56 protein-coding genes, 3 pseudogenes and 1 riboswitch (1 of these 60 running past the window's edge) are annotated in these 56,198 nt (G+C 66.4%); of the genes and pseudogenes, 28 read left to right on the top strand and 31 right to left on the bottom strand.

All coding sequences use genetic code 11. The annotated features are described in order from the left end of the window. Positions 1–143, top strand: a riboswitch (cobalamin riboswitch) (it extends 61 nt beyond the left edge of the window). A 443-nt stretch (positions 144–586) separates the two neighbouring features. From MKK58_RS05975 to MKK58_RS05925, 11 genes are all read right to left on the bottom strand, one after another. Continuing rightward, positions 587–976 carry a GGDEF domain-containing protein gene (locus MKK58_RS05975; protein ID WP_409565192.1) on the bottom strand — a complete coding sequence of 130 codons (390 nt, stop codon included), beginning with the start codon at positions 974–976 and terminating at the stop codon, positions 587–589. Positions 977–1,006: 30 nt separating this feature from the next. After that, positions 1,007–1,522: a GNAT family N-acetyltransferase gene (locus MKK58_RS05970; RefSeq protein ID WP_243911208.1), complete on the bottom strand. Its 516-nt coding sequence runs from the start codon at positions 1,520–1,522 to the stop codon at positions 1,007–1,009. Positions 1,523–1,574: 52 nt separating this feature from the next. Beyond that, positions 1,575–1,853, bottom strand: a complete 279-nt coding sequence (locus MKK58_RS05965; RefSeq protein WP_243911207.1) for a DUF2218 domain-containing protein — start codon at positions 1,851–1,853, stop codon at positions 1,575–1,577. Between the two features lie 49 nt (positions 1,854–1,902). After that, complete coding sequence (locus MKK58_RS05960; protein ID WP_243911206.1) at positions 1,903–2,745, bottom strand: sugar phosphate isomerase/epimerase family protein; 843 nt, start codon at positions 2,743–2,745, stop codon at positions 1,903–1,905. Next, positions 2,742–4,070, bottom strand: a complete 1,329-nt coding sequence (locus tag MKK58_RS05955) for a DUF6005 family protein (protein ID WP_243911205.1) — start codon at positions 4,068–4,070, stop codon at positions 2,742–2,744. The genes MKK58_RS05960 and MKK58_RS05955 overlap by 4 nt, the downstream gene beginning before the upstream one ends. Continuing rightward, positions 4,067–7,054: an IucA/IucC family protein gene (locus MKK58_RS05950; RefSeq protein ID WP_243911204.1), complete on the bottom strand. Its 2,988-nt coding sequence runs from the start codon at positions 7,052–7,054 to the stop codon at positions 4,067–4,069. The genes MKK58_RS05955 and MKK58_RS05950 overlap by 4 nt, the downstream gene beginning before the upstream one ends. Next, a complete protein-coding gene (locus MKK58_RS05945; protein WP_243911203.1) occupies positions 7,038–8,819 on the bottom strand; it encodes an IucA/IucC family protein in 1,782 nt (593 codons plus the stop codon). The genes MKK58_RS05950 and MKK58_RS05945 overlap by 17 nt, the downstream gene beginning before the upstream one ends. Before the next feature lie 359 nt (positions 8,820–9,178). Continuing rightward, positions 9,179–10,762, bottom strand: a complete 1,584-nt coding sequence (locus MKK58_RS05940) for a PepSY-associated TM helix domain-containing protein (protein WP_243911202.1) — start codon at positions 10,760–10,762, stop codon at positions 9,179–9,181. Positions 10,763–10,819: 57 nt separating this feature from the next. Next, positions 10,820–13,441 (bottom strand): TonB-dependent receptor, encoded by a 2,622-nt coding sequence (locus MKK58_RS05935; RefSeq protein ID WP_243911201.1) that lies wholly within the window; start codon positions 13,439–13,441, stop codon positions 10,820–10,822. 112 nt (positions 13,442–13,553) lie between these two features. Then, positions 13,554–14,504: a FecR family protein gene (locus tag MKK58_RS05930; RefSeq protein ID WP_243911200.1), complete on the bottom strand. Its 951-nt coding sequence runs from the start codon at positions 14,502–14,504 to the stop codon at positions 13,554–13,556. Between the two features lie 97 nt (positions 14,505–14,601). Then, positions 14,602–15,111, bottom strand: a complete 510-nt coding sequence (locus tag MKK58_RS05925) for an RNA polymerase sigma factor (protein ID WP_056350841.1) — start codon at positions 15,109–15,111, stop codon at positions 14,602–14,604. Positions 15,112–15,400: 289 nt separating this feature from the next. On the opposite strand from MKK58_RS05925, the pseudogene MKK58_RS05920 reads away from it, so the two are divergent. Then, positions 15,401–15,700: pseudogene (locus MKK58_RS05920) on the top strand (transposase); the annotation flags it as partial. Positions 15,701–15,983: 283 nt separating this feature from the next. Here MKK58_RS05920 and MKK58_RS05915 read toward each other — a convergent pair. Further along, the gene (locus MKK58_RS05915; protein ID WP_056472979.1) at positions 15,984–16,739 is read right to left on the bottom strand and encodes an SDR family NAD(P)-dependent oxidoreductase; all 756 of its coding nucleotides are present in this window, start codon (positions 16,737–16,739) and stop codon (positions 15,984–15,986) included. Between the two features lie 111 nt (positions 16,740–16,850). On the opposite strand from MKK58_RS05915, the gene MKK58_RS05910 reads away from it, so the two are divergent. Further along, entirely contained in the window at positions 16,851–17,744 is an 894-nt protein-coding gene (locus MKK58_RS05910) for a LysR substrate-binding domain-containing protein (protein WP_147812808.1), read from the top strand. A 74-nt stretch (positions 17,745–17,818) separates the two neighbouring features. Here the strand turns inward: MKK58_RS05910 and MKK58_RS05905 are convergent, their stop codons facing one another. Both MKK58_RS05905 and MKK58_RS05900 read right to left on the bottom strand, forming a co-directional pair. Then, the gene (locus MKK58_RS05905; protein WP_147765121.1) at positions 17,819–18,718 is read right to left on the bottom strand and encodes an MBL fold metallo-hydrolase; all 900 of its coding nucleotides are present in this window, start codon (positions 18,716–18,718) and stop codon (positions 17,819–17,821) included. Between the two features lie 399 nt (positions 18,719–19,117). Further along, on the bottom strand, positions 19,118–19,387 hold the full coding sequence (locus MKK58_RS05900; RefSeq protein ID WP_056472917.1) for a hypothetical protein: 270 nt from the start codon (positions 19,385–19,387) through the stop codon (positions 19,118–19,120). Positions 19,388–19,671: 284 nt separating this feature from the next. Here MKK58_RS05900 and MKK58_RS05895 point away from each other — a divergent pair, with 284 nt between their 5' ends. The 8 genes from MKK58_RS05895 (at position 19,672) to MKK58_RS05860 (ending at position 26,546) form a co-directional block, all read left to right on the top strand. Next, positions 19,672–20,202 (top strand): sigma-70 family RNA polymerase sigma factor, encoded by a 531-nt coding sequence (locus MKK58_RS05895; RefSeq protein WP_056472915.1) that lies wholly within the window; start codon positions 19,672–19,674, stop codon positions 20,200–20,202. A gap of 2 nt (positions 20,203–20,204) precedes the next feature. Continuing rightward, complete coding sequence (locus MKK58_RS05890) at positions 20,205–20,972, top strand: anti-sigma factor family protein (RefSeq protein ID WP_056472976.1); 768 nt, start codon at positions 20,205–20,207, stop codon at positions 20,970–20,972. 9 nt (positions 20,973–20,981) lie between these two features. Beyond that, on the top strand, positions 20,982–22,094 hold the full coding sequence (locus MKK58_RS05885; protein WP_056472912.1) for a catalase family peroxidase: 1,113 nt from the start codon (positions 20,982–20,984) through the stop codon (positions 22,092–22,094). Then, positions 22,091–22,639, top strand: a complete 549-nt coding sequence (locus tag MKK58_RS05880) for a cytochrome b (protein ID WP_056472909.1) — start codon at positions 22,091–22,093, stop codon at positions 22,637–22,639. Before MKK58_RS05885 ends, MKK58_RS05880 begins: the two co-directional genes overlap by 4 nt. Before the next feature lie 29 nt (positions 22,640–22,668). Further along, on the top strand, positions 22,669–23,802 hold the full coding sequence (locus tag MKK58_RS05875) for an FAD-dependent oxidoreductase (RefSeq protein ID WP_056472974.1): 1,134 nt from the start codon (positions 22,669–22,671) through the stop codon (positions 23,800–23,802). 639 nt (positions 23,803–24,441) lie between these two features. Then, positions 24,442–24,918, top strand: coding sequence for a BLUF domain-containing protein (locus MKK58_RS05870; RefSeq protein WP_055955782.1), 477 nt, complete (start codon positions 24,442–24,444; stop codon positions 24,916–24,918). Positions 24,919–25,168: 250 nt separating this feature from the next. Then, entirely contained in the window at positions 25,169–26,083 is a 915-nt protein-coding gene (locus MKK58_RS05865; protein ID WP_056472904.1) for a B12-binding domain-containing protein, read from the top strand. 40 nt (positions 26,084–26,123) lie between these two features. Continuing rightward, positions 26,124–26,546: a BLUF domain-containing protein gene (locus MKK58_RS05860; RefSeq protein ID WP_056472901.1), complete on the top strand. Its 423-nt coding sequence runs from the start codon at positions 26,124–26,126 to the stop codon at positions 26,544–26,546. 64 nt (positions 26,547–26,610) lie between these two features. Here MKK58_RS05860 and MKK58_RS05855 read toward each other — a convergent pair. From MKK58_RS05855 to MKK58_RS05810, 10 genes and pseudogenes are all read right to left on the bottom strand, one after another. Then, positions 26,611–26,838 (bottom strand): annotated as a pseudogene (locus MKK58_RS05855) (hypothetical protein); the annotation flags it as partial. A gap of 89 nt (positions 26,839–26,927) precedes the next feature. Next, positions 26,928–28,352 (bottom strand): carotenoid oxygenase family protein, encoded by a 1,425-nt coding sequence (locus MKK58_RS05850; RefSeq protein ID WP_409565191.1) that lies wholly within the window; start codon positions 28,350–28,352, stop codon positions 26,928–26,930. Positions 28,353–28,755: 403 nt separating this feature from the next. Further along, positions 28,756–30,792 carry an ATP-binding protein gene (locus MKK58_RS05845; RefSeq protein ID WP_243911199.1) on the bottom strand — a complete coding sequence of 679 codons (2,037 nt, stop codon included), beginning with the start codon at positions 30,790–30,792 and terminating at the stop codon, positions 28,756–28,758. Between the two features lie 111 nt (positions 30,793–30,903). After that, positions 30,904–33,474 (bottom strand): histidine kinase dimerization/phosphoacceptor domain -containing protein, encoded by a 2,571-nt coding sequence (locus MKK58_RS05840; RefSeq protein WP_243911198.1) that lies wholly within the window; start codon positions 33,472–33,474, stop codon positions 30,904–30,906. 14 nt (positions 33,475–33,488) lie between these two features. Next, on the bottom strand, positions 33,489–33,959 hold the full coding sequence (locus tag MKK58_RS05835; RefSeq protein ID WP_243911197.1) for a response regulator: 471 nt from the start codon (positions 33,957–33,959) through the stop codon (positions 33,489–33,491). Continuing rightward, positions 33,956–35,077, bottom strand: a complete 1,122-nt coding sequence (locus tag MKK58_RS05830; RefSeq protein ID WP_243911196.1) for a PAS domain-containing protein — start codon at positions 35,075–35,077, stop codon at positions 33,956–33,958. Before MKK58_RS05830 ends, MKK58_RS05835 begins: the two co-directional genes overlap by 4 nt. A gap of 185 nt (positions 35,078–35,262) precedes the next feature. Further along, on the bottom strand, positions 35,263–35,595 hold the full coding sequence (locus MKK58_RS05825) for a hypothetical protein (protein ID WP_243911195.1): 333 nt from the start codon (positions 35,593–35,595) through the stop codon (positions 35,263–35,265). Positions 35,596–35,672: 77 nt separating this feature from the next. Next, a complete protein-coding gene (locus MKK58_RS05820; RefSeq protein ID WP_243911194.1) occupies positions 35,673–35,882 on the bottom strand; it encodes a hypothetical protein in 210 nt (69 codons plus the stop codon). A gap of 500 nt (positions 35,883–36,382) precedes the next feature. After that, positions 36,383–36,598 (bottom strand): hypothetical protein, encoded by a 216-nt coding sequence (locus MKK58_RS05815; RefSeq protein WP_243911193.1) that lies wholly within the window; start codon positions 36,596–36,598, stop codon positions 36,383–36,385. Next, entirely contained in the window at positions 36,595–37,221 is a 627-nt protein-coding gene (locus MKK58_RS05810; protein ID WP_243911192.1) for a sigma-70 family RNA polymerase sigma factor, read from the bottom strand. Before MKK58_RS05810 ends, MKK58_RS05815 begins: the two co-directional genes overlap by 4 nt. 250 nt (positions 37,222–37,471) lie before the next feature. Here MKK58_RS05810 and MKK58_RS05805 point away from each other — a divergent pair, with 250 nt between their 5' ends. The 15 genes from MKK58_RS05805 (at position 37,472) to MKK58_RS05735 (ending at position 48,514) form a co-directional block, all read left to right on the top strand. Next, complete coding sequence (locus MKK58_RS05805) at positions 37,472–38,932, top strand: helix-turn-helix transcriptional regulator (RefSeq protein WP_243911191.1); 1,461 nt, start codon at positions 37,472–37,474, stop codon at positions 38,930–38,932. Positions 38,933–39,023: 91 nt separating this feature from the next. Then, positions 39,024–39,185, top strand: a complete 162-nt coding sequence (locus MKK58_RS05800) for a CsbD family protein (protein ID WP_243911190.1) — start codon at positions 39,024–39,026, stop codon at positions 39,183–39,185. Positions 39,186–39,242: 57 nt separating this feature from the next. Beyond that, complete coding sequence (locus MKK58_RS05795; RefSeq protein ID WP_243911189.1) at positions 39,243–39,746, top strand: CsbD family protein; 504 nt, start codon at positions 39,243–39,245, stop codon at positions 39,744–39,746. A gap of 129 nt (positions 39,747–39,875) precedes the next feature. After that, entirely contained in the window at positions 39,876–40,796 is a 921-nt protein-coding gene (locus tag MKK58_RS05790; RefSeq protein WP_243911188.1) for a PhnA-like protein, read from the top strand. Between the two features lie 74 nt (positions 40,797–40,870). Then, entirely contained in the window at positions 40,871–41,074 is a 204-nt protein-coding gene (locus MKK58_RS05785) for a CsbD family protein (RefSeq protein WP_147830027.1), read from the top strand. Between the two features lie 67 nt (positions 41,075–41,141). Continuing rightward, the gene (locus tag MKK58_RS05780; protein WP_243911187.1) at positions 41,142–41,579 is read left to right on the top strand and encodes a CsbD family protein; all 438 of its coding nucleotides are present in this window, start codon (positions 41,142–41,144) and stop codon (positions 41,577–41,579) included. Positions 41,580–41,750: 171 nt separating this feature from the next. Then, positions 41,751–42,209 (top strand): BA14K family protein, encoded by a 459-nt coding sequence (locus MKK58_RS05775; protein WP_243911186.1) that lies wholly within the window; start codon positions 41,751–41,753, stop codon positions 42,207–42,209. 142 nt (positions 42,210–42,351) lie between these two features. Continuing rightward, a complete protein-coding gene (locus MKK58_RS05770) occupies positions 42,352–42,567 on the top strand; it encodes a hypothetical protein (protein WP_243911185.1) in 216 nt (71 codons plus the stop codon). Between the two features lie 119 nt (positions 42,568–42,686). Then, positions 42,687–43,187: a YidB family protein gene (locus MKK58_RS05765; RefSeq protein WP_238184999.1), complete on the top strand. Its 501-nt coding sequence runs from the start codon at positions 42,687–42,689 to the stop codon at positions 43,185–43,187. Positions 43,188–43,291: 104 nt separating this feature from the next. Then, positions 43,292–44,422, top strand: coding sequence for a chromosome partitioning protein ParA (locus tag MKK58_RS05760; RefSeq protein WP_243911184.1), 1,131 nt, complete (start codon positions 43,292–43,294; stop codon positions 44,420–44,422). 76 nt (positions 44,423–44,498) lie between these two features. Next, positions 44,499–44,774 carry a hypothetical protein gene (locus MKK58_RS05755; protein ID WP_243911183.1) on the top strand — a complete coding sequence of 92 codons (276 nt, stop codon included), beginning with the start codon at positions 44,499–44,501 and terminating at the stop codon, positions 44,772–44,774. Between the two features lie 154 nt (positions 44,775–44,928). Beyond that, on the top strand, positions 44,929–46,680 hold the full coding sequence (locus tag MKK58_RS05750) for a LysM peptidoglycan-binding domain-containing protein (RefSeq protein ID WP_243911182.1): 1,752 nt from the start codon (positions 44,929–44,931) through the stop codon (positions 46,678–46,680). A gap of 287 nt (positions 46,681–46,967) precedes the next feature. After that, positions 46,968–47,195, top strand: a complete 228-nt coding sequence (locus MKK58_RS05745) for a hypothetical protein (protein ID WP_243911181.1) — start codon at positions 46,968–46,970, stop codon at positions 47,193–47,195. A gap of 91 nt (positions 47,196–47,286) precedes the next feature. Next, complete coding sequence (locus tag MKK58_RS05740; protein ID WP_056093336.1) at positions 47,287–47,694, top strand: hypothetical protein; 408 nt, start codon at positions 47,287–47,289, stop codon at positions 47,692–47,694. A gap of 199 nt (positions 47,695–47,893) precedes the next feature. After that, positions 47,894–48,514: a hypothetical protein gene (locus tag MKK58_RS05735; protein ID WP_243911180.1), complete on the top strand. Its 621-nt coding sequence runs from the start codon at positions 47,894–47,896 to the stop codon at positions 48,512–48,514. A gap of 478 nt (positions 48,515–48,992) precedes the next feature. Here the strand turns inward: MKK58_RS05735 and MKK58_RS05730 are convergent, their stop codons facing one another. The 5 genes from MKK58_RS05730 to MKK58_RS05710 form a co-directional block, all read right to left on the bottom strand. Further along, entirely contained in the window at positions 48,993–49,463 is a 471-nt protein-coding gene (locus MKK58_RS05730; RefSeq protein ID WP_243911179.1) for a hypothetical protein, read from the bottom strand. A 242-nt stretch (positions 49,464–49,705) separates the two neighbouring features. Further along, positions 49,706–50,557, bottom strand: coding sequence for a hypothetical protein (locus MKK58_RS05725; protein WP_243911178.1), 852 nt, complete (start codon positions 50,555–50,557; stop codon positions 49,706–49,708). Positions 50,558–50,674: 117 nt separating this feature from the next. Then, on the bottom strand, positions 50,675–51,310 hold the full coding sequence (locus tag MKK58_RS05720; protein WP_243911177.1) for an NAD(P)-dependent oxidoreductase: 636 nt from the start codon (positions 51,308–51,310) through the stop codon (positions 50,675–50,677). A 167-nt stretch (positions 51,311–51,477) separates the two neighbouring features. Continuing rightward, entirely contained in the window at positions 51,478–51,939 is a 462-nt protein-coding gene (locus tag MKK58_RS05715; protein WP_243911176.1) for a DUF4149 domain-containing protein, read from the bottom strand. A gap of 64 nt (positions 51,940–52,003) precedes the next feature. Next, entirely contained in the window at positions 52,004–52,282 is a 279-nt protein-coding gene (locus MKK58_RS05710) for a hypothetical protein (protein ID WP_243911175.1), read from the bottom strand. 475 nt (positions 52,283–52,757) lie between these two features. Here MKK58_RS05710 and MKK58_RS05705 point away from each other — a divergent pair, with 475 nt between their 5' ends. The 3 genes from MKK58_RS05705 to MKK58_RS05695 all read left to right on the top strand — a co-directional run bounded on the left by MKK58_RS05705 (position 52,758) and on the right by MKK58_RS05695 (position 54,065). Next, on the top strand, positions 52,758–53,120 hold the full coding sequence (locus MKK58_RS05705; protein ID WP_147750417.1) for a c-type cytochrome: 363 nt from the start codon (positions 52,758–52,760) through the stop codon (positions 53,118–53,120). A gap of 3 nt (positions 53,121–53,123) precedes the next feature. Beyond that, positions 53,124–53,390: an NAD(P)H-binding protein gene (locus MKK58_RS05700; protein ID WP_243911174.1), complete on the top strand. Its 267-nt coding sequence runs from the start codon at positions 53,124–53,126 to the stop codon at positions 53,388–53,390. Between the two features lie 63 nt (positions 53,391–53,453). Further along, positions 53,454–54,065: an SOUL family heme-binding protein gene (locus MKK58_RS05695; RefSeq protein WP_243911173.1), complete on the top strand. Its 612-nt coding sequence runs from the start codon at positions 53,454–53,456 to the stop codon at positions 54,063–54,065. Positions 54,066–54,333: 268 nt separating this feature from the next. Here MKK58_RS05695 and MKK58_RS05690 read toward each other — a convergent pair whose 3' ends face one another. Both MKK58_RS05690 and MKK58_RS05685 read right to left on the bottom strand, forming a co-directional pair. Next, positions 54,334–55,257 carry a YiiG family protein gene (locus MKK58_RS05690; RefSeq protein ID WP_243911172.1) on the bottom strand — a complete coding sequence of 308 codons (924 nt, stop codon included), beginning with the start codon at positions 55,255–55,257 and terminating at the stop codon, positions 54,334–54,336. A 473-nt stretch (positions 55,258–55,730) separates the two neighbouring features. Continuing rightward, positions 55,731–56,198: pseudogene (locus tag MKK58_RS05685) on the bottom strand (hypothetical protein); the annotation flags it as partial.

The raw sequence follows: 56,198 nt of genomic DNA, 5'->3' as shown, positions 1-56,198 counted from the left end.
TGGGCTCGATGCCGCGGCTGCCCCCCCGCAACTGTAAGCGGCGAGCCCATCATCAACACGCCACTGGGTCTTTGGGCCTGGGAAGACGATGAGAGGGCGGTGACCCGCGAGCCAGGAGACCTGCCGTCAATCGTGGTCACACGCGAAACGCATCGGGCGGGGTGTCCTGGTGGGTGTCGAGGCGTTCGCATGTCGCGGGCGGACCGGCGTCTTCGCGGTGACATGCTACAGACGTCGCCCGAGGTCCTATGTCGCCCCTTCGTTCACGGCCCGCCTACCGAACCCTTCTCCTCGCCTCCTGCGCCAGCCTCGTGCCCTACGGCGCTCAAGCTTAACGAGCCTCTGCCCAGGCAGCAGAAGCCAATCTTGCCAAACTCTCGGTGACGGCGGAGGCGCCAGCCACAAGCACGACCGGGCCTGCCGCGAGCGCAGGGTACGTCGGCAGTGTCAACGGCATTGGGGGTAGCCTCAGGACCGTCGATGCGGCGAGCGCTGGAGTGATTTCAGGCGCGCAGATCAACAGCCGCCCAATAAGACCAAGCGATGCCGATGGTTCCCGTCACACGCGCGATCTGACTTTGTCCATCTATGACGATCTCAAGGTTGTGCAGGAGGCGCAGCACCATTCGGTCCAGTCCTGCGCGACTGAGGCCGGGAGGTACGACGACCGCAAACTAATCGCCTCCAGACGCGGCGGGAGCCACCGCTCGTAGGTGGATGAACGCAGCCAGTCGGCTACATGGCGTAGCATGACGTCGCCCGCCGCATTGCCGAGCGCATCGTTCACGCCTTTGAAGCCGTCGAGATCGATCAGCAGCACCCCAACGTCGCCGTTCGCAGCACGCGCCTCATGCAGTCGCGCGTCGAGGACGCGGTTGAACTCGGCCCTGTTGGCCAGTTGCGTCAGGTCGTCGGTACGAGCCAGCCGCCGAAGCTGTGTTTCAAGGCCATGTCGATCGGTGATGTTCTGGATCAATCCGATCAGGGCGGCAGGCTTACCCTTGAATCACGTGTGCGCCGACCCGTCAGGCCGCAGACGCGCCATGCAATGCGCGTCGACGAGCGTACCGTTCCGGAAGCTCGCGGCCCGGTGCGTCCCCTCAATGGTGAATCCAAACTTCTCGTAGAGGGCGATGGCATGCGCATTATCCGTGAATACCGTCATCTCGATGCGCGTGACGTTGAGCCAGTTGTCCGAGGTGTCGATGATCGCCGCGAGCAGGCTTGAGCCGACACCCTTCCCGGCGATGTCATCGTGCACGGCGATCCAGAACTCCGCCGCATGGGCGCGGCGCCCGTAGAAGGGGCGCAGGGCCGCCGCGCCCACGACGCGGCCGCCCAGGTCCGCCACGAGGTGCAGGTCGCGCGGGGACCGTGGCTCCGCCCATTTCCGAACGGTCTCGAAGGATTCATAGGGCAGCGCGAGCGTTCCGAAGCGGAAGGACGGCTGATTGTAGATCTCGAAGATGCCCGGCGCGTCGGTGTCGCGCATGGCCCGGATCTTGGCTTCGGAATCCATCATGTCACCTCCCAGATGTCGGAAGAATTTTCGGCCCCGGATCGGGCCGAATGCGTCACGACCACTGGAAGCGCAGGGTCTCGCGAAACGCGAAGCGCTCGATATGGCGCACCACGACGTCGCGCAGATCGGGGAGCCTGGCTGCGTCGTCGGCCGACAGATCGATGGTCAGCGCTTCCGCATCGGCGCTCAGCTGCGTCTCGCCGAGAGGCAGGGCGATCCGAGCGAGGGTGGCGCTGGATTCGATCTCGAATCGGTGCGACCAGTGCTTGCAAAGTTGCTGAAGGTAGCGGCTCGCGTGGGGCGTCGGGACGACGGCGCGGCTCTCGGGCATGGCACGATCCTGCTGGGTGGAGGAAGCTTCGTTCGCGGAGGCGGCGCGCTCAACCCGCGACGTCGAGATGGAACGCCTGTTCGTTGTGGCGCCGGGCGGTGGTGCGCCGGACCCCGGACAGGTCGGCCGGCAGGACGGAGAAGCAGGAGCCGCCGAACCATTCGAGGGAGCCCTCCGCGTCCGGATGCAGTGTTTCGAGGAAAGCCGCGTAGTCCAGGACGCCGTCGAACAGGCCGGTCATGCCGTCGCGCCGCCCGGCGGCGGCGTAGACGTTGGCGGGCTCGAACACCGACAAGTCGGCGCGGTCGCGCACGTTCTTGAGATGATAGTAGTCGATGTGCTCCGCGAGCCGGTCATGTGCCGCGCGCGGGTCGTCGCCCCCCTCCCAGACGTGGAGGATGTCGAAATTCACTTTGAGCGCCGGGTGGTCGACCTCGTCCAGCAAGCGCTCGAGGGAGTCCGTCGTGTCGGCCAGGGTGCCGGGGTGGGTCTCCACGAGGAGCCGCAGGCCGTGGTCCGACAAGGTGCGGGCCGCGCTTCGCAGGCGGCGCGCGATCAGGGCGCGCTCCTCCGTTGAGGTAGCGGCGCTGGCCTTGCTCCCCGCGAAGGTGCGCAGGCGCGGCGCCTGCCAGATCTCCGCCAGCCGGCACAATTCGGCGAGGCTCCGCGTCAGGGCTTCTGATGGTGCGTCGAGGAGAAGATAGTCGCTCAGCATCGGCACGCGCAGGCCGTAATGGGCGAGCCAGGCGCCGTGATCACCCGGCCCGATGTTGCGCGCGTGGACGCCCCAGAGCTCGATGCCGTCGAAGCCGCTGCCGCGTGCGAAACGGGCGATCTCGCCGATCGACAGGAGGTGGTGGCGAAAGCTGATGGTGCAGAGGGACAGTCTCATGCGTCGAGCCTTTCGCGGAAAGGGGTTCCTCGCCCAGAGACGAGTTTGGTCTTGCGCCACGCCTCGAACGCTTCGCCGAGTTGCCGCTTGATCGTGAATTCCGCCGCGTCGAGGGTGTCGAGACGCTCGAAGATCGGTGCGACGAGGGTGGCGTCTTCGGTCCTGGCGAGCTTGAGGACGGCGTAGTGCAGCGCGGTCAGGCCGTTAACCAGCACCTCAATCGCGTCGCAGATCCGCTGGAACTCGGCGTCGGGCCAGCGCAGGGCGCGCCAGATGAAGGCGAAGCCGTGCTCGTAGGCCCATTTGCGGATCGTGATGACCGGCAGTTCCCGGAGCGCCGTGCCGACATCGGCGAGACGCAAGCCGCCCCGCGCCTCCGCATGCGCCGAGACGATGGCGCGCACCGCGTCGATCAGCGGATTAGCGTCGGGGCGCAAGCACGCCGCGAAGAAGGGCGCGAGATCGGCATCCGCCGGCGGGTGGGCGAGGGACGGATCGAAGCGGTAACCGCCGGCGACGGTCGGCTGGCGGATCGCGGTGAGGAGTGTGTCGCGCGCGATACGTCCTTCCCAGCGGAAATCGGGATCGCGCACCTGCCAGGCCTCGGGGTCGTCGGAGAGCGCCACCAGCAGGTAGTGCGGGAAGGGGTTCTGGTTAAACTTGTTCTCCCGCTCCGGCAGGTGGAACATGTCCAGCATCACCATGATGATTTCGTCCGGCGAGCGCCGCGCGAGGAGGCCGAGGAGGGTGGCGACGTTCGCGTCCTTCGAGGCCGCATGGTCGTACCAGGCCAGGAGCGGTACGCCGTAGAGGCGCTCGAACCAGTAGCGGAAGGACTCGTGGTCCATCGCGTCGGAATGGTAGGCGAGCCGGAAATCCTCGGTGATGGCGAACTCGGCGTCCCAGATCAAGGCGTAGAACGGCCGGTGGTCGATCCCGCGCGCCTTCAGCCCGTCGCAGACGCAGCTGACGAAGCAATGGATCTTCAGGTCGTACGGCATCTCGCCATGGACGCCCTCGGCCATCGCCGCCGGCCCATCGGCTTGCGCCGTGACCTCCCGAGGCTGTGCTGCGGGCTGCTCAGCCGGGGCGAGGATCGCCGCGAGATCGTCGACTGTAGCGATCGCCTGCCGGCTCATCGACGTCTCGGGAACGGACAGGCCGAGCGTCATCTCCAGGGCGAGGATGAGTTGCAGGAGCTGGACGGAGTCGAGGTAGAGGTCCTCGTTGAGCCGGGCCTGCGGACCGAAGCCGTCGAGGTGGGGATGATGCATCTCCTCGCGCAGCACGGTGCCGATGGCGGTGACGATGGTCTCGCGCTTCATGCCTCGGCCTCTGCCAAGAGGCCGCTTCGATGGCGCTCGGCCACAGCGCGGCGCGAAATCTTGCCGTTGGCCTGACGGGGGATCGCCGCGACCTGAACGGCCTCGCCGGGGACCTGATGGCCGGCGAGCCAGCGCCGGCACCAATCCTGGAGGGCTCGGGGCGGCACGGGCGCCTCGGCGCTGAACATCAGTGTGACCCGCTCGCCCGCGAAGGGATCGGGCCGGGCGAAGGCCACCGCGTCGGTGATGCCCGGCATCGCCATCACCACGTCCTCGACCTCGCCCGGATAGACGTTGAGCCCGGAGACGTTGATCGTGTCGTCGAGGCGCGACACGAAGACCAGCATGCCGTCGGCCCGGCGATACCCAAGATCGGCGGTGCGGATGGACCCGGCCTCGGTCTCCACCACGATCTCGGCCGGATGCTCCGCGCCCATACCCGCCGCGACGCGGTGATGGGGCAGGGGTCTGCCGATGGCGTTGGGCTGTTGCAAATCCGGGTTGATGGCGATGCAGCCGGCCTCCGAGCAGCCGTATTGCTGAAAAAGGTGCTCGACCCGGCCCCGGATGGTCTCGAACCAGGGCGCGGGCAGGAGGGTGCCAGAGGTCATGGCCGCGTGGATGCGCGCGTCCTCCGGCAGCATCCGCGCGAGGGTGTGGAGGAGGGCCGGCGCCGTGTAGAGCAGCGGACGCTCGATCTCGCGCAGGCGGCGCAGCAGGTATTTCGGATTGGTGGTGTCGAGCAGCACCGGCACGCGCCCGCGCCGCAGGCCGACGAACACCCCGCAGATCAGCCCGTAGGAATGCGTGATCGGGCAGGCGACGACCGGGGTCATCCCGGCCGGCTCGGTGAAGGCCGCGACATAGCTCTCCACTTCGCGCTCCACGGCGCTCCAGGCCCGCGCGATGCATTTGGGTTCGCCCGTCGTGCCGGAACTCATCTGAAGGAGCTGCCCCTCACCCGGGACCGGTGGGCTTGCGTCCACGATCGCCTCGCCGTCCAGGTTATCGAGGAAGATCCGGTGACAGCCGGCGCGGGCGGCGAGCCGCCGGGCACCGTCATCCGGGACGGCGAAGTGGATGGGCAGGAGCGTCGCGCCGACCCGGCGCGCGGCCAGGATGAAGGCGAGGCATTCGGTAGTGTCACGCAGGCGCATGGCGACACGCTCGCCTCTGCCGCCCGTCAGCCGGGCATGGCGCCCGACCCGGCAGATGGCGGCCTCCATCGCATCCGTATCGATGGTGCATCCGTCGATCTCGATCATGGCGTCTCCGGAGGATTGTTGGGGCAAGAAGAACAGCGCGTTGGACACGCGGCGGCTGCAATCCGCCTCCGCGAGCCCGAGCTTGCGCGCCAGCAGCGCCTCCACCGTCAGCGAGGGAGCGTCGATGCAGAGGCGTGCGAAGCGGTCCTGAAGGCCGTGCGCGGTGGCGTGCCGCGCCAGTCGAAGGCCGAGGCCGCGCCAGAAACCCGCCTCGTCCAGTCCGTGCAGCCGGCCGAGCAGGTGGGTGATCTCGGAGACGCCGAAGACGAACAGGCTGTCGCTGACGAGTTCGGCCAGCACGGCGGGCGAACGCATGGCATGGAAACGGTCATCCACAGGGCCGGCATGGGCAGGGTCGATGGCGCCGAAATCCGGTACGCGCCCCGGCTCGGCGACGAAGTCGACGCCGTATTCCGCGCTCTCGTGGAAGTCGCGCAAGATCACCCGCTCGGGCCAGCCGTCGCGGTGGACCAGGATCATGTTCTGGCCGTGCGCCTCCAGGGCGATGCCGTGAGCCACCAGAAGATGCCAGACCGGGAGGAGCGCGATCTCGACGAGGCGGTCGAGCCACGCCGCCAGCCCATGGCGCGCCAGCCACGGTTCGATGAAAGCGGTACCGTCGGCCTCGCACACCATCAGGGCGTTGAAGGGCACGGCCGCCTCGCCGTGAGCGAGATCCGGGCTCTCGCGCCAGATCGCCGCGAGCTGGCCCGCGCAAGACCCGTTGCGGTCGGCGAGGACGGCCGCGTATTCGCGCAGGACGTCCAGCCTGTAGCGTCCGCGCAGGAGCGGGTCGCCCGCGACGATCCCCGCCAGCCAGTCCGACAGGGCGGGGGCGGTCAGGACGAAGCGCGGATCGAGGGTTCGCGGGCTCGACGTCACGACGACGTCGAGGGCGAGCTTCACGCTGGCGGCGCCTGGATCGTCGAGGTTGTGCAGGGTGCGAAGGGATTGGGTGGCGCGGTAGCGTGGACCGGCGGATCCCAGGGCTACCGCACGTCCTTCGGCGAACCAGGACCGCAGCGGCCCCACCGTGAGCCGACGCATCTGCCAGGGATGGACGGGGAGCAGGGCGTGGGTTTCGAAGGAATGCCCGGCCTCGCCGAGGCGACGCCCCAGAACCTGCGTCTCCCCGCCGAGTTCGGCCTGCCAGAACGCCGCCTCTTGCCCCGGCAGCGACAGGGCAAGGGAGTCCCGGCGAATGGCCAGCCAATCGAGGCGGAAGGGTGCGGCGGATTCCGGCCCGTAGCGACGGTGATCGTCCAGGCTGAAGCCGGTGCGCGCCTTGAAGCACGGGTGATAGGGATGGCCCTCCGATAGCGCGGCGTCGAGGGCCGCGAAGGGCAGGGCGCGGCGGTCGGGCGCGCGTAGGGTCTCGGCATTCCAGCGGCAGAGCGCGATCGTCTGCCGGAGTTCCGCCAGCAGGCGAACCCGGCGCTCCCCCTCGCCAGGAAGAGCCTCCACCAGGGTGACGAGGTCGGCCGCATGCCAGGACCCGCCCGACCCCGCCATCTCGATCGTTCCGGGGGCGAGGCGCGGGCGGTCGAACGGGCCGAAGCTGCCGATGGCACGCAGGCGCAGCGCGCCGATCCGCCAGGCGAGGTATTCCGTATCCTGCGCCGGCTCCCGTTCGGCGAGGCCTTCGAACAGGGCCGCTTCCGCGAGCTGGCGCAGGACGCGCGCCTCCGGTCGGTCCACGCGCTCAAGAGGCAAGGGCACAGCCGGCCTCGCTGCGCAGCATCGCCCGCGCGCGGAGCGGGTTCGGCATATCGCGATAGGTATCCGTCCCGTCCCCCGAGGCGAGCTCGTCGCGGTCCGCGAGGCGCACACGCAGGTTGGCCTTGGTGCAGAGGGTCGATCCCTCCACCACCGAACGAGCGAAGGTGCGGCCCGCGCCGGTCATGCGGCGCGCCATCGCCTCCAGGCGGGCGGCGAGGTCGTCGAGGAGGATCGCCTCGGGTAGGATCTCGTCATGCCCCATCCGGGCGATCACGGAGAAGATCTGGTTGACCACCAAGTAGTAGCCGAGGCGCCGGTTCACCTCCGACTCAGGGAAGTAGAGACCCGCGATGGTGGCCGTCTCGGGCGCCTGGCGCAGGAGCCGGGGCCGCGCCGCCTCGGACAGGTAGAAGCCCTGGTTGTCCCGGTAATAGCCCCGGCGCGGCCAGCCGGTGGCGACATCAAGGAGCGCGTTCTGCTGGTGCGCCTCCAGGGCGATGCCATGGGCATCGTAGAGGGCGACGATGGGTTCCAGCATGCAGTCGAGGTAGAGGCCGAACCAGGCCCGCGCGGCGTGGGCCCGCGCGGAGACGCCACCGGGAGCGACGCGGCGCAGCAGCGCTTCCAGCCGCGAGGCACGGCCGGGCAGCGGCTCGGCCGTGAGGGCCGCCAGCGTCGCGACGCCCCGCTCGGCGCCGCCGCGAAACGGATTCTCGCGCAAAACCGTCTCGAATCCGCTCTCGGCGCGCCCCGGACAGTGCAGGGTGAGGTAGGCCGGGTCGGACACGATCCGGAAGGCGGAATGGCGGGTGCCAAAGCCGTTCAGGGCCAGCAGCCGTGCCATGGCAACGCCGGCTTCGAGTTCGGCGAAGCGGTTCAGCCGCAGGGAATTGGTCAGCGTGACTGGTAGCGAGAACTTCGCCATCCACGGGCTGTCTGGTGCGTAGACGGTCCGCAACGAGGAGGTCGCCGTGTAGCGAGGGCCGAAATCGCCGAGGCGCCGGACCTGCCGCGCCTCCACCATCGCGGCTACATGCGGCTCCAGCATCAGCGCGTCGGCCTGGAGCGGGTGCATGGGAAGGGCGATCTCGCCGGGGCGCAGCGGCAGGCGCGCGGCATCGGCGCCGAGGAGGTCGAGGGCGATCTCCGGCGCGGATCGCCGAACAGCCGAATCGTGGCGGACGCGGGCCGCCTCGACGGCGAACACCGCGAGCCGGAACCCCCCCGCCTCCTCAGGTCCGTAGGCGCGCGCCTGCCAGATCGAGAGGCCCTGCCGGCTCTTCGGCGTCGGGTGGAGCCAGTGGCCGAACACCAGGGCGCGCTCGGTTCCGATGAAGCTTGTATCCTCGCCCGTCTCCCGCGCGGCGAGGTCGAGTTGGCGGGCCGTCTCGCGATAACTGTCGAGGATGCGCCCGAGCAGTTCGAGTTCCTGCGTGCGGGCGGCCTCGCCCAGGCCGACGCGGGCATAGGCCTCGCCGAGAAGCTCCTGAAGCGCGTGCATCGGCGGCACATCGCGCCACCGCGGCTCGTGGAGATGGCGGGTCCAGAGGCGGCCGAAGCCCTGCGCGCCGCACAGGGACGGGGACCGGATTTCCGCGCGGATCGCGAGGCGGCGGCTGCGCAGATTCCACTCCACGCATCCCGCCGTAGGGCCGTCCGGCAGCGTGTGGCGGACCGGGATGCCGGGGTCGATCTCGCGCAGGTAGCCGTTGGCGAAGCTGCGGAACGCCGCCGCCTCCGCGACGGCTTGAGACGATGGTGGCATGACGACCGAACCTCGTTCGAGCCCTGGATGATCGAGCAATCCGCGAGCGGGACCAGCAACAGCCGGCTTGTCCGGCGCGAATGGACCATGGATGTCCCCCGATCATCCTTCAGAAGATCGACGCGACAACTTGACCCGGATCAAGTTTTCTAGCTTTCGAAATGATATTTCGAGCAGAAAGGTTCCATAAAATGAACCATATTGCACAACATCTTACTTATTTCCTATGGCATAGTCAACACAGGAGCAAGAAATGTCTTTTTTACGAGACTTTCATTAGAATTACTTTTGATCAAGACACGAATGAAACTCGAAGGAGCCAACTTACGTCTTCCCGACATGCGTCTGGTGATCGGTGCTCACGAGTCGATCCGAGTGGCTGGCGCCGACATCGCGGAGCCTGCCATTAGGGGTTGCCGGTGCCGTCGCTCCGGCGCCTCGTAGCGGGCGACCCGCCGGGCCGCGACGGCGAACAGGAATGCCAGCGCCAGCATCGCGGCGTCGAACCACGCGAAGAGCGGATCGGCGCCGGACCGGCGCAGGCTGTGCTGCGGCAGGGTGAGGATGTCGGCCGCCACGACGGCAAGGCAGAGGAGCGCCACCACCCAGAGCCCCTGGCACCATGCCCGGCGATGCGAGCGGGCCAACGGCACCAGCGCGGCGATGATCCAGGCCCCGAAGAAGGCGCGGATCTCCCATTCGGCCCGGCCGGCAAGGCCGACGGGCAGCAGCCGGTTGGCCAGGAAGTAGACGGCCACGGCCGCCGGCAGGCCCACCACGACGCCGACGTTGAGGGCCTGGACGAGGCGAAGGCCCGGGAAGGCTCGCTCGCCCGCCCGCGGCAGCCGCGCGAGGGACCACAGGATGATCCCGGTCGCCACCGTGGCGCAGCCCATCAGGCCACAGAGGAAGAACAGCAGGCGCACGGCACCGCCGGCGAAGTGCGCCTCGTGCAGGCCCGTCATGGTCGTGAAGGTCTTGGCGGCGGCCCTGAGATCGAGTCCGCGCACCTCCAGCACCGCGCCGCTGACGCCGTCGAAGGCGATCTGCGGATGGTCGCGGGCGATGCCGCGCGGCTCCGAGAACAGCGCGACGACGGTCGCGTGGGCGTCGCCCGGGTTGACGATGGTGAGGCGTTCCAGGGGCTCGGCGACCATCGCGACCGCGCGCTCCACGAGGGGGCCGACCGGGGTCGGGACGGCGGGCCGGTTCGCCGGCCGGCGCGGCGTCGTGATCCAGGCGGCCTCGGAAAAGAAGGCCTGGGTGTTTCCCTGATAGGCTGTCGTCACGCCCCAGGGCATGTAGAACGTCGCCAGGGTGACGACGCCCGTATAGGTGATCATCAGGTGGAACGGCAGCGCCAGCACGCCGCTGACGTTGTGCGCGTCGAGGAAGCTGCGGCGCGGCGCCTTGTCCCGGCGGAAGGTGAAGAAATCCACGAAGATGCGCCGGTGGATGAGGATGCCGGAGATCAGCGCCACCAGCATGATCATCGCGCAGATGCCGACCACCCAGCGCCCCCAGAGAGGCGCCATGTGCAGCTCGAAATGGAACCGGTAGAGGAAGTCGCCGCCCTCGGTGTCGCGAACGACCGCTTCGGCCCCGGTGGCCGGATCGAGGTGCACGTGGCCCGGCGGCTCACCCGGACGGGTGCGCCAGAACAGGTCGAGCACCGGCTTCTCGGGCCGTGGCAGGCCGATGAACCACGACCGGGCCCGCGGCGCGTGCAAGGCGAGGTAGGCCACGGCCCGCTCGGTAGCGTCGGCGAGCTCGGGGCCGCGCAGGGGCTCGGCGAGGCCGAGTTCGGGCCGCATCCAGCGGGAGATGTCGGTCCGGTAGTAGCTCGCCGTGCCCGTCACGAAGATCGCGAACAGCACCCAGCCGACGATCAGGCCCGACCAGGTGTGCAGCCACGCCATGGACTGGCGAAAGCTTGCCCTCATGCCGGGCCCTCCCGCATCACCGGCCCGGATCGCACGATGTCGGGTCCGCCGGTCACATCAGAAGTCGACGGTCGCGGAGAGAATGACCGTCCGGGGAGCGCCAACCGCGAGAAAGCCGCGCGCGGCGGAGGCCCAGTACGAGTCGTCGAGGATGTTCTGAACCGTGGCGCGCATCACCACCGGCTTCCCGTTCACGCCCTCGAACGTGTAGCGCAGGCCCGCATCGAACCGCGTCCAGTCCGGTACCGACTGGGTGTTGTCCTGACTGTAGAACATGCTGCTGGTGTAGATCGCCCGCCCCGTCAGGGTCAGGCCCGGAACCAGCCACGGCGGCAGGTCGACTTCGCCGTAGAGGTTGAACGCCGTATCGGGAACGCCCGGCGCCGCCTTGCCGTCGAACCGGCCGCCCACCGTGTTGACGAGCTTCGCGTCGATCAGGGTCACACCGCCCAGCAGGCGCACACCCGGAACGAGTTCGCCGAACACGTTGACCTCGATGCCGCGATTGCGCTGCAGGCCGCTCACGGAAAACCGGTTCGTGGCGGGATCGGTGAAGGCGCTCGGCTGCTCGATCTCGAAGAGTGAGGTCGTGAGCGAAACCGTGCCGAAATCGACCTTCGCGCCGACCTCCTTCTGCCGGCTAACCACGGGGGCGAAGACGTCACTGGAGTTGATCGCCGTCGCCGGGGCGGACGGCCCCGCATCGAGGGACTCGATGTAGTTTCCGTAGAACGACAGGTTCTCAAAGGGACGGATCACCAACGCGATGGCGGGACTGAACCGGCCCTCTTGGTAGCTGGTGGCCAGGTTGCCCTGCGTCGGGCCCGGACGCGTGGCGTAGCTCTTCAGATCGATGTCCTGGAAGCGACCGCCCAGGGTCAGCAGGAACCGGTCCTCGCCCAGCGACAGGGTGTCGGCGATGGCGACGCTGCGCGCGGAGAGTTCCGTAAACAGAGGCTGCTGTTCGGAGCGGGGGAACAGGCCCGTGGCGACGGAGCCGAACGGCAGGTCGCCCGGGTTGTAGATGTTGGTGTTGTAGATCGGCAGCGCGAAGGGGACGAAGCCGCGCGAGTAGTTCTTGTTGACCGCCTCGACGGCCGCCACCGTAAATTGATGCCCGACGATACCGGTCTGGAAGCTCGTCCGGATGCCCACCTCACCGGTGAACCCCTGCAGTTCCAGGGGCTGGATGGCGAGCGAGTTCGTCGCCAGCCCGGTCGTGTTGATCACGCGGTAGTTCGAAGTCAGGAAGTCCTCGTTGTATCGGCTGAGACCGCCGGCCGCGTAGATCGTCGTCTCGGGTAGGATGTCGTACTCGACCCGGCCGGCGGCCATGTTGTAGCGGCTGTCGTTGTACTCGAAGGCATTCGCGGTGTTGCGGCGTGCGTTCGGCGCGCGTGGCACGGGAATGCCGGGCGCGACCGCATTGAACAGCGAGGTCGGTGCCGTGATGTTCTGGGTCGAGTGGTTGAAATCGAACGAGGCGCGGAAGCGGTCGTTGCGGTAGTCGATGCCAAGCGCCGCGACGCCGACCTCGATGGCGTTCTTGTCCAGCGGCGTGTCGCCGTTGCGGTAGGCGCCGTTGAAGCGCACGCCCCACTCCTTGAACGTGCCGAAGCGCCGCCCGAAATCGAGATGGGTCCCGAACTGCGAATCGCTGAAGTAGCTCGTGGTGATCCGTGTAAGCGGCTCGTCATAGGCCCGCTTCGGCACGAGGTTAATGGTGCCGCCGACGCGACCGGTGCCACCGCTGAGAAGCGCCGTCGGCCCGAGCAGGACCTCGACGCGCTCCAGCCCCTCGGTGAAGCTGCGGCGCGGATTGGCAATGTAGAACAGGCCGTCGAAAGCGGTGTCGAGGTTGGTGACCGAGAAGCCGCGGATGAAGTACGAGTCGCGCTCGCTGTAGGGCGGGGCGTCGCTGCGCACGGACGGATTGTTCAGCACGACGTCGCCGACGGAGCGTGCCTCCTGATCATTGATCAGCTTCTCCGTGTAGCCCGTCACGTTGAAGGGCGTTTTCAGGACAGAGCGGTTGCCGAGGAGGCCGACCCGCGTGCCGCTGCCGACCTGGCCGCCCGCATAGGGGACGGGCGGTTGCCCCACGGTGCCGGAACGCGGCGGCAAGCCGGTGACCACCCCCGGAGCCTGCGCGGACCCGGCCACGTGGAGTTCCTCGAGCGCGACCGCGTTGGCCGGCTCGCCGCCGAGCTGGACGTAGCGCGGGTTCACCAGCGTGATGGTGGAGGGGCCGACCGCGCGAAAGCTCATTCCGGTTCCGGCGAGGAGCCGGCCGAGGCCGTCGAGGGGCTCGAAGGCGCCGTCGAGGCCGTCCGTTACTAGCCGCGTCGTGAGGTCGGTCGCGTAGACGAGCTTGATCCCGGCCTGTTCGGTGAAGGCGACGAGGGCCGATTCGAGCGGCCCTTTCGGGATCGCCAGGGCGACACGCTTCGCGGTGCTCGGGGCTGAAGCCTCCGGCGCGAGGGCGAGGATGCTCCCGGTTCGCTCATGCACGGGCCGGGTGCTACGCGCAGACTGGCCCTGCGCCTCTCGGGCGTGCTCGTCCGGACCAAGCACTTCCTGACCTTGAACGGCCGGCGGGACCATCACAAGCATCGACACGCCGGCAAGGGCCAGACCGACCCGCCGTTCATTCGCAATCCCACGCCCGCGCGCCGTCATTCCAAGCCCCGTCCATCTCTCGAAGGGAGGCGGCACGCGTCGCGCCCGCTCGCCCCCCACCGATTGAGATCAACGAGGCCCCGGAATCCTGACGTTCGATGACGAACTTATTTTACGATTTCCGAAACGGTGATCCGACGAGGACGAGGAGTGGCGACAGGCGCGTGACTTCAACGCCCATGGTCGCGGCGATCGCGTCGAGGGCTTCGTCCGTGTTGCGCGCGTCGAAGGCCCCGGTGACGCGGCGCTCGCCGGCCGCCGCGTCGAGGAGGACGATGCGTCCGTGACGGAAGCGGTCCAATTCAGCCAGCACGGCGGAGAGCCGTTCGCCGGAGAAGCGCAGGCGTCCCTCCCGCCACGCCGTCATCCGGTCCGTGTTCGCCGCCGTCACCGAGAGGGACTCGGCCTCCGCGCGGCGGACCGCCTCGCCCGCCGAGATCCGGACGGGGCGCCCCGACGCTGCGACATCGACGCGACCCTCGATCACGGCGACCGGGATCTCCGCGCTGTCGGCGCGGACGACGAAGCGCGTGCCCACGGCCCGGACGCTCAACCCGTCGCCGCGCACCACGAACGGGCGCCGCGGGTCGGAGGCCACGTCGAAGAACGCCTCTCCGCGCAGGAGCTCGACCCGACGCTCGGTCTCGCTGAAGCGAAGGGCGATGGCCGTATCGGTGTTGAGGTCGATCCGGCTGCCATCCGCCAGGGTCGCGTGGACGATGTCGCCGACGCCGCTCCAGAGATCGGAACGCAGCCAGTCGATTAGCCCGAGCTGAAAGGCCAGCGTGGCCCCGAGGACGAGGACGATGGCAATCCCGGCTACCCCCTTGGACGATGCGCGGCGAAGCCTGGGATCTGGCACTTGACCGAGCTTGCGCCACAACCCCTCCAACTCGGCATGGGCATCGGCATGGGCGGGGTCGGCGGCGCGCCAGGCCTCGAAGGCGTCCCGGTCCCGGTCCGTCGCATCGGGCGAGGCGAGGCGCGCGACCCACGCCGCGGCGGCCTCGTAGACCGGGTCTTCTCCCGAGTCGTGCGCGTCGGTCTCGTCGCGGCCAGCCACAGCCCTGCTCCATCCGGAATGCACCAAGCCCGGACGGCCCAGCCCCCTGCTCCTACACCCTCAGATCAACGGGCCGCCAATCTCCTGACGTCGTCTCTCAAAGAAGATCGGCGCAGCGGCGGCGGCAGTGCAGGAGCGCCTTGATGAGGTGCTTCTCGACCATGTTCCGGGTGATGCCCAGGCGGCTGGCGACCTCACCGTTCGACAGGCCCTCGAACCGAACGAGCAAAAAGACCTCGCGGCACCGGGGCGGCAAGGCGTCGATGGCCGCCGCCAACCGTCTGAGATCCTGGCGCGCGATCACCTGGCGCTCCAGCATGGCAGATCCATCGACGATCTCCGCAAGGTCCCCGTCGGTCACGGCCTGGAATAGCGTGCCTTCCAGCCGATGCCGGTTCCGCATCCGCAGCGCGACGTTGTTGGCGACCTGGAAGAGGAAGGCGGACGGGTGCTCGACAGGCGCACGCGACACGGCGCCGAGCATCCGCAGGTAGGTTTCCTGATGAGCATCGGCGGCTGCGTCGGGGCTGCCGAGCAGGCGCAGAAGAAAGCGCCGAAGCCTGACGCCTTCGCTCCGATGCAGCGTCTCGATCAATGTCGGCTGCATGAACCCCGCTCCAATCACCCCTGGATCAATCCGTGATCGCTCGATCTCGATGAGGCGAGGAAACAGCTATTCAGAAATTATGCAAGTGATTCAATAGTTTAGATAGTTTCTAAAATGCACGGGCCATGGTGCTTCAAGGCGTTGTCGTTCTATCGGAAACAGTACCCCCCAGGGACGGTACGCTCCGCGCGACCTCGCCCTCGGTTGATTGCAAATGCCGCAGGCTGTTGCAGCATGCCCACACATCTTGACCTCGGCGAGAAACGACGGGAGTGGCGGGGGGCGCACCTGTCATGCCTGCGCGACGCGAGCGCGCTGCACGCCCGAGAAGGTCAAGCGCTTCAAGCGCTGGAAGCACGAGGCGGGGCTGGAGGCCATGCAGAGGCGGCTCGATGCCATGGCGGTCCGGCGCGCCACGGTCGAGCACGTCTTTGGAACGCCGAAAGCCTGGATGGGCAGTACGCCCTTCCTGATGAAGGGCCTGAAAGGCGTGAGAACCGAGATGAGCCTCGCCATCCTCGCCTACAACGTGAAGCGGATGATCCGCCTGTTCGGCGCAACTTGGCTCATCCAGGCCATTCGAGCCTGAAGCTGCCCGCCGCGCCGCCGTCGTCATCCTGCTGATCGACGCTGGCGGCCACGATCAATGCGTTTTGACACGGCCTGGGTCGGGACCCGTCCGGCCGCTCTACGACCGGGATGGGTGGCAAGCGGCCAGTCCGCTTCTCATGAAATTCGGCGAGAAGCGGGCATGGTTGCTCACGTCGTCGGCTTTCGGTAGCTGACCGCGGACAGGGATCAGCGAAGGCGAAACCACGAGAGTAGCGTCGGTTGATGACAGCTCTTGATCTGTGAGCGTTCAACCCGCCTCGTCAGACTTGTGCCTGACCGCCATCGACGAACAGCTCAACGCCATTGACGAAGCTCGCCTCGTCGGAGGCCAGGAACAGGACCGCATTGGCGATCTCGGGCGCTTCGCCGACGCGTCCGAGGGGGATGCGAGAGCCCAGGAAATCAACAAGGCCCTGCTGCTTCTCGGCATCGTCGCCGGCAAGGCCGACGAGGCCCGGCGTGCGCGTCGCACCGGGGCTGACCACGTTGACGCGGATGCGACGCTCCTTCAGGTCGAGGATCCAGGTGCGCGCGAAGTTGCGAACGGCTGCCTTGCTAGCGGAATAGACGCTGAAGGCCGGCGTCCCTTCGCTGCCAGCGGTCGAGCCGGTCAGCACCACCGCGCCGCCATCCTTCAGAAGCGGAAGGGCCTTCTGGACAGTGAAGAGCGTGCCCTTCACGTTGGTATCGAAGGTGCTATCGAACTGCTCTTCGGTGATGGTACCGAGCGGCGCGAACGCGCCACCGCCGGCATTGGCGAAGACGACGTCGATCTGCACGTGCTTCTGCTGGACGGCATCGTAGAGGCGGTCGATGTCGGCGAGGTTCGCCATGTCGCCCCGAACGCCGGTGACCCGGCCGCCGATCTGCTCTACCGCCGCGTCGAGCGCGTCCTGACGGCGACCGGTCACGAACACCGAGGCGCCCTCGCGCGAGAAGGCCTTGGCGGCGGCGAGGCCGATGCCGCTGGTGCCACCAGTCACCACCACCACCTTGTCCTGGAATCTGCCGGTCATCATCGCTCTCCATGGTTCGGCTGCGTGTGAGCCGCTGACGAGAGAGATGCTCCCAGAACGATGATGCGAACAGGCAGTGGAAATGGCACTTAGCGTTCCAATCGGGGAACGATGATGCGCCCAGACCTCAACGATTACGTCACCTTCGCCGAGGTCGTTGCCCATGGCGGCTTCACCGCCGCAGGCCGGGCGCTTCGCGAGCCGAAGTCGAAGCTGAGCCGGCGTGTCTCGGCGCTGGAAGCCCGACTTGGGGTGCGGCTCATCGAGCGCTCCAGCCGGCGCTTCCGCGTCACTGAAGTCGGACAGACCTTCTACGAGCGTTGCCGCGCCATCATGCTGGAGGCGGAGCGGGCCGAAGCGCTCATCGCGGAAGCCCAAGCTGAACCGCATGGGCGGATCCGCATGAGTTGCCCGCGGAACCTCGTGAAGGTCGTCTCCGCTATCGTGCGAGGTTTCCTCGACCGCTTCCCAAAGGTCCAGCTCCAACTCGTCGTGACGGATCGAGCCGTCGACCTGATCGAGGAGCGGATCGACGTCGCGCTGCGCGTTCGACACGAGCTGACGAGCGATGCGTCCCTCACCATGCGGTCACTCGGCCGCTCTCGCTGGATCCTCGTCGCAAGCCCGCGGTTCGCGAACGGCCTCGGCGCCGGCCTTGCCGAACTCGCGTCCGTCCCGACCATGGGCACGAGCGACGAGGTGGGTGAAACCACCTGGATGTTGGAGCGAGAGGACGGAACAGCGCATGTGATGCGCCACGAGCCGCGCCTGACCTGCGCCGACTACGCCGTTCTCTGCGATGCCGCAGCGGACGGACTGGGCGTTGCCTTCCTGCCCGATCACGCCTGTGCAGCACACATCGACGCCGGAAGGCTCGTCCGTGTCTTCCGGGACTGGCGGAGCAGGGACGGCATCGTCCATCTGGTTTTCACGACCCACCGCGGCCTGCCGCCCGGCGTCCGATCCCTGATCGACCACTTGGCAGGAGAGTTTCCGGATCTTTGAGGGTCTGAACACCCCGGTTGACGGTCATTTCCTTGAGGGTAGCGAAACTCAGCCTTGATGGATGATAATCAATTTTACCATCGAATTTCGCTAGGATAGTATCTGAAGCCGTCGCCGTCGACAGCAACATGACCCAAACCAGGCCATGGAAAATGGCATGCAAATAAGCGTGCGCGCGTTTCAGCGATGCTTGATAGCAGGCCTATCCTTGATTTTACTGCCTGATCCGGGTCAATATCAGCAAAAAACTTGAGGTTTGGACTTTCGAAAATCAATGCCGCATGATGCACCAGATCGCCAATAATATACAGTTGCTCATCACCTGAGTGAAGCCGAAAGCAACTATGTCCTGCGGTATGGCCTGGCGTAAAAATGGCCTGTATTCCCGGCAAGAATTCTTCATTGTCTTTGAAGAAAGCAATCCGATTTCTCACTGGCAGCAGGTTGTTTCGCGCTATCCGAACCGCGAAACCAATTGGTGATTCAAAATATAATTCGTCGGTCCAATAATCAAAATCAATCTTTGTCAAATAAATTGTGGCATTTGGAAATTGGGGATTGCCTTTGTCATCGCACAGCCCGCCGATATGATCGGGATGAGGGTGCGAGCACACAACAGCGTCTATGCTTCCTGGATGGATACCAGCTGCTATCAAGCCATCCTGCAATAAGCCACCGCTGCTCCCGAAAATTTTCGAGGATCCGATCCCAGTTTCAAAAATCACATTTCTTCCGTTTATAGAGATAACGGGGATATTCATGGGGATCGTGATGCTTTTGGTCGGCAAGAAATTTTGCTTCAAGCGCCGTTCAAGCTCTTCCGTCGGGCTGCCGCCGAACGCGATGGCCGGAGGCCCAATATCAAGCACCCCGTCGGAGACAACAACGATGTCTGCAGCGCCGATGTTAAATTTGTAGGGAGGCGCTATTTTGGGGGGTGGCCTCAAGCTGGAATGATCGGCCAGAATTTGCATCACCTTTTCCTCGTCCTCGAATGCTATTTGCCTATAATCGAGATGCGTCTGCGCTTCATAAGCGAGACTACCAACCCGGCGATGTGACGGATTAGGCTATGCTCAGATATAGAAGACACCTCGGAATGCGCTCAGAGGGCGACTAACCCTTGCTGCGCCTGTTGAGTGTCTGCCTCCCGCAGATGTCTGCAGCGTTTCATCGGCACGCGGGAGCGTTACGGTCGTAAAATCAAAACACTGGCCATCCCTCTCAGTCGAACCCGCGCGCGGGCGACCGTCCCCGGTTGCTCGCATGATGCCTGCGTCTGGACCGCGGTACCGGTCTCAAACAATTTGCTTTGACTGGATGGTGTCGAGCGTTCCCGAGCGCGGGCTCGTCCGCGCTCGGGGAAAGCCGGGCTAGTTCGGGATCAGCTCACGGGCGGGGCCGCCTGTCTCCTGGCCGCGCCCCTGAGCATAGCCTGGAAGGGCAGGGTTCCGCGCGTTGCCGCTGTCGGTGTCCATCCCGCCGAGCCAGTAGGCTGACCGCGCCTGCGGCAGGACCGAGCCCGTGGTCGACGGGTCCTCGGTGGGATGGGAAACGGTCCGGGCCTGGGAGGCTCCGGTCAAGGCGGCAAGGGTGCAGGCAGACGCGAAAACGAGGGCCGAAACAGTCTTGAGCATCGTCATGTTCAATCTCCAGTATTTCCTGCCTGATCGACCAACGCTAAGCAGGGATGCCGGACAGACGACGTCTTCGGCTGCTTATTCCAGGTCGCGTCGAAGAATTTTGATGCTCGTATTCCTAGCCACATCACCGAGCATGCGTACGTGATGCGAGCCTGAAAAAGATCGCCGCGTGCGTGGAATAATCCCGGATTGGCAGCGTCCATGCCTCCGAAGCCAAGCCCAGAGCAGACTCACATCGTTTGGCTTGCGCACGGAGGGGTCCCGCCCATGCCAGGAGATCGGACATGACGGACATGATGCGCCTCATCGAGCCGCTGATCCCGGTCCTCCGCCGCTACGCCCGTGCTCTCCTGCGCAATCCCACCGATGCCGACGATCTCGTCCAGGATTGCCTGGAACGGGCCGTCGGTCGGTGGCACCAGCGCCAAGTCGATGGCGACACGCGAACCTGGCTCTTCGCCATCCTCCACAACCTCGCCGTGACGCAGATGCGCCAGCGCGCGCGGCGAGGTGCGCACATGCCGATCGAGGATACGGCGGAAGCCAACCTCGCTGTGGCACCCACACAGGAGAGCGGCCTTCGCCACCGCGACTTGATGAGCGCGCTCGATGCCCTGCCGGAGGAGCAGCGCAGCGTCCTCCTCCTCGTGACGGTGGAGGGCCTGTCCTACGCCGAAACGGCGGAAATCCTCGCCATCCCGACCGGCACCGTGATGTCCCGGCTGTCACGGGCCCGAGACCGGATGCTCCAGCTGATGGACGGCGCGGAGGCGGCCGTTCCGGCCAAGCGGCCGCTCCTGCGGAGGGTGAAATGACCATGCGTCCCATCAGCGACGACGATCTCCAGCGCCTCTTGGACGAGCGGCTGGATGCCGCCCGCAGGCGCGAGGTCGAAACCTATCTCAACGACCATCCCGAGGCGCGGGCGCGCGTCGACCGCCTCGTCGCCCTCGGCGAGGAGATGCGGGCCGCCTTCGCGCCCATCGCCGCGGAGCCGGTCCCTGCCCAGCTGAACCTGTCGCGGATCGTCGAGGCACGCCGTCGCCCGCAACGTCCCGTCTGGCAGGCGATGGCAGCCGGTCTGCTTCTTCTCCTCGGCGGCGCCGGAGGCTGGGGCCTGCGCGATGTGGTCTCGTCGGCGCCGGCTGGGATCGAAGCGTTGGCCCAGGCGGCGAGCATGAACTACGCGGTCTATGCTCCGGACCACACCCGGCCCGTCGAGCTCGCTGCCGCCGACCGGGACGAACTCGCGGGCTGGTTCTCGGCCCGGCTCAAGCGGCCGGTGGGCGTGCCGGACCTTAGCAGCTCCGGTTATCACCTTATGGGCGGGCGCCTCGTCGCGACGCAGCAGGGGCCCGCCGGGCTGCTGATGTACGATGACGGGCACGGCGCGCGCTTCGTGATGCTGATGCGGCCGATGTCCGTGCCCGGCGACGCGCCGATGCAGACGCACATCTCCGCGACGTCGAACGGCTACGCCTGGGCTCAGGACGGGCTCGGCTACAGCCTTGTAGGAGCGGCCGACCCGGTGGTCCTTCACCCACTCGCCAATGACATCCGCCGCGCCACCGCGAAGAAGATCTGAAGGCCAGCTATGTCCCTCCTCAACGACCTGACCGGCGCTAGTCCGGCTCTGAACCCGCGCGCCGTCCTCCTGCGGCTCGGTGCCATCGGAGGGCTTGTCGTCGGTGCTGCGGGGGCCTTCGCCTATGTCGGCGGCTGGTTCTCGCCGGGCGCCCTGACCCAGGCTCGGATCGTCGACCGCTTCGAGCGGGTCAACGGCCCGCATCCGGGATTCCGGCGTAACCACGCCAAGGGGCTCTGCCTAGCCGGCCGCTTCGAGAGTACCGGCCGGGGCGCGCGACTATCGAAGGCGTCGCTGTTCGCGGCGGGTCAGATCACCCCGGTCACCGGGCGCATCGCGCTCGCGGGCGGCCAGCCCTACGCAGCAGATGCATCGACCACGGTCCGCAGCCTCGCACTCCGTTTCCAACTTCCCGACGGCGAGGAATGGCGCACCGGCAACAACGACATCCCGGTCTTCCCGGTGCGGACCTCGGAGGCGTTCTATGCCCAGCTTCTCGCCGCCAAGCCCGATCCGGCCACGGGCAAGCCCGATCCCGAGGCACTCAAAGCCTTCTTCGCCGCGAACCCCGAGAGCGCGACGGCGGCGGCCTTGATCAAAGCGCGCACGATCACCTCCGGGTTCTCCGACGACACCTTCCGGGGCTTGAACGCTTTCCGGTTCGTTGCCGGAGACGGCACGCAAACGCCCGTTCGCTGGGCGTTCGTGCCGGAGCAGGCCGTCACAGCCGAGAGTGCGGCCCAGACCGCACGCGCGGACAAGAATTACCTGTTCGACGACTTCGAGTCCGCGGTCCGTCGGGCGCCCGTCCGCTGGCACCTTGTCGCCACCCTCGGCGACGCAGGCGATCCAACAGCGGACGCGACGCGTCCCTGGCCGGCCGAGCGGACGAGCCTCGACCTCGGGACGGTGATCGTGACCGCGACGGAGGCGGAGGCCAGCGGCAATTGCCGCGACGTGAACTTCGACCCCCTGGTCCTGCCCGCCGGCATCGCGGGATCGGACGATCCGCTGCTCAGCGCGCGCTCGGCGGCCTACGCGCAATCCTTCACGCGACGCGCCGGCGAGCCGAAGGCCCCGAGCGCAGTCCACGATGTCCCCGCTGCAGGAGCCGGATTGTGAGCACCACCATGAACTTCAACCGACCGGCCCGGCTGCTGCACTGGGCCATGGCCGGCATGATCCTGGCCATGCTGTTCATCGGCGTGGCGATGGTGACCTCTCTGGCGCACTATGACGCCCTCGTGGCGCTGCACCGCCCCCTCGGCATCGGCATCCTGATCCTCGCGGCGCTCCGCCTCGTCAACCGCTGGCGTCATCCGCCGCCCGAGCTGCCGGCGGACCTTCCGGGCTGGCAGCGACAGGCTGCGCACGCCTCGCACATCCTGCTCTACGGCTTGATGCTCGGGTTGCCGCTGATCGGTTGGGCGATGCTGTCGGCGGCCGGGTACCCCATCGGGCTTGGCGGCGCGGTGGTGCTCCCGCCGATCCTGCCGCGCGATCCCACGATCTACGCTTGGCTGCGTCCACTTCACACGGTGCTGGCCTACGCCTTGTTCGGTCTCATCCTCGCCCATCTCGGTGCCGCGCTGATGCACGGGCTGATCCGCCGGGATGGTGTCTTCTCCAGCATGGCCCTGCGCTTGACGACGCCGCGGTCACGATGACGACGGGCCAGGCAACGAGGCGAGACAGCATGGACGACAGCGCAGCGGGCCGGGTGCTTATAGCCGGGGGCGGTATCGCCGGACTTGCCATGCGGCGAGCGCTGCAGCGACGCGGCATTCCCTCGCTGACCCTGGAGCGGCGCCCGACGCCGGCCGATGCGGGCCTCGCCATCAACCTGCCGGGGAACGCAGTCCAAGCTCTCCGCCAGCTCGGCTTGAGCGAAGCCCTGCGCAACATCGGCTCACCCGTCCGTCGGCGCGAGTACCGCACCGAGAGCGGGCGCCTCCTCTTCGGAATCGACGAGGCGGCGTTCTGGGGGGAAGAAGCGTGCCCGCGTTGTGTGCGTCGCGCCGACCTGCTGCGCCTCCTGACGCTCGACCTTCCCCCGACCGATCTCCGGCCGGGATCTGAGATCAGCGCCGTCCGGCAGATGCCGAGGGGCGTCGCGGTCGAGCTTCAGGATGGGACGGCCGAAACCGGCGGATTCCTCGTCGGCGCCGACGGTGTCCACTCGCGGGTTCGAAGCGACACGTTCGGCGCTTCCGCGCTTGGAGCGGCGATGCTGGCCCCAGCGAGCTGGCGCTTCATGGCGCCGAACCCAGGCCTTGACGCGTGGACGCTTTGGGCTGGATCAAACGGATTGTTCCTGCTCATCCCCGTCGACCATGGCGAGGTCTACGGCTGGGTCTCAGTCGGCGAGACCGCCGGACGGGGGCAGGACTTGGCGGCCTTCCGGACTGCCTTTGCATCGTTCCCACCGCTCGTCCGCGACACCCTTGATGCGGTTCTGGCCCAGCCCGAAGCGCTTTATCATTCCCCGCTCAAAGAGGTCCGCATTCCGAGCTGGACCCGGAACCGGGTGGCGCTCGTGGGAGACGCCGCGCACGCGATGGCACCGGTTTGGGCCCAGGGCGCGGCGCTCGCCCTGGAAGATGCGCTGGTGCTGGCCGCGCTGCTTGCCGAGCGGACCGAATGGGGCATGGTCGGTGCCGAGTACGAGGCGCTACGCCGGCCCCGCGTGGCCCATGTCCAAGCGATGACCGATCGCCTATCGCGGACCGCACGGATACCGAGTTGGGCCAGGAATCTACTGCTTCCCGTCATCGGGCCGCGCAGTTACCGGGAGACTTACACCCTTCTGCGCGCGCCGGTCTCGGCTTGAGCATCGGGCTGTGGCCATCCACCCATCCCAAGGGTCGTAGGGCGGGACCTGCAAACCTTGACCGCTAGGAAAGGCGGACGTCGCGATTTGGGAGCTTAGTGGACAGCGGCAAGAAACTGCTCGTTGCAGAGGGCGACTTCTGGATCCGTTAACCGACGAACGACCGCTTCTTGGATCGTGGCGCAGCGACTTCTACGGCAGATTTGGGTCGGCTTCGGTCAGTCCGCACTACGACTGGGTTGGTGGTTTCCTGCCAGTTCGCTTTTGTGGAGCAGCCCCGTGGAAGCGGCAATCAGCTGCGGCGCTAGCTAATTGCGTGCCGGGTTGAAACCATGGATACCCGAAGACAGCGCTCTTCAGTTCGAAGCCTGCCAGCTGGGCAGCAAGACTCGGTAACGGATGCTGTCACCTCGCTACGCGCTCGCGCCTCATGTTCGAGACAGTCCTTCAAGGGGTACGTGAAAGGCGGGATTGGCCGAGGCTGTTCGCGCTGACGGGCCCATCACGCGGGAGAACCCGCGATATCGGCGCAAAGACCTGGGCAACCAAGTCCAGTTTCAAATCCGGTGAGATGCGCTATCCTGCCGTCCTCATGCTGGGCAGAACGGCTCGTCCAGCATCCCTGGAGAGGGTCCACCCATGTTGGACGAATACGGCTTTCTCCGTGGCGCTGAGTTGGACGAAGGCGCTCTGCCCGCTCTGTATCACTTCGTCTACTGCAGCCGTGCCGCCGATGGCGTCGATGACGCGGAGGTCGACCGGATTGTCGAGGCGGCCCAGCGGAACAATCTCGCTCGCGGCATCACCGGAGTTTTGGTCTTCGGCAGTGGCATTTTCTTTCAATGGATCGAGGGGCCGGCGGCCCAGATGCAAGATCTTGTCGCGAGCCTCCAGGGTGATCCCCGCCATCACGATCTCGTCACGCTCAGCCAGAGTGAGGAAGAGCGGGAGCGGCTCTATCCGAACTGGGACATGGAGAAGGTCGAAGCCGAGGACATCCGCGTCGTCTTGCAGGACGCCCTCGAAAGCACCGACGACAAGGACAATATCGCGGCCCTGACGCGCATCCTGCAGCAACTCGACACGGGTCCACTCCATACGCTCGGGCGCCTGTAGTCGCGGCAGCGCTCGGCAACTTTCCAGCCATATCCCTGCAGCGTCGATGTCCTGATCGATGAGCGCGCGCGGGGCGGATACAAGAATACCCCCTCTGGATTGTCGAGCGGACCAAAGCACACGTTGAGCCGGGAACTTTTCGCGAGCGCCTTTACATTCCGTCGGCGCGGCGCTCTGATGGGTCCAAGAGGCGCACGGCCATCGACCGACAATCGCCCCGGCACAGGAAGAGCGTTCGGGGGAGCGGACCATGTCAAACCTCGCTTTGTCCACCACTGCGTGGACTGATCCGTCGGCGCGACCCGCCGGCTGGGTCTCGGAGGTTCGGCTTGCCTATGCGCGCAAACGCACGGCCGAGGACAGCCGCCAGCGCGCCCTAGCTCTCAGCCGCATCGTCGAAACAGACATCATCCCGCGTTTGAAGCTGCTTCACCCGCAGCTTGCGCCCGCGGCGAGCGCTCCGCTCGCCAAACCTGACGCGCAACAGATCGAAGCCTTCACGCAGCTCCTCCTCGGTTCGGATCTCTCGGCCGCTTCGGACGCCGTCAGGGATCACCTGGCCAAAGGCCATTCGACCGAGAGCATGTTCCTCGAACTCCTTGCACCGGCCGCCTCCTTGCTCGGACGCCTATGGGACGAGGACCTCTGCGACTTCATCGAGGTGACCGTGGGCGTTGCCCGCCTCCAGCTGCTCCTCTCGCAATACCGATCCGAAACGAAGCTCTCCGCTCACGACGAGGCCCGGGCGGCCCTCCTGATGGGGGCACCGGGCGAGCTGCATACGTTTGGCGTGGCCGTCGTGGAGCAGTTCCTGCAGGTCGCAGGATGGCAGGTCACGAGTGGCCTGGCGTCCAGCCCGGGGCAGATCGCAAGCCTCGTGAGATCGACGTCGTTCGATGTCGTCGGACTCACGCTGAGCTGCGAGACCCGCATCGAAGGGCTCACGGCCTCGATCCAGTCGATCCGCGACGTCTCCCGGAACCGTTCGGTCGGTATCATGGTGGGGGGGCCTGTCTTCCTCGATAAGCCCGAACTCGTCGAGCGGGTCGGCGCGGATGCCTCCGCCGTCGACGCGCCTACGGCTGTCCTGCTGGCGCAGCGGCTTCTCGAGATCGGCCTCGAAGAAAGGCGGCGGGCTGACACCCAAACCGCCTCCTGCGGGTGACCCCAAGGTTTCGAAGGTAACGCGATCGGAGGCTAGCCAAATGAAGCTCGTGCAGCTCGTCTATGCGTCCCGTCCGTTCGGATTCGATCAATCCACCCTGGATGGCATCCTCACCCAATCGCGGCGCTGCAACACGCGGGACGGTCTGACCGGCGCTCTGGTTTGTCGTGGCGACATCTATCTCCAGCTCTTGGAGGGCAACGCAGACGCTCTCGATGCGACCTATGCGCGGATCGTCCAGGACGAACGGCACCTGGAGATCACGCGACTCGTCTATGCGGATGCGACCGAGCGACTGTTTCCCGCCTGGTCCATGCGGAGCGACCCTGCACGCACCTGGATGTGGTCCCAGGATGACGTAGCCAAGGGGGCGGCAACGCAGGCGTCACCCGAGTCCGTACTTGGAATTTTTCAACGGCTTGCGGCCGAGCCCGTCCAGCCACCTAAGCTCACCCTCGTATAATCTGCAATCGAAGGGCGCGCCTGAGGTGCGCATAGATGGAATTGAGGCCGGGCGTACTGCCTCAATGGCCAAGTAGGTGCGGCTTAACTGGTCCCAGGGACAGGGGCTCCCGCAGCAGCGGGTTGTCGAGCAGGTAGATCTGGCCGACCGAGAGGTCGTTTTCTACCCGCTGGTAGGCATCGATGGCAGCGAGACCTGTCGGTCCCAGCGGTCCGGGCACGAAGCCGGGGAGGAACGGCTTTCCTCCGTGATCCTGGATGACGGCAGGCTTCGGGTCGCTCGCAACGGGCATTTCGGCTTCCCGGGCATTACGGGACAATCCTGCGCCCCATGAGATATTACATAGGAAAGCGGATCAACTGCCGAAGCATCCAGAGACGGTCACTCGGCCCACGACTTTGGAAACCAGTTCCCATGAAAGCCTGGCGGGATCCGATGCCCCAGGTGCACCGCGGCGACGGGCGGCGCCTCGAATGCGCGCGCGTTGAGGATGACGAAGTCGGTCGTATCACTCACCGTGTCGACGACGAGCCCGACGAGCCAGCCCTCGTCTTCTTCAGCCTCGGGCCTCGCCGGCACGAACACGAACTCGCCTGGTACGCGGTCGGGGCCGAACTCGTGAACGCGCCGCTCCCGTGTCTCCAGATCGTGCTTATAGAGTTGCGTCGCGCCCAAGAGCTGCGTGTTGCCGTCGGCGGGGACCGAGCCCGTATAGACGTATCGGTGGGGCTGCCCGAAGCGACGCTCGTCGATCCGGGGGAACTCCTGCGCCGCGGAATCGATCACCCGGCGGTCGACCCGCCCCGTCGTGGCGTCGGCTGTCCAGCGCTCCAGCCGGCCCGGTGCATCGAGGCCGCCACCTGCCGAGGCGAACACCCTCTCGTAGGTGATGACGTCGAGGATCACCCGCCCATCAGCGTCTTCGTAGGCATTGGCAACGTGGAAGACAAAGCACGGCTCGACCGCGCACCAGATGATGTCGGCGGCCGTGCCATGCCGCGGGAGCAGGCCGACGCGGGCGCGGTGGGCCGGGTTCCAGCGGAACGGGAAGCGGTGTCCTGCCAGCACTGCCCGCATCGAGAAGGTGACGGGCAGGTCTAGCACGACGACGAAGCGGGTTGTGATCGCGCAATCGTGGATGCAAGGGCCGTGTTCGACTGGGATTGCTACGTCACGCACGACCTGGCCCAGGGGCGAGATGACGACGTGGCGCACGCTATCCCAGACGCGGCCGTCATAGGCGATGGCATGTGTTTCACCGGTCGCCGGATCGCGATGCGGGTGCCCCGTGAAGGAACCGGCGAGGGTGCCGTCGAACGTATCGTAGCGCTGCGTCTCCAAGTCCTCGGATAAAAAGACGGGAAAGCTGCCAGCTTCGACCACGGCAAAAGCGCGGCCGCCGATCGCGACGACATTGGTGTTGACGGTGTCGTCGCCGCGGCGCGGCCCCGGGGCAGCGGGGCGGCCGAGCGCTGCGGAAACTGCATGCGAGCCGATCCAACGGTTACGGTACCACAGGGCCTTTCCGTCCTCGATGCAGAGACCGTGCACCATGCCGTCGCCCAGGAACCAATCGTGGCCGCGCGTCGTCGGGCGGGCGGGGTTGGCGCCCATCTTGAGGTAGCGGCCCTCGAGCCCCACCGGGATCGTCCCGGTCACGGGCAAATCCCGCAGGGTCAACTCCTCGCGCATCGGCGCGTGGACACCGACTACAAAGGGGTGCTGCCTCCTCGGAAGGCGCAATCGATTGCAGGCCGCCACCAGCGCGACAAGGCCTTCGGCGGCGGCACGCAGGCTGGACTCCATTAAGTTCGGCATCGGGCGCTGGCTCGGGGTGGTCGGAGGAAAAGCGAAGGCCCTCGTGATGGAGGTGTTCCCGTTGCCGGGCAAGAACGACAGCTCTGTTCGCTTGGAACGACTGAGCAACCTTCTCGATGAGCATCTAACTACGTCTGGCCACGCGACGAGAGTGGATCGCTGCGTCTATGGCGCAGTCAGCCAAGCGCTCGGACGCCTCCAGCCGCCGGATGGATGGCTGCTTTTGGGTTTGCTATCGACCAACTTCTACGGCGTGGTTGGGTCGCGACCCGTCCGTCCGCTTCCGGGCGGAGGGCTAAAGCTTGCTTCCCAGCCGGCTTGGACGTTCAGCGCGCGCAACAAGCGTTGGATCCCAGGTGCTCCTGGAAGGCCCGATTCGTGATCGGCGTGCCTAAGCGTCCAATACCGAACGAACCTTTGCGGCGAGTTGGCTGATCCCGAACGGCTTCACGAGGACATGCGTGCCGGCATCGAGGACCCCGTTATGGACGACGGCGTTGGGCGTGTAGCCGGTCGTGTAGAGCACCTTCAGGCCCGGAAGGCGTACCATGGCAGCGTCGGCCAGTTGGCGACCCGTCATCTCCGGCATCACGATGTCGGTGAACAGTAGTGCCACGTCCTGGCCCGCCTCGATCATCCGCAGCGCCTCCGGCCCGCTCGCGGCATGGACGACGTCGTAGCCGAGCTCCCTAAGGCTCTCGACGGAGCAGGCGCACATCCGGGGGTCGTCCTCGACCACCATCACGGTCTCGGTCCGGTTGCCGCCCTGCGTTGCGTTCGCGGCCAACGGTGATGCCTTCGACGCCTCCTCGCCGTGGAAGCGCGGCAGGTAGACCTTGATCGTGGTGCCGTGCCCCACCTCGGAATAGATCCTCACGTGACCGCTCGACTGGCGCACGAACCCGAAGACCTGGGACAGCCCGAGTCCGGTGCCCTTGCCGACGCCCTTCGTGGTGAAGAAGGGATCGAACGCCTTGGCAGCCACCTCGGGCGGCATCCCGGTCCCCGTGTCCGAGACGGCAACGAGGACATACTGGCCCGGCGAGATCCCATGTTCCTTGGCGTAGTCGTCGTCGACGTGTGCGTTGGCGGTCTCGATGGTGAGACGCCCGCCGTCCGGCATCGCGTCGCGCGCGTTCACCGAGAGATTCAGGATCACGTTCTCAAGCTGGCTCGGATCGGCGTTTGCCTTCCAAAGCCCGGCCGAGAGCACCGTCTCGATCCGGGTCGCCTCGCCCAGGGTGCGGGAGAGGAGTTCGGACATGTCCGCGACCATGCGGTTGGCATCGACCGGCTCCGGGGCCAGCGGCTGCTGGCGCGAGAACGCGAGCAGTCGGTGGGTGAGCGCGGCGGCGCGGTTGGCCCCGTCCAGGGCGGCGTCGATGTAGCGGCCGACGTCGGTCCCGCCCTTGGCCAACCGGCGTTCGAGGAGGTTCAGGCTGCCGACAATGACGGCGAGCATGTTGTTGAAGTCATGCGCGATGCCCCCGGTCAGCTGCCCGATGGCGTCCATCTTCTGGGCCTGGCGCAACTGCCCCTCGGTCGAGCGCCGGTCGGTCAGGTCCACAGCCTCGGGCACGATGCCGAGCACCGTCCCGTCCGGGTCGCGCACCGGGTGCAGGGCGAAGTCGAAACATCGGCGCCCGCCCGGTAGCACGACCTCGATCTCGTGGCGCACGGTCTCGCCTGAGGAGGCCCGCTGTACCCATTCCCTTACGCGTTCAGGCATCCCGGAGGTCTCGGAGAACAACGGGGTTTCCCAAAGGCACCGACCCACTACTTCCTCGCGCGCGGCCGCGGCGGCCTTGAGCATGGTCTCGTTCGCGTCGAGGACCGTGCCGTCAGGGGCCAGCAGGCCCTGCACCTGGTAGGTCGTCTGGAAGATGGTCCTGAGCCTCGCCTCGCTCGCCTCAAGCTCGGAGGTGCGCCGGGCGACCTCGGTCACCGCGCGGCGCAACTCCATCTGGGCGATAACCTGGCGCGCCAACGCTTCGAGCGCGGTGGCCTGGAACGGCTCAAGACCCTCGCGCGGTTCATGGTCGATCACGCAGAGCGCGCCGAGCGCGGGCCCGGCACCGACGTCGAGGGGGGCTCCGGCGTAGAAGCGCAGGTAGGGCGGTCCGGTCACCAGCGGGTTGTCGCGGGTTCGTTCGTCGCGCGTCAGATCGGGGATGACGAGAAGGCCCTGGTGGTCGAGCGTGTGCTTGCAGACCGAACTGTCGAGGGGCGTCTCGCACGGCTCGAAACCGACGCGGGCCTTGAACCATTGCCGCCGTTCCTCGACGAGGCTGACGAGCGCCACCGGCGTGCCGCAGATCTGCGAAGCCAGCATCACAATGTCGTCGAACGCCGGTTCCGAGACGGGATCTAGGGCGCCGAGGTGGGCGACGGATCGCGACTGAGTAGGATCGGCCGTGGAAAGTTCCATGGCTGGAATCGTGGCGGCATGCCCGGGGTCCGTCAAGGATCCCCGGTGTCCATGCTTAAGGCCCGAGGCCGCCAAGTGCGGGCGCCGTCTCGGCTTTCCGCTCCGTGGGCCTTAGGCGTAGACGGTGAAGCAAGCTCCGGGGTCGTTCGAGACCTCAAGCCGGGCGTCGATCTGGTCGAGCATCGCACGCACCAGCCGCATCCCGAGGCCGGTGCCCTTCGGCTTCCGCTCCGCCCAGCCTTCGGGCAGGCCCTCGCCATCGTCGCAGACCCGCATCCGCACCCCGCCGTCGTCCTGGCCGTAGATGCTGACCTCGACCCGTGCCGTACCGGCGGCGGTCGTCGCGTACTTGAAGGCGTTGGTGACGAGCTCGGTGGCGATCAGCGAGAGCGCCACCGCCTTGCGGTACGGCACCATGACCTTCGCGTCGGTGACGATGCCGACGGTCTGGCCGTCGCCGGCCATCCCCGACAGGTCCTGGCACAAGATCTCGATGGTCTGGCCGAGGTCGACCTCCTCCAGGTTCTCGGCCTGGTAGAGGCTGTCGTGGACGCGGGCAACGCTCATCACCCGCGCCGAGGTCTCGGCGAACGCCTGCTTGGCGGCCAGGTCCTCGGTCTGGCGCTGCTGCATCTGCAGGAAGGCCGAGACGATCTGGAGGGAGTTCTTGACCCGGTGGTCGATCTCCCGGCTCAGGACGTCCTTCTGCTCCAGCAGACGCTCCTTCTCGGCCAGCAGCCCCGTGAGATCGTCGATCATGCGCCGCTGCCGAAGCACCACGCCCTCCACCACCTGCGCGAGGGACGAGGCGAACGGGGCCTTCCACGACGCCCACCGCGTCGATTGCCTTCGGCGCTCCTCAACCCAGCGCTCGAACGACCGCCGTGGCAGGACGGCGGTGCCGTCGGGCTCGACCGGCTTGTTCGGATCGCCGCTCCACGACACGGTGCTCGGCACCTCGGGCTTGAACCACATCAGGAGATGGTCGCGCGCGTCGTCGACGAAGACCGCGATCAGGCCGCTGGCACGGTCGGCGAACCTGGTCGCGGGCTCGTACTGAGCGGACAGGGCATGCGTGACGAAGCTCGTGTCTTCCGACGGATGGGTCGATGCCAGCCAGTCGCGTAAAGCCAGGACCTCGTCGGGCCCCGGCGTCGTGCCCATCAGGGTCACCTTGCCCGCCGACACGACCGCCGCCGCCGCCGTATCGAACAGGTCGAGCATCGTGGTCTCGCCGACGGTGAGTGCGTCGACGAAGTCGTTCGACTGGGTCAGCTTGCGGACGAGGCGAACCTGCGTGGCCACGTGGGCCTGCTGGTCCTCCCAGAGGAGCCGGCCCTCGACTTCCTGCAGGCGCATGGCGAACGCGTCGGTCAGGAGCGCCGCGACCGCGCGCATCGCCGGCCGCACGTAGTGGGGACGGCGGTGGTGGCCGATCATCATCCCCCAGAGGACGCCGCCCACGATGATGGAGGCGGACATCGAACCGTTGACCCCAAGGTTGCGCTGGTACTCCAAGTGGATCGGCGACAGCGAGCGATGCTGCGCGAAGCTGAGGTCGATGGGGGCGTCGAGGCGGGCATCCGCCAGGATCGGCACCTGCGCGCCGTCCCGGTCGGTCACGAACCGGATGCGCGACCTCAGGTACAGCGCGCGGGCCTGGGCCGGGATGTCCGAGGCCGGGAAGTGAAGCCCGAGAAGGGAGCGCGACCAGTCGGGAACCATGTCCTCGGCGATGGCCTCGCCGTTCCAGTCCGGGTCGAAGCGATAGACGAGGACGCTCTCGAAGCCGGTGACGGACCGGATCTCGCGCGCCGCCGCCGCCGCGACCTCGGCGACGGTGCCGGCATTGCGGAGGCGGGCGACGGCGACGCCCGTGCTGACCGACCTTGCGGGACCGAAGTCGTCGGACCGTTCCGGCACCGGCTCCAACTCGACGAGCACCCGCCCGGCATGGGCGTGGCACACCACGAGGAACGGCTCCCCCGTCGCATCCGGCAGGCGCATCGTCCGGTCGACGAAGCCGCCCTCCGCAAGCCCTCCGGCTGCAAGGGCGGAACGGATCTCATCGACGAACGACGCCGGCAGCAGCGCGTCGAGCCCTCGCCCGATCAGCGGCCCGTCCACCGGCAGGTGGGCATCCGCCACGTTGGCGCTGTGGGCGACGACGCCGAGGGTCGCGTCCGCAACCAGCAGGATGGCGTCGGGTTGGATCGACCCCGGAACGTGGATCGGCTCGCGCTCGCATTGGCTCGCATCCACCGGCCGCGCGCGCACGCGTCGCTGGACCTCCGCGATGCCCTCGCGCCCTATCCCGTCCGCCACGGGCGTCATCGTGATCCAGTGCACGCCCGGGTGCTCGGCGGAGACCATGTGCAGGTCGGCGCGAACGGGCCGTGGAGCCTGGTCGAACGCGAAGGTTCCGTTCGCGTCGACGCCGGAGCCGCGCACGCCGGCCAGGAACCGGCCGTAGCCGCGCGGGACGTTGGCGCCCGGCGCGAGGTCCCGGAAGAAGTCGCGGCCGGCCATGGCGCCGACCGGGACGCCCAGCAGGGACGCGGCGGCCGGGTTGCCGGCCAGCACGATGCCGGCGTCGTCCAGGCGGACGACGCCGTCGGCAAGCCCGTCGAAATCCTCGGGCGAGAGGCTCTCGTAGGCCGTGACGGTCCGTGGTCCGGGCATCGGCTGTATCGCGGTCATGGAAGCGCCGCCCCGAACTCGGCGTCGCGAAGCCCGATCCGCTCCATGAACCAGGGCGCCAGCCGGATGCCCGGCGGCTTGACGATCCCCGGCGGGGGTGTCCGCACGCATTCCTCAAGGAATGGAAGCGCCGCGCCGAACACCTTCTCGGAGAACGGCTTGGGGATCACGGCGGCCGCACCGTCGAGGTCGTCGGGAAGGAGGCGAACGTTCGCCGTCATGAACACGATGGTTAGGCCGTCGACCGCGCGCATCGCCCGCGCGGCCTCGATCCCGGACGAGCCGCCCTTCAGACGAACGTCCACGAAGGCGATGTCCGGCTTGGTCTCCACGGCGAGGGCGACCGCCTCGTCCTGCGAGACGGCGGTGCCCACGACCTCGTGGCCGGCGTCCTCGAACAGCATTTCCAGCTGCATCAGGATCAGCGCCTCGTCCTCGACGATCAGGATGCGCAACGGCTCCCTCATCGCGCTGCCGCCTTCTCGACCGCATCGTTCGGGAACCGGACGACGACGCGCGTGCCGAGTTCGGCGGGGAGCCTCTCGACGCTGGCTCCAAGTTGCCGTGCGAGCGTCTGCAGCAAGCGTTGTCCGAAGGACGTGGGATCGACGGCGATGCCCGCCATCCCGGTACCGTCGTCGGTGACCTCTAGCCGGACGTCGGGTCCGTCCGGTTCGACGACCACGACGATCTTGCCGCCACGCCCGTCGGCGAAGGCATGCTTGAGCGCATTCGTCACGAGCTCGTTCAGCATCAGCGCGACCGGGGCCGCCTTGTCGACGGCCGTCACCACGGATTCCAGTTCCAGTCTGAGTCGGATCTCGGAACGCCCGCTGGCTTGGACCAGCTCGGTCGCGAGCTCTCGGGCGCAATCGGCGACGTCGAAGCGGGTCACATCGTCCGACACGTAGAGAAGCCGGTGCACAGTTCCCAGCGCCTCGACGCGATCCAGCATCAGGCGCATCTTCTCCTGGGCGTCGGGGTCGGTGAAGGTCCGGGCCTGCATCCCCAGCAGCGAGGAGATCATCTGCAGGTTGTTCTTCACGCGGTGGTCGACCTCGTGGACGAGCATGGTCTTGGCGGCCAGCGCCTCGGTGAGCTCGCGGGTCCGCTCGATCACCTGGCGCTCGACGTCCGCCTTCTCGTTCCGGGTCTGGAGGTGGGCGTCGACCCGATGGGTGACGTCGAGTTGGGAGGCGAAGAAGTACAGGAGCTCGCCGTCCTCGTTGACGACGGGGCTCATGTAGAGCGCGTTCCAGAACCGCGTGCCGTCCTTGCGGTAGTTCAGCAGGTCGACGGCGATGTCCCGGCGCGCCTCGACGGCCTCACGGATGCGGCGGACGTCGTCCCGGTCGGTGTCGGGCCCCTGAAGGAAGCGGCAGTTGGTGCCCATGATCTCGTCGCGGTCGTAGCCCGACAGCGTGCAGAACGCGTCGTTGACGAACACGATGGGATTGTCGGGCAACCTCGGGTCGGTGATGATCATCGCCATGCGTGTCGCCCGGATGGCGGCCGCGAACGGATCACCCTTGCCGTGCTCGGCCTGGAGGCGGTCGGTCAGACGCCAGGCTTCGGCTGATTCCATGTCCTAGCGTATTCCCATCGGGGTTGCGGAGGATGCGGACGGCACCCGTGCCATCGCCGCTCTCCCTCTCAAGCGCGCGCAATCTAATCGAACCGAGCATGAACGGCAAAGCCTGGGGTCACCCGCGGTCGGGTTGTTCCTGGCCCCTTTTCTCCCGGCTTGGCGGCGCGCTGGAGATCCTTGCGTCACGTTTGGGGCACGACGCCATGTGGATCGGGAATCGAGACGGCCTCGCCCGGCGTAGGTTCCGCCGCGGCGGCCCCGGGCTCCGGCGCCGCCGCCGATGACGGCGAATGGCCAGCCTCGACGAGCGAGCCGATCATCGCGAGAAGTCCGCGCCGTTCCGGGGAACCCAGGTCGGAAGCGAGGAACTCCGGGATCGCGATCCGAGCCGGCGTCCCCCCGGATGGGCCGTTCGGCTCGTGGAAGACGAAGACGTCCGCTGGATCGTCACCGTGGCAAAGGAACCAGCGGTCGTCGTTGGAACTGGCATGGATCAAGGTCCTGACGGTCGTCATGGAAGGCTCCGCTGGTGGATCGACATGCCGAAGGGGACCGGCGCTCCGAGGTGCCGGTCCCCTTCCTGGCTTGTTTCTCAGACCGGTCGCAGACCGTCCTGGGCAAGGTATCGGACCATGAGTTCGGCCGTGGCCCGAGCCGCGTAATCCTCTGGTGGTTCGTCCTCGCAGGGCGGGACGACTTCCGTCACGCGAAGGCCGTCGAGGATCGCCGTGAGTTCGGAACGTGCCATCCCGGACTCGATTGCCTCCTGGACGGCGCGCGCCTCGTAGGCATGCAGCGCCACGTTCAGGCGCGGATTCCCGGGTCCGTCGGTGTCCCCGGAAGGTGATCGGGACCAATGCCAGGTTCGAACGGCTCCTCGATGGGTGGCTCCTCGTAGGGCGCGGATGGCTCGTCCGGCCCGAGCGGTCGTTCGCCCGGAAAGGGCCGCGGCGGCATCTCCGATGGGATGTCACCACCGGGGATGGGATCGGGCATGCCGGGATTGGCCAACGTAGGATACTCCATAGCCAGTCGTGAAAGATGGCCTACGGGCCGGACGTGCGCCCGGAGCGGCACGACGCCCGGCCCTGCGGCCATGCCGGACCTGATCGGGGGACTTATGTGGTCCGGCACAACTTCGAAAATCGCTCGCCGTTCGCTTCATCGCGCTCGGCGATGTCGGAGAGATATGACCGCCGCGAAATCGCTCAATGATGCAGATGCATCAAATTGGCAGGTCCTGATTTGGTAAAATGCAGTGCGCGTCGCGTTATTGCTGATCGGTGCGCAGTCAATCGCCGGCTATGGCGACGACACGGAGGGAAGCGGCCTCGGGAATCCGGCCAGGCTCTCGAAATTTCCTCCGTAGCCGAGCGCGACGGCCTTCCAGAATGCTAGCCGCTGGTCGGGCGCGCGGTCCCGCAGATAGCTGTCCAGTGCGGTATGGACCTGGGCGGCAAGGGGCGCGGGATCGAACGGGCGGAAGACTCCTTCGTCATCGAGGGCAGGCGCGGTCATGTCAGGCCGAGGGTCATGGCAAGGCGTTCGCGCGCCCGGCTCCCGCGGCTCTTGATGGTGCCGACTTGACAGCCCAGGATGGCGGCCGCGTCCTCGTGGCGAAGCCCATCCACCGTCACCAGCAGCAAGGTCTCGCGCTGCTCCTCGGGAAGGGCATCCAGAGCGGCTTGCAACTCGAACAGGGCAATCCGATGCTCCTGGTCGGGAGCCGAGGACAGTGTCCCCGCCATGATCCCATCGACGTCCTCGACCTCGCGTCGCAGGCGCTTGCGTTGGTTCAGGTGGGTGTTGCGCAGGATCGTGAACAACCACGCGACGAGGTTGCTACCCGCCCTGTACTGATCTTGGTGCTCCCAGGCCCGCATCAGCGTCGCCTGGACCATGTCGTCCGCCTCCGCGGCGTTGCCGGTGCGAACGAGGGCGAAGCGGCGAAGTCGAGGCACCAGCGCGATGAGCTCGTCGCCGAACGCCTTCATGCCCTCCTGTTCTGTCACCGTGTCGCGCAGGGCGGCCCGAAGCCTAAGGAGCACCTGGCCGAGCTGCGTATCAGGGTGGACCGCGTCCGTTCGTGGGATGAGCCCGTCGAGTTGCCGCCCGAGCAGATCCTGGACATGGCGGGGCAATCCCTCGCCCTGCGAAGGTCTGTTGGAGATTATGCTTAAGTACATGTGAGGAGATTCAACCTTCTTCCGGGAGACGACCGGATCTTTCCGCCCCTCTACGGTAGAATATGCGTGTCCGGTTTTGGCTGATCGTTCACGATCCCGTCAATGATCCAGATATACCAACCAATCATTCCCACTCACTGGAACCGTGCTCCGCACTCGCCTGTTACGGCCTCGCTTGATCCAAGCAGGGGGAGGGTGGTGGCAGGTGACAGTCGGCGTCGACAGGCATGAGCTCCGGCAGATCATCGCCGGCCTCAGCGAAGGCGTGATCCTGGTCGAGCCTGACCAGACCATCGCCTACGCCAACGAGGCCGCGCTCGCGATGCACGGGGCGGATAGCGTCGGCGAGCTCGGCGAGACGGTGGACGCGTACCGCGAGCGCTTCGCCCTGCGCTACCGCAACAATCACACCCCGAACCAGTATCCGATGGAGCGCGTCGTCTCCGGCGAACGCTTCCACGACGTCATCGTCGACGTGAAGCGGACCGACCGGCCGGACGTCGACTTCGTCCACTCCCTTCGCAGCCTGGTCGCCACCGACCGCGAGGGCAATCCGAGCTGCCTCGCCCTCATCCTCAAGGACGTCTCGGACCAGTTCGAGGCCGAGGAGCGCTTCGAGGCCACCTTCAACGCCAACCCGGCCCCGGCGGTGATCTGCCGGCTCTCGGACCTGCGCCACGTCAAGGTGAACCTCGGCTTCCTGGAGATGACCGGCTACACCCGCGACGCCGTCATCGGCCGCAGCGTCTACGAGGTCGACGTGCTGGCCGGGGCCCGCAGCCGGGACCTCGCGATCTCGCGCCTCAACAGCGGCGGTACCATCCCGCAGATGGAGGCCTGCCTCGACCTGCCCGACGGGGGCAGCCGCTACGTCATCGTCGCCGGCCAGCCCATCGAATTGGGCGACGAGCCGTGCATGCTCTTCACCTTCGCCGACCTCGACCTGCGCCGGAAGGCCGAGACGGCCCTGCGCCAGAGCGAGGAGCGCTTCGCCAAAGCGTTCAACATGACGCCGGTGCCGACCCTGCTGGCCCGCGCCGATGGCTTCGCCGTCACCGGCGTCAACGAGGCCTTCACGCGGGTGTTTGGCTACGGCGCCGACAAGGTCTCCGGGCGCTCGCCAGCCGATCTCGGACTCTGGGTCCACGATGCCGCCCGGATCAAGTTCGAGTCGGCGGTGGCGCGCACGGGCTTCGTGCTCGGCCTGGAGGTCTGCCTCAAGCATGAGGATGGGACCAACTTCGATTGCCTGGCCTCGGCGGAGCGCGTGGAGATCGGCTCGGAGACCTACGCCTTGATGGTCCTACAGGACATCACCGAGCGTAAGCGCACGGAGCGCGAGATGTTCGAGGCCGTCGAGGCGGTGATGGCCGACACGTCATGGTTCAGCCGCGGCCTCATCGAGAAGCTCGCCAACCTGCGCCGGCCGGGTGCCGACCACGCCGACGGCATCGTCCCGAACGTCTCGGTGCGTGAGCGCCAGATCCTGGACCTGATCTGCCAGGGGCTCGGGGACGACGCCATCGCGAAGCGGCTCAACCTGTCCAAGAACACGGTGCGGAACCACTCGGCGTCGCTCTACCGCAAGCTCGACGTGCACAAGCGCTCCGAGGCCATCGTCTGGGGCCGGGACAACGGCTTTCCGTTAACCCAACCGAACAAATAAAATTACCTGACTGGTACATCTGCATCATTGCTTGCCGGCATAGGCAGGCCACTTGATGGGTGTGTCAATCGCCCAGGCTTTAGAGCATTCCGTGAACGCGCAGAAGACGACCGACACGTCCGACAAGATCAAGGGCTCGATCAAGGAAGCCATCGGAAAGTTGGTCGGCGACCCCAAAGTCGAGGCCGAGGGCAAGTCTCAGCAAAAATTACCGAAGTCCGACGCGAAACCGAAGACCACCTCTAAGCCGTAGCTTCGGTCAGGCGTCGCACCCACGAACACTATCCCCGACGAACACAGGAACAACGACATGGTTGATACGGATCGCATCACCGGCGCCGCCAAGGAACTCGGCGGCAAGGTGCAGGGCGCGGTGGGCGACCTCACCGGGTCGAAGCGGGACTCGGTCGAGGGCCGCGCCCGCGAGGCGCAGGGCACCGCCGAGAACCTCTACGGCCAGGCCAAGGACACCGTGCGCGACGCCGCCGAGCACGTCGCTGACACCGCCCGCGACATCGGCGGCAAGGTCCGCGATACGGTCGGCAACCTGATTGGGTCCGACGACGTCGAGGACCGCGCGCGCCGCGCCCAGGGTGCTGCGAGCGACACCTACGAGCGCGGTGAGCGTTACGTCCGCAGCGCCGGCCGCGAAGCCTACGACCGGGCCGAGGACGCCTACGAGAACGGTGGCCGCTACCTGCGCGAGGGGGGCCGCGAGGCCACGAGCCAGATCGCCGAGCATCCCATCGCCGCGCTGCTCGTGGTCGGCCTGCTCGGCTACGGCCTCGGCCTGCTCATCCACGGCCGCGACTGATCCGCAGGCCCATGATCTTGGTCCGACCGCGCCGGGACTGCGCGGCCGGACCCTGACGTTCCACCCCACCGACCAACCTCTCGAACGACCGAACGACTCGGACGACCGACCACCCGGAGTAGCTACAACGTGTCCTCTTCCCCTCTTCTCGCGACTTCTTCCGCCGCGGCCTCGGCCGACACCCGCACCGTCCTGCTGAACCAGGTTTCTTGGGGCGCCATCTTCGCCGGCGCCGTCACCGCCCTGGTGACCCAGGTCATCCTGAACATGGTCGGCGTCGGTGTCGGCCTGTCCAGCGTCGGTCCCGTGGCCGCCGACAACCCGGCCGCCTCGACCCTCTCCCTGAGCGCCGGTATCTGGTTTGTCGGCTCCGGCATCGTCGCGGCCTTGGCGGGTGGCTTCATCGCCGGTCGTCTCTCGGGCAAGCCGATCAACGGCGCGGCCGGCCTGCACGGCCTCGTTTCCTGGGCGGTGACCACCCTGGTGGTGCTCTACCTGCTGACCTCGGCGGCCGGTGGCCTCATCGGCGGGGCCTTCTCCGGCGTGACCAGCACGCTGGGCGGCGCCGGCTCGCTCGTCGGCGGCACCGTGCAGACCGCGGCCCAGGCCGCGGCCCCGTCGCTGTCGAAGATCTCGAACCCCTTCGACGGCATCGAGCAGTCGGTCCGCAACCAGGCCGCCGGCCAGGACCCGCAGGCCGCCAAGGACGCCGCCGTCGCGGCGATCCGCGCCCTGTTCACCGGTGACCCGGCCCAGAAGGCTCAGGCCGAGAACCGCGCCGCCGACGCCCTCGCCAAGGCGCAGGGCATCCCGGTCGACCAGGCCAAGGCCCAGATCCAGGACTACAAGAAGCAGTACGAAGAGACTGTCGCCACCGCCAAGGTGAAGGCCGAGCAGGCCGCCGTCGTCGCCAAGTCCGCGGCCACCCAGGGTGCGTTCTACGGCGCGCTCGCCCTGATCCTCGGTGCGCTCGCCGGCTTCTTCGGCGGCCGCCTCGGTGCCCCGAAGCTCCACACCCTTGCCGACGCCTACGACGCCCGTCGCGTTTAAGCCGATCCCCGGCCGGTCACCGCGACCGGCCGGCCCCCATCAGATCGTCATCCTCTAACCGAAGGAGCCATCCCATGAGCAGCACTACGGACAAGCTCAAGGGCCTCGCCAACGAGGCCGCCGGCAACGTCAAGCAGGCCGCCGGCAAGGTCACGGGCAACGACAAGCTGGTCGTCGAGGGCAAGGCCCAGGAACTCAAGGGCGAGGCCCAGCGCACCGTCGGCGAGGCCAAGGACGGCGTCGCCTCGGTGGTCGACAAGGTCACCGGCAAGCGCTGATCCGAGACGGCGGCGGGGAACCCGGACGGGTCCCGTCGCCCCACCATTCGAACCTAGGGAGTATCCCATGAACGGTGACCAGTTCCGCGGCGCGTCCCGCCACCTCAAGGGTCGCGCGCAGACCGCCGTCGGCGGCCTCACCGGCGATCCGGCCCGCCAGGTGCGCGGTGCCGTCAACCAGGTGGCCGGTGGGGCTCAGTACGCCTACGGACGCGCCCGTGACCGCGCCGAGGATCTCATCGACGACGGTCGCGACATCGCCCACGAGGTCCGGGATCGCACCGGCAACCTGATCGAGGACGGGCGTCACCTCGTTGACGAGGCGCGCGACCGTGCCGGGAACCTGATCTCGGACGGTCGCGACTTCGCCCGTCATGCCCGTAAGCGCGGCACGACCTATGGCCGCCAGGCCGCCCGCTACGCCGACGACAACCGCACCTCGACCCTGCTCGGCCTCGCCGCCGTCGCTTTCGCGGTGGGCTGGCTGTCCCGCTCCAAGCGCTGACCCACCAAACCGGAGATCACACCATGATCCGCAAGCTTCTCACCGCCTTCTTGCTCCCGAAGGTCATCGCCTACGTCAGTCGCCGCTTTTCCGGTCGCTCCGGCACCCCGCCGAACCGCCGGGGCTACTGACCTTCCCCCACCCGAAACCGATTCAGGAAAACCATCCACGATGAAGCTGACCCTCGCCCTCGCCGCCACCGTTACAGCCACCCTGGTTGGATTGCCGGCTTATGCCGCACCGACCTCCACAGCACCTATCGAAGCACTCGTTCGCGGCGACCTGCCGACCGACTACGTCCAGTACCGGCGCTTCGGTCACCGTCACGGCTGGCGCGGTGGACGTGGCTACGGGCGGGGCTACGGGCGGGGCTATGGCTACGGTCGCGGTTATGGCTATCGCCGCGGACCCGGCGTCGGCGCCGCGGTGGGTGCGGGCGTCGCCGGCCTCGCGGCGGGTGCCATCATCGGCGGCGCCATCGCCAACTCTCAGGCTCAGGCTGCCCCGGTGGTCGTGCAGGGCGGTCCCGGCCCCGAGGCAGTTGCAGCATGCGCCCGCCGCTTCCGGTCCTACGACGCGTCGAGCGGGACCTACCTCGGCAACGACGGCGACCGTCACACCTGCCCGTAACCATCCAGACCACCGGGCCCGCCACGGCTGCTGGTCCGGTGCCACGACGGAATAGCTCCCGGACGACTCGCGGATTCGCGGATGTCTCGTGTTGCTGACACCCCGCAGACATCCGCGAACTCAATCTGAAAGCTGAACGTCCATGCGCCCGTATTTCGCCGGCTGGGCGGCCATCCAGCAACTCTGGCTATTCGTCGTCGCGCCTTTGCTCGGCGGTGCCGCCGCCGCTGGCCTCTACGCCTCGATGCGCGCCCTCGACCCCGTGCTCCAAATGCCCGAGCGGCAGGGTCTGCAGGCGCTGGCGGGCGAGACCGAACAGGGGATGGAGAAGGCCGGCATCAAGCCGACCGAGTTCTAGCAGCCCGCTCCCCCACACCTGCCTGACGTGATGCCAGGCAGGATTACGGTCGCCGGCACGGCGGCCGAGCCCCCGCGGGCGGACACCCGTCCGACCCTCACAACCGACAAGGACGACCGATGAGCAAGGGCTATCCCTCGATGACCGCGCTGCTCGGCCTGCTGGCCGTGGCCGGATACCAGAACCGCGATAAGCTCGCCGAGCTCCTGAAGGGCCACGACACACCGTCCAGCCCCTCCCTAAGCCCGAACCACGGCACCGTTCCGCCGATCCCGAACACCGCTTCCAACACCAGCTCCACAGGCGGCATCGGCAACCTCGGCAGCCTCCTCGGCGGTCTCGGCACCGCCGGTGTCGGCGGCCTGATCGCCAGCGGCCTAAGCGAGCTTGTTGACCACTTCACCAAGGGCGGCCACGGCGAGACTGCGAACTCCTGGGTCAACCAGGGCACCAACCGCGACATCCCCGAGGCCGACCTCGAACGCGCCATCGGCCCCGATACCCTGGATCACCTCACCCAGCAGACCGGCCTCAGCCGTAGCGCGCTCCTGTCTCGCCTCTCGCGAGAGCTGCCCTCGGCCATCGACCGCTACGCCACCGACGGCCGCTCGCCGGCCTGACCCCACGATGCGGCCGGTGCTTCAGGGCGCCGGCCACACACAACGCCGGGCGACGCCGCGCCGGGGTTCGATCCACCGCCTTTCCCCGAGCTTGCGAGATCCCCATGGCCATCGATTACCGTTCCGAACTCCGGCGCCCCTTACCCTTCAGCCTCGCGGTGGTGGCCGCGGTCCTGCTGGTCTGGCTCATCGTCGCCTCCATCGCCGGCGCGCGTCAGCGCAGCGCTCGTGACCACCGCATCGAGGACCTGCAGACCCAGCAGACGGCACTCCGGACCGACCTGGACCGGCAGATATCCACCGCCGGTACGCTGACCGCGCTCCAGGCCAAGATCGCCACCGCCCAGCAGCAGGACCAGCAGGCAAGCAAGGCCGCCGAGGAGGCGAAGTCCCGTGCTGCAGCCCTGACCAAGGAGCAACAGGCCGCCGAGGCCAAGGCGACCGAGGCGAAGAAGGCGGCCGAGGCCGAGTCGCAGAAGCTCACCGACCTACAGTCCCAGGTCTCCCAGGCCGAGGGGAAGCTGACCCCGCTGCGTGAGGCCATCACCACCGCCGAGAAGGCCGCCGTCGACCGGACCCAGGATCTCGCAGAGGTCGGACGCCGCCTTGAGGACGCCCGGGTGCAGGAGGCCAAGCTCCGCGCCGACCTTGCGACCATGACCCAGGAGGCGACCGCCAAGACCGCCGACCTCGCCAAGGCCGAGGAGCGCCAGCAGAACGCCCGCGAGGCTGCCGCCGCCGCCCAAAAGGAGCTGGCCGAGGCCCGGACCGCGACCGATCAGGCCGGCAAGCAGCGCACGGATACGGAACAGGCCGTCGCTGCCCTGACCGCCAACAAGGAGAAGCTCACCACCGAGATCGAGCAGGCCAACCGTGATGCCCAGCAGGCTCGCGATGCCCTCGCGAACGTCCGTAAGGAACTCGCCGAGGTTCAGGCGCAGCGCGACCGCGTCGTCTCCGAGCGAGGTCAGGCCGAGCAGGCGCTGCAGAAGCTCTCAGCCGACCGCGATGCCGGCACGGCCGCCCTCGATGCCCTGCGCAAGCGCCAGACCGACGCGCAAGGAGAGCTCGCCACGCTGACCGAAACCCTGGCGACCCGCAACGAGGCCGGGACCCTCGACGAGCGGCTGGCTGCGGCGCGCCAGGACCTGAGCACCGCCCAGGCGAAGCTCGCCGAGGTCCGTCAGCAACTCGCCAACCCGCCTGCCGTCGCGCCGAGCCAGCCGGCTCGCTGAGACACCGTCGACCCTACGCGGGCAAGCTCCCGCGTAGGGTCACCCGTTCGGCCCCACCGCACGAAAAGACCGCACGATGAACATCCGTATCCTCGCCCTGACATCGCTTGCCATCGCAGGCGCCCTGGTCGTTTCCCGGCCATCCACGGCGCAGGAGGGTCCCGAGATGGAGGCCATGCGGGCGAATTGCGGGGGTGATTACCTTCGCCTGTGCGCTGGCATGAAGCCGGGCGGGCCGGAGGTGAAGGCATGCTTCAAGCGCAATCGCCAGAATCTTTCTCCGGGATGCTCCGGAGCCATCGCCGCCTACGAGCGGTCCCGTGCCGGATCGTCCGGCGAGGCCGACGACTAACCGTACCGACAACGAGAAAGGGTGCCTCGGGCCACCGGAGGGCGCGGTGCCCCTGCCCAGGGGCGTGTTCCAGGGCATCCGCTCCGACCGAACAAATGCCCGATGACCGGGAGCCCCGGACGGTGATCACGGCGGCATGGGAGACGACAACACTATGCTGACCCGCCTGAGCCGCGCCTTCCTCCGGGTGTTCCCTGCAATCCTTCTTATCGTCGTGGGATTGCTCGCAGCCCTGTTCCGTAGACGTGGCGGTTCCCGAAAGGGGGCGACGACGCTCGTCCCGCTACCCGCCAGGCAAGCCGCACCTCCGATGCGTCGCCGCGGAGCTGCCATCGCGCTCCTTGCCCTCCTTATCGGGATCGGGCTGATCCTAACCTTGGTCGGCGGTGATGGCGCCTTTTGGCGGCTCGGGTCGCCGCTTCCTTCCTCGAACGGCGAAGGCGGGCGACCGGTGGCGGCCCTATCGCGGCCAGAGGTCGACGCCAGCAGAGGAAACACGTCGGAACCGGTCGCTCGGGATAGACCGGTGATTGAACGAACGCCGGGCGAACCAGGCGTGGCGATGGCCCCCGGCGCCCCTGACCCAAGTTCCCCATCGTTCGATACCGTCCGCGTCGAGCCGAACGGGGAATTCGTCGTCGCCGGGCGAGCGACGCCGAACGGCACCGTGGAGCTTCTGATCGACGGCAAACCCACCGCCCGGGCGGTCGCCGATGGGAACGGCCAGTTCGCCATCGTCCCGCCGGCCCTCCCGGCCGGCAACAGCGAGGTCGGCCTTCGGGCCACCGATGCGAAAGGCATTGTTCGCCAATCGCGGGACAGCGTCGCGGTGGCCGTCGCGCCATCGCGCGATGCCAAGCCGTTGGTTGCCCTGACCTCGCCCGACAAGCCGACCGTGGTGCTGTCGCAACCGGGTTCGTCACGGACGGTGATCCACTCTGTTCCCGATGCGGTGTCCACTCGACGGGCGACGGCGGACGCCGCATCCCCGTCCCGGCGAGGCTCCGGCGAAATTGCTTCGACCAATGGCGCCTCGAACGCCATCGGCGAGAACGATGCGGTCCGGTCCGGCCGGACCGGGGTCGGCGACGGCCCCGACGCGAAGGTCTCGGATCGAGCCGCATCCAAAGGGATCGGGTCCCGCTCCTCGGAGGCGCCTCAGGCCCCACCACCGGAGCGGGCGGTCGTGACGGGATCGGCGGAGGCCCCCACCAAGGTCGTCAGCGTCGATGCGCAGGAGGGCGGCCGGCTGTACGTCAGCGGCCAGGCTCCCGCCAGTGCGACCGTACGGCTCTACCTCAACGATACCCTGATCGCCCCCGCCACGGTCGGTCGGGACGGCATCGTCACCTTCACAATCGGCCGAGGCGTCAAGCCGGGGGACTACAAGGTCCGGCTCGATCAGGTCGATGCCGCCTCGGGGAAGGTTCACAGCCGCGTGGAGGTACCCTTCTCGGTTCCTCATGATGCCCGGATCGCCGGGACGGGCCGTTCGGTCCTGGCACCAACCGAGGCATCACCCGGCAGGAAGGTGGCGTCGAACGCGTCCCCACCAGCGGCAGTCAGGCGACCAAGCGAGAACGAAGGCGCGTCTAAGGCGCCTCGGGATTCCATATCCGGCACGTCGGAGACCAAACCATCTTCTGATACCGTGAGCGATCCGCTCAGGCCCGAGGCCGTCCCCGGCGCCGTCTACGTGCCGGAGGTGAGGACCGCCCGGATCGAGCGCGGCGACAGCCTTTGGGCGATCAGCCGGCGGACCTACGGCGAGGGCGACCGGTACACGGCGATCTACGACGCCAACCAGGACCAGATCCGCGACCCGGACCTGATCTATCCCGGTCAGGTCTTCGTGCTGCCGGCCGAGGACGCCATCGATGCCGGTTTGGGCGAAAAGCGCGGCTGAGGAGAATCAAATCGTGACCAGACTCACCAAGGCCGTGACCTATGTCCTCGCCGCCGCGGCCGTCTCCATGCTCGTCATCGTCGTCCTGCAATCGACGAGCATGCTGGCGAGTTCATGAGGACGCCGATGGCCTGGAGGTTCCCATCACGATTGGCCTCGTTCGGTAGCATGCCGAGATAGGTCCTGTTCGAACCTGATGGTCTTCGATCCCTGCACTGACGGGATGGGGCAGGAACGGTATCATCGCAAGGATGTTTCTGGTCCCTCAGCCTAAGCCGGAGGCGTCCATGCGTATCATGCCGTCTATCCAGACCATGTTTTCAGTGCAGAAGAATTCGAGTCTTTCCGGAACAGAGAAAAACGGCCGTATCCGCATTCACGCCGCTCGTCGTGAGGATCATGCAAGCATCTATCCAACCGGACAGAGCTACACCTGGGGAGGGCCGACCACAGCCTCGAACGGGTTCGCGCCGGCTATAGGCTACGATGCATACCATGGGGGCAACGGCTACTGACCCTGTGACGTGTTGTACCACACCTAACGCCGGAACGGTTGAGCTGGCGAGGTTGTTTCTGGCCCACATCTCGAAAGATAGGAGCTATCGAATGCGCAAGCTCGCACTTGCATCAACGGCGCTGCTTGGCCTCGGCCTGCTGGCATCGGCACCCGCCGAGGCTCGCGGCTGGGGCGGCGGTTACGGCCACGGCGGCTACGGCTACGGCGGCGGTTACCGCGGTGTCGGCTTCCGCGGCGGATACGGTGGGTATCGTGGATACGGCGGCGGCTATGGTCGCGGCTACGGCTATCGTCGCGGCATCGGCCCAGGCGCTGCCATCGGCCTCGGCATCGCCGGCCTCGCGGCGGGTGCCATCGTGGCGAACAGCTACGGCGGCTACGGTGGTTACGGGTATGGGCGTCCGGTTGGGTACTACGGCGGCTATGGCTACGCCCCCGCCTACGGCTATGCACCGGCCTATGGCTACGGCTACCCGGCCTACGGTTACGGGTACTGAGAAAAGTACGTCACCGGTTCGTCATCTGACGTGATGGGTCCAGATAAGAATGCAGTGTGCTTGGAGTAATCCAGGCGCGCTACATTTGTTTTATCAATGAACACACCGAAATATTCGCGCAAACCGCATAAATTTAATCCAATAGTTTGAACTTAATAATAAGATCCGGGTTGGTCGTTTGATCGATCAAAGGATGAAAATGTCACGTTTCAAGATGCTTTGCGGTTTCGCGGCCCTTTCGACCCTCGGGTTCATGAACGCAGCCGCCTACGCACAGGAGGTTGGTCCCTGTTCCGACGACATCGCCAAGCTCAAGCGCGAACTCGGGACCCAGGTCGGCATGGGGGCGCCCGTTTCGCAGCCCGATACCGGCCAGCGCAAGGGACCGAACGACGGGTCGGCCGACCAGACTGCGAGCACAGCCGGATCCAAGGCCAAGCCCGTTGGCAACGCCGAGACGGATCGCGCGCAGGATGGCGGGGCGTCCCGGACGACGGGCGGATCGCCAGGCACGGTCGGCGGCGTCTCGGGTCCCGTCGCGGCTGCGGCTGGAACCGGCCAGGCCGACTCGGTTGCAAGCGGGCGGATCGCCACTTCGCCGGCCGACGTCCGGGCCCAGTCCGAGAACAAGCCGACCGCCGCCGTCGAGGCGTCGAAGGGTGGTGAACCGACCGCCTCGGCGAACCTGTCCGCCGAGGACAAGGTCTCTCAGGCCAAGACCGCCCTGCAGCGCGCGACCGACCTCAATGCAAAGGGCGACCAGTCCTGCCGCGATGCCGTCCAGCAGGCTCGTTCGTTGATGCCGCAGCAGGGGCGCTGAAACGCATCGCTCTTGAAACGAATGGATCGCAAGGCTCGTCTAAAACAGGACCTGCCTTGCGCTTCTATCACGGGGTCACCGCACGACTGCCTGCGTCCTGAAAGATTCAGCCGTCTTGCCCTAGGACCGCCGACGCAAACTTTCATCCGCCGACGCGACGAGATCCCATATCGACCAGTCCTAATGGGACACGACATGCTGACCTGATGGTCGCCCGTCCAGTGTCTCTCGCGACTTTGACGCGGATACGCGTAAGCTTGGACTCTAAGTCAGAACTGGATCACGCCGTAGGCGTGGTGGCGACCTTCGCTTCTATGCAAAGCTGTCCATAAGCAGGCCTTCTGAAATCGACCCAACCCGGCCGTGCAGATAGCCATCGATGTTCTCGTAAGCGGCCGTTTGTATTCCAGCCGGTTTATTGAAGGCGTAAAGCTGTATCCAGGGATATGGCTAATGCATCAGAGGCAATTCCTGCGTGTTACGATGTAGTGCACGGATCGACGTATTGTTTTAATACGGCGAGGTCCGCGAAGGGCGCCGGCCATAGCACGATTCGGTAGTGATCTGCCCCGTCGAGTCCGTCGTCACTGAGGGTTGCTAGCCCACCGTGATGGGATCTGACACGATAGGTGCCTGGTGGAACCGTCAGGATGTCAATCGATCCCCCTGTGCATTCGTGAATTTCCAGCTTGCCCGATGGTAACGCGAGACTGGCCTCGGTGACATGATCCCAGACGTCGAGAGCGAGCTTGGGCGGTCCGTCCATGATCTCGACCTCGACAGGCACTTCCATGTTGCGCTCGGGCTGAACGACGACCAAGAATGGTGCGGTTTTGATGCGGCGGACCGTATCCGTCTCCGTGTACTCCGTGGGCGCCTCCGGGCTCGCCCCATGATCCCACATGTAAAACTGGTGGTAGTCAGCCAAAATACTGTAGTGCTTGATCATGTCGGGTTCTGTCGTTTGTGGTGGGCGTTGGTTGCGACCCTGTCAAATTGAGGACATTTAGCTGAATTAGGTAAATCTAACTTATGCCGAAATATGAATTAGTCGGATTTGGCATATTTCTCAAGTCAAATCAAGTCGATATTGTTGACTTTAGATACAAGCCGGACGCGATTGAAGATGGAATTTCTTTTTGAATTTGGTCGGAAATTAAAATAATGCACGGCAAGCTTCGGAACAAGCGACTATAGGTGGTAGGCCACCCCGGCAGCCCAATGCTCCGGGAAACGGCGGTAGGCGGCTATGGCTACGGCCTCCCAGTCCGCGTCGTCCGGAAGGCCAAGCCAGGCGAGGGTCTCCTCCGGATCGATCTGGGGCCAGGCCCGCAGCCAGCGGAGCCGGTCCTCGACCGCGCCGGGCGGGAGCAGGATTGCACCCGGGAATGCGCTCGCGAGGCCGGCCTGAGCATCCTCCGATAGGCGCGAGACCATCTCGATGTTGGCGTCGGCCTCGACGACGACCTCCTCAGAAGGTTCGGACCCGAGGGCGTCGGCGAGCACGCCGGTGACGTTCGCGAGGATGGTGCGGCCGGTATCTGGACCGGACGAGACGGAGGCAGTCCTCCGCACGCCCGGCCGGCGGCGTTCGCCGATGATGCGCCCGTCAAAGCGGCCACCGAGATCCCACCAGTCCCATCGTCCGAGAGGGTTGAGCCAGCGTCCATAGCCGCCGGTGGCGGGGTGACGCTCGATGTCCCGGACATAGGCTTTTACGAAGGCATCGAGGTCGGGCTCGACGTCGGCGAAGCGCACCCGCCACCGGTGAAGGCCGCGGCGCGCCATCTCGGCATTGATCGCGCCGATGTCGAGGTGCCAGTGCGGCTCGCCCTCGATCAGGGTTCCCCGGCCCTCTTCCCGAGTGAAAACGAACTTGGTCAGGTGAATGGTGCGTACTTCGGCGGTCTCGTCGTGGAAGGCCAGCCACTTGTCTGGGACGTCGCCCTTGCCACCGCGTTGGAAGGGCGCCAGCGAGGCGCGAATGGCTTCGGCGGGCGCGAGATCCATGACCGGCAGGATGACGTAGACGGAGGCGAACATGGTGGATCGGCCTGGGTCTCGGGCTGAAGTTGCGCGACTCAGAAGGTAACGCATACCGCGTGACGGCACCCGTCACGGATTACGGATTTCGGGATGCCTGGGTCCAGTTGTGGTCGATCAGCCGATCAGGACGACGGCCTTGCGTACGTAGGTTGGCTGGTCGACCTGTCCGACGATGAAGTGCGCGACGTCGGCCCGTGAGATCAGGCCGTTCCGCCACGACGAGGGTTCGGTGAGAACCTTGTAGCGGCCGGTCGCCGATCCGGGCGTGAGAACCCCTGGCCGAACGAACGTCCAGTCGAGGCCGCTCTTGCGGATGCGCATCTCCTGCGCATCCTTGTCGTCGTAGGCGCGACCAAAGACGAGCCGGAACGGTACGCGTTGAAGCAGGCCAATGGAGTCCCTGCTGTCGCCCGTGCCGAAGCCGGTGACGGTCAGAAGGCGCTTGACCCCGGCCTTCTCCATGGCCGGCACCAGCACGTTGGTCGCGTTCGAGAACAGCGTCACCGGGGGGAGCAGGTCCTTGACCGGCACCCCGAGCGCCTGGACGACGACGTCAACGCCGTCGAGGGCGGCGGCGACATCGCCAGGCTTCAGCGCGTCGCCCGTGAAACGCTCCAGGCCCGCACCGGACTTTGTCATGGTCGTGGCCGAACGCGCGAAAGCCCGGACGCGGTGTCCAGCCGCGAGCGACGCTTTCACGGTCTCCAGGCCGATACCCTTGCTAGCGCCGATGACGAGAACGTGGGCCATGGTCGTTTCCTAGTTGGCGGGATGCGCGACAAGACCCGATCAACCGCGGACACGCCATGCGGTCGCTTGACTGGCTGGTCTACGGTTCGATGACCAAGCTGTCCTGGAAGCCCGAGATCTCGTTGGCATGCCCCAGGCGTTTACGCAGTCCCACTGATCGAACGCGGCTAGGTGGAAAGTCTTAGGATCGCAGCGGACGACCCGACGATGTGGGCCAGGGTCACCAGGACGGACCCTGTATGAAGGACCTTAAAGCGGGTGCGATTCCCCATGTCGGTCGCCCCATTGATCGCCGGCATGAGGACTTGGCGCGCGAGGAGTGCCGTGAGAGCGATCAATCCCAGGATGAGTGCGGATGGCATATCGAGGGTTGCCGTCAGTGCCGTGCCGCTAAGGGCGCACGCTATGACGAAAAGATAGAAATGTGGGAAGGCGCGACGCAGGAGGGGACCAGCGGCGTCAGCGGGCAGTGCACTAAAGAGAAACGATGCAAAGCCGAACGAGTACAGGACCATCCCGCCGAACAGGAGGGCCGTCACGAGGATAGCCGCTTGCGAGAGCATCATTCCAAACCTCAATAACTTTAACTCGCCCTTGTGGGCGGCATTCGGTTCGCTCGGCTGCGCCAATGCCGTCCCCTTCGTCGTGAAGCGCTTCTCTGCTTCAAGGCCGAGGAAAGAGGAGGGCCGGCGCTCAGATCGAGTCTTCCGGTTTCTGCTTCGTACAGGCCATAAACACATCGCTGATCGCCAAGTCGGCATGCGCACTCATGCCCGCAGCGTCATTGAGGCAGGACAGCACATCCTTGCGCGGAGCATCTCCTTCGCTGGATTTCTCCAACTGCTGCAGCAGGAGGTCCCTATCCGCACCCGTTGCGGCGCTCCAGTCCCGCAGGGTGTCCTGCGGTTGCAACGCCAAGGCCGGCGTCGCAACCGATGCCAGCATCACGATCAGTAAAGAGCGAACCGGCATCTTGGATGTCCCCCAATCGAGGTGGCCCTGAAATAGTCAGCCGCTACTTGATTATACCGCTTCAAAGGGCCTGGTGAACGAGCACAACGGCGGCAATCCAAGTCGGCAATTGTGTTTTCCTCTAGCGTCCACTGGTAGAAAGACGTGACTTGCCGTGGAGCTCCCTGGGCAGTGAACCACGTTCTTGGTTGCAATAACGCTATCTGTGAAGCCGAACTGCGTTGACGATGCGCCTTACCACCGCATGTGACGTGCATCGGGGCCGTCGCGCTGGATCGCGCCGCTGGCGCCTACAGATCCTCATGGAGCCGATAGGTTGAATTTTATCCGCAGCGGCCTGGCTTCTATTGGCCGCATACGCTTTCCTCCAGCTGTGACCGGATCCGCCCTAGGTTTGTTTTAGCGCCTCAAGTTCTGCGGTGTGGCCAATCGGTCACGAGCAGACGTCGACTGCCGCACCTGGAGATCCACACCGATGCGTACTCACCTTCTCGCCGCCGCCTTCGCAATCATACTCCCCACCTTCTCCGCGCAGGCCCAGGATGCGGCTGCCGGCGAGAAAGTCTTTACGGCCTGCAAGGCTTGCCATGCCCTCGGGAAGAATTCTGTCGGGCCAAACCTTGTCGGGGTCGTCGGACGCAAGGCTGCTTCCTACGAAGGCTACAACTATTCAACTGCCCTCAAGGAGTCGGGCATCACGTGGGATGAAGCCAATCTCAAAGAGTGGCTGATTGGCCCTGCTGCCAACAAGGTCAAGGGCACCAAGATGGTCTATCAGGGCCTCAAGGACGACAAGAAGGTCGCGGACGTCATCGCCTACCTGGCAACACTGAAGTAGGCGTTGCCGAAGCCCTCGCTGAACGTCTTCATTGTCGGAGACTCTGGAAAGGTCGTCCGTCGGCTTGCGCGCATGCTCGGCGATAACGGTCATGTCGCCAAGTCGCTGCATCGCAAGCCGGAACAGGCCGAGGGCCTCGCTGCCTTAGGAGCGATGGTGGTTCAGAGTAATCTGACCGAGATGTCCATTGATGCTCTGGCCGCGCTCATGGCCAGCAGCGACGCGGTCTTCTCGGCCGGACAACTAGTCGGCCTACATGACCGACGTTAGACACCCGACTGCAAACGACCGCAGACCCTTTGCGTACCCTCATGACCAAAGGATGCCTGGACGATGGACAAGGTCCTCTACTACCTCGTGACTTTGCTTGAGTCCGCGCTTTCGGTTGTAGGCATCCGCGGGACCTATGAAGAGCCGCGCTATGCGGTCGTCGAGCAACTCGACCGTGGGGTCGAGGTGCGGGCCTACGAGGGACGCGTTGCTGTCGAGACGGATGCCAGGGGACAACAGGATGGGGAGGCGTTCGGCCGGCTTTTTCGCTACATCACCGGGGCGAATGGCGGCGGTCAGCGCATCGCCATGACGACGCCCGTCGAGAGCGAAGGCCGCCTGATCGCGATGACGGTCCCGGTCGAGCAGGGCGCCCGGGGAACGATGCGGTTCTACCTGCCGAGGGCGGTCGTCGAAGCCGGTGCGCCGGAGCCGACCGAACCTGGTGTGAGACTGGTTCGCATCCCGCCGGAACGATTGGCCGTCCTACGCTTCTCCGGCACCGCATCGCCTGGGGCAAGGGATGAGCAAGCCCACATCCTGACGACGGCCTTGGAAGCTGCTGGGCGGAAGACGGCGGAGCAGCCCTTCTTCATGGGCTACGATCCGCCGTTCTCCGTGCCCTTCCTGCGCCGGAACGAGGTCGCACTACGGCTGCAGTCTCCCTCGTCATGAGTTGCGCTACCGAATCGGCACGCGTTTAGACAGCTTCGATTGGGCCGAGTGGCTCAGGGGTCGGTGGCTCCGCAGGCGGATCGATCTCAGGCACCTGAGGTCCGGGAGAAGGGTCGCCGATGGGCGATAGGGGATCGTCTCCGGGGCATGGCGTGTCGGACTGCATCATCTGGCTTCCTCGTCATCCCGGCGAAGCGCGCGCCGCCGAGATGAAATGTGGATCGTATGGGACGGTCCTGTCAGCGCCAGCAGCGTCCGGTAGGACCGCCTAACGCGGGAAACGGGTCGCCATCTGCGAGGACGAAATCAGTGTGTTGTAGTCGTTCACGATCCAGGTCGTGTCGATACGGCCGCGGCGTGCGTCGCCCTTCGCGCGGCCGAGCTTCTCGCGGAACTCGCGTAGCTTGCCGAGCCAGGACGCCGGTCGGCCCTCGAAGCCGGAGAAGGAGCCCGGCTCGGCCGCGGCAAACTCGTCCATGCTCCTGACGGCCGAGGCATAGGTGGCAAGTGCGGCGTCGAAGGCCGGTAGGTCAACGACGGGCTTAGCTTCGCGCGGGAGCAGTTCCACCACCGGACGCGCTCGTAGCATGACGTTGGCGACGACCCAGCGGGCCTTGCGGCCTTCCCGCTTCTCGATCAGCGCGAGCTCGGCCTCGTCGCTCTTGAGCTTCTCCCGCGCAAAGAGCGGTTCGAGCTTCGCCCGTTCCTCCAGGAAGGCTTTGCCGGCCGGCGCGAGCTTGGCATGCAGCGTCTTGCCCTCCGCCATCTTGTCGACCTTGTAATCCGCCCGCTCGTAATAGCCGTTCGCCTGTGCAATCAGCGGGGCGAGCGTTTCATAGGCCACGACATACGGTGGGATGGCTGCGTCGAGCTCCGCCATGCGGGGTTCCGCATCCACGGCCGCCTTCGCCTTCGCGATCTCGTCGCGTACATCATAGAGTGAGTAGAGCCCGTACACGATGCTTTCATGACCTGTCGGGCCGGTCTTCATGTTCACCCAGCTTCCGTAACGCGCCATCGACTCCGAGGCGCGGAGCGTCCGATTCAACAGCCCGACGTAGGCGTTCAGCTTGCGGATGACGGCTTGCGAGGCGACCGTTTCCGGACCGGCCGGGACCGAGGTCTGCGCAAAAGCTGGAACGCAACCCATGATGACGGCCAGGAACACGGCGCGACGGGTTGGGAAGGTCATTGGATAGCCCCTCGTGATGAGGCGGGTGGGTAGCATTCCAACCGCGCGACCGAAAGCGACGACAGGCGGTCGTGCGGGTCACGCCTGCGGAGTTCAATAATGGCCGGGTTGGCGCCCTTAGGGCGGTACGGCGCGAGGGAAGCGCTCCCTAAGCGCTCGCAACCCCACCGTAGCTATCGGTCCACGTGGCCAAACGCATTGCGCTTGCGAAGCAGGCCATAAGGCCACCCCTAAAAATGGGGGGCCGCCTGTTTCGTAATATCTATTTAATGGGACACGACATGCTGACCTGATGGTCGCCCGTATAGCCTCTCACTCGGACTTGACGATTTTCCGTGGAAGGTTGTGCTACAAGTCATAATTCAATCGCCCGCTGGTGTGATGGTGACTTCGGCTCCTACGCACAATGTCCGTAAGAAGAATTTCTAAAATTAGACCATATTAGATATTCACCTAACTTCACTTGATTTAGGCTAGAGGTACTTGAGCCAGGCGATATCGCGACGTGCCACTTTGTAGCGCGAGAACCAGGCCGTCGGCCAGTACAAGGGTACGACCAGCCCGACGTACCAGGCCAGAACCCAGCCATAATTTGCTACGCCGAACACGCTGCCCTGCGTCGGCCCCCAGATGGCGGCGGCACCGTGATACAGGAGCCGCAGGATCGTCAGGTGGAGCAAGTAGAAGAACATCGGCGCACCGCCGAACACCGCCAGGGCCAAGACGACCGAAGCGTCGCGCATCCATTCAAGCGCGACGAGGAACAGTGCCCCGATCCCTAGTGTCAGCAGCAGGAACAGCAGCGAGGGGGGATACTTCGTTAGCGAGACAAAGCTCATCGTGGTCCGAAGCGGATCGCCCTCGACCACGAACCAGGGCTTGTCGCCGTAGCCGTTCGCCAGACGCAGCGCCATGAAGGCAACGAGCATCCTGCAGCCGAG

Source organism: Methylobacterium sp. J-078, from assembly GCF_022829285.1.
Classification (GTDB): domain Bacteria; phylum Pseudomonadota; class Alphaproteobacteria; order Rhizobiales; family Beijerinckiaceae; genus Methylobacterium.
The sequence above is the reverse complement of the archived record's forward strand: the minus strand, read 5'-3'. Positions and strand labels throughout refer to the sequence as shown.

What these genes read in the sequence shown, in the direction of transcription:
- MKK58_RS05690 (WP_243911172.1), bottom strand. Translation starts at nt 55,257, where the DNA reads ATGACCTTCCCAACCCGTCGCGCCGTGTTCCTGGCCGTCATCATGGGT.
- MKK58_RS05870 (WP_055955782.1), top strand. Translation starts at nt 24,442, where the DNA reads ATGTTGGACGAATACGGCTTTCTCCGTGGCGCTGAGTTGGACGAAGGC.
- MKK58_RS05695 (WP_243911173.1), top strand. Translation starts at nt 53,454, where the DNA reads ATGGACAAGGTCCTCTACTACCTCGTGACTTTGCTTGAGTCCGCGCTT.
- MKK58_RS05755 (WP_243911183.1), top strand. Translation starts at nt 44,499, where the DNA reads ATGAACATCCGTATCCTCGCCCTGACATCGCTTGCCATCGCAGGCGCC.
- MKK58_RS05740 (WP_056093336.1), top strand. Translation starts at nt 47,287, where the DNA reads ATGCGCAAGCTCGCACTTGCATCAACGGCGCTGCTTGGCCTCGGCCTG.
- MKK58_RS05955 (WP_243911205.1), bottom strand. Translation starts at nt 4,070, where the DNA reads ATGAAGCGCGAGACCATCGTCACCGCCATCGGCACCGTGCTGCGCGAG.
- MKK58_RS05830 (WP_243911196.1), bottom strand. Translation starts at nt 35,077, where the DNA reads ATGGAATCAGCCGAAGCCTGGCGTCTGACCGACCGCCTCCAGGCCGAG.
- MKK58_RS05960 (WP_243911206.1), bottom strand. Translation starts at nt 2,745, where the DNA reads ATGAGACTGTCCCTCTGCACCATCAGCTTTCGCCACCACCTCCTGTCG.
- MKK58_RS05705 (WP_147750417.1), top strand. Translation starts at nt 52,758, where the DNA reads ATGCGTACTCACCTTCTCGCCGCCGCCTTCGCAATCATACTCCCCACC.
- MKK58_RS05965 (WP_243911207.1), bottom strand. Translation starts at nt 1,853, where the DNA reads ATGCCCGAGAGCCGCGCCGTCGTCCCGACGCCCCACGCGAGCCGCTAC.
- MKK58_RS05725 (WP_243911178.1), bottom strand. Translation starts at nt 50,557, where the DNA reads ATGTTCGCCTCCGTCTACGTCATCCTGCCGGTCATGGATCTCGCGCCC.
- MKK58_RS05885 (WP_056472912.1), top strand. Translation starts at nt 20,982, where the DNA reads ATGTCCCTCCTCAACGACCTGACCGGCGCTAGTCCGGCTCTGAACCCG.
- MKK58_RS05780 (WP_243911187.1), top strand. Translation starts at nt 41,142, where the DNA reads ATGAACGGTGACCAGTTCCGCGGCGCGTCCCGCCACCTCAAGGGTCGC.
- MKK58_RS05900 (WP_056472917.1), bottom strand. Translation starts at nt 19,387, where the DNA reads ATGACGATGCTCAAGACTGTTTCGGCCCTCGTTTTCGCGTCTGCCTGC.
- MKK58_RS05825 (WP_243911195.1), bottom strand. Translation starts at nt 35,595, where the DNA reads ATGACGACCGTCAGGACCTTGATCCATGCCAGTTCCAACGACGACCGC.
- MKK58_RS05895 (WP_056472915.1), top strand. Translation starts at nt 19,672, where the DNA reads ATGACGGACATGATGCGCCTCATCGAGCCGCTGATCCCGGTCCTCCGC.
- MKK58_RS05730 (WP_243911179.1), bottom strand. Translation starts at nt 49,463, where the DNA reads ATGATCAAGCACTACAGTATTTTGGCTGACTACCACCAGTTTTACATG.
- MKK58_RS05840 (WP_243911198.1), bottom strand. Translation starts at nt 33,474, where the DNA reads ATGCCCGGACCACGGACCGTCACGGCCTACGAGAGCCTCTCGCCCGAG.
- MKK58_RS05750 (WP_243911182.1), top strand. Translation starts at nt 44,929, where the DNA reads ATGCTGACCCGCCTGAGCCGCGCCTTCCTCCGGGTGTTCCCTGCAATC.
- MKK58_RS05760 (WP_243911184.1), top strand. Translation starts at nt 43,292, where the DNA reads ATGGCCATCGATTACCGTTCCGAACTCCGGCGCCCCTTACCCTTCAGC.
- MKK58_RS05785 (WP_147830027.1), top strand. Translation starts at nt 40,871, where the DNA reads ATGAGCAGCACTACGGACAAGCTCAAGGGCCTCGCCAACGAGGCCGCC.
- MKK58_RS05735 (WP_243911180.1), top strand. Translation starts at nt 47,894, where the DNA reads ATGTCACGTTTCAAGATGCTTTGCGGTTTCGCGGCCCTTTCGACCCTC.
- MKK58_RS05745 (WP_243911181.1), top strand. Translation starts at nt 46,968, where the DNA reads ATGCGTATCATGCCGTCTATCCAGACCATGTTTTCAGTGCAGAAGAAT.
- MKK58_RS05835 (WP_243911197.1), bottom strand. Translation starts at nt 33,959, where the DNA reads ATGAGGGAGCCGTTGCGCATCCTGATCGTCGAGGACGAGGCGCTGATC.
- MKK58_RS05720 (WP_243911177.1), bottom strand. Translation starts at nt 51,310, where the DNA reads ATGGCCCACGTTCTCGTCATCGGCGCTAGCAAGGGTATCGGCCTGGAG.
- MKK58_RS05915 (WP_056472979.1), bottom strand. Translation starts at nt 16,739, where the DNA reads ATGACCGGCAGATTCCAGGACAAGGTGGTGGTGGTGACTGGTGGCACC.
- MKK58_RS05775 (WP_243911186.1), top strand. Translation starts at nt 41,751, where the DNA reads ATGAAGCTGACCCTCGCCCTCGCCGCCACCGTTACAGCCACCCTGGTT.
- MKK58_RS05905 (WP_147765121.1), bottom strand. Translation starts at nt 18,718, where the DNA reads ATGCAAATTCTGGCCGATCATTCCAGCTTGAGGCCACCCCCCAAAATA.
- MKK58_RS05765 (WP_238184999.1), top strand. Translation starts at nt 42,687, where the DNA reads ATGAGCAAGGGCTATCCCTCGATGACCGCGCTGCTCGGCCTGCTGGCC.
- MKK58_RS05940 (WP_243911202.1), bottom strand. Translation starts at nt 10,762, where the DNA reads ATGAGGGCAAGCTTTCGCCAGTCCATGGCGTGGCTGCACACCTGGTCG.
- MKK58_RS05710 (WP_243911175.1), bottom strand. Translation starts at nt 52,282, where the DNA reads ATGCCGGTTCGCTCTTTACTGATCGTGATGCTGGCATCGGTTGCGACG.
- MKK58_RS05850 (WP_409565191.1), bottom strand. Translation starts at nt 28,352, where the DNA reads ATGGAGTCCAGCCTGCGTGCCGCCGCCGAAGGCCTTGTCGCGCTGGTG.
- MKK58_RS05875 (WP_056472974.1), top strand. Translation starts at nt 22,669, where the DNA reads ATGGACGACAGCGCAGCGGGCCGGGTGCTTATAGCCGGGGGCGGTATC.
- MKK58_RS05935 (WP_243911201.1), bottom strand. Translation starts at nt 13,441, where the DNA reads ATGACGGCGCGCGGGCGTGGGATTGCGAATGAACGGCGGGTCGGTCTG.
- MKK58_RS05770 (WP_243911185.1), top strand. Translation starts at nt 42,352, where the DNA reads ATGCGCCCGTATTTCGCCGGCTGGGCGGCCATCCAGCAACTCTGGCTA.
- MKK58_RS05845 (WP_243911199.1), bottom strand. Translation starts at nt 30,792, where the DNA reads ATGGAACTTTCCACGGCCGATCCTACTCAGTCGCGATCCGTCGCCCAC.
- MKK58_RS05925 (WP_056350841.1), bottom strand. Translation starts at nt 15,111, where the DNA reads ATGCAGCCGACATTGATCGAGACGCTGCATCGGAGCGAAGGCGTCAGG.
- MKK58_RS05865 (WP_056472904.1), top strand. Translation starts at nt 25,169, where the DNA reads ATGTCAAACCTCGCTTTGTCCACCACTGCGTGGACTGATCCGTCGGCG.
- MKK58_RS05815 (WP_243911193.1), bottom strand. Translation starts at nt 36,598, where the DNA reads ATGACCGCGCCTGCCCTCGATGACGAAGGAGTCTTCCGCCCGTTCGAT.
- MKK58_RS05860 (WP_056472901.1), top strand. Translation starts at nt 26,124, where the DNA reads ATGAAGCTCGTGCAGCTCGTCTATGCGTCCCGTCCGTTCGGATTCGAT.
- MKK58_RS05910 (WP_147812808.1), top strand. Translation starts at nt 16,851, where the DNA reads ATGATGCGCCCAGACCTCAACGATTACGTCACCTTCGCCGAGGTCGTT.
- MKK58_RS05945 (WP_243911203.1), bottom strand. Translation starts at nt 8,819, where the DNA reads ATGCCACCATCGTCTCAAGCCGTCGCGGAGGCGGCGGCGTTCCGCAGC.
- MKK58_RS05795 (WP_243911189.1), top strand. Translation starts at nt 39,243, where the DNA reads ATGGTTGATACGGATCGCATCACCGGCGCCGCCAAGGAACTCGGCGGC.
- MKK58_RS05970 (WP_243911208.1), bottom strand. Translation starts at nt 1,522, where the DNA reads ATGATGGATTCCGAAGCCAAGATCCGGGCCATGCGCGACACCGACGCG.
- MKK58_RS05890 (WP_056472976.1), top strand. Translation starts at nt 20,205, where the DNA reads ATGCGTCCCATCAGCGACGACGATCTCCAGCGCCTCTTGGACGAGCGG.